Below are 57,671 nucleotides of genomic sequence, written 5' to 3'. Positions count from 1 at the left end.
GACGCGGCGATCTACCACATCGTCAAGGAAAACGTGCTGACCCGCGACCCGAACGACCCGACCGGCACCTACAGCGTCGCTGCCGGCGAAGTGCGCAGCCGCGGCCTGGATATCAACGTCGCCGGCAACCTGACCCCGGAATGGCGGATGATCGGCGGTTACGCCTATGTCGACGCCGAGGTGACCAAGGACAATAGCATCCCCACCGGCACCCGCCTGGCGAACATCCCGCGCAACAGCTTCAGCCTGCTCAACACCTATGAGTTCCAGGATGGGCTGGCCAAGGGCCTGGGACTGGGGGTTGGCGTGAAGTATGTGGATGACCGCGCCGGGCAGACGGCGGCCAGCACCTACACCATGGAGCGCTACAGCGTGGTCGACCTGCTGAGCTTCTACAAGGTCAACGAGCACGTGCGGTTGAACCTGGACGTGAAGAACGTGTTCAACAAAGGCTATGACGAAGGGGCGTTCAACACCTACGTGTACCCGGGGGCGCCGCGCACGGTGCAGGCCGGGGTTTCCTACACCTTCTGAAAGGCTGGGGCCGCCAGGCGGCCCCAAACATCAGAAGCTCTTGCTGTAGAACAGCGAGTAGGATTCGATGCCGTCGTTCGGTTGCTTGATGCCGGCATTGGAATAGTGAATCAGACGGACCCCGACCTTCTGCGCACCCGGCAGCTTCAGGCCAAAGCCGATGCGGTCTTCGAAGTTGACGGCCGAACCCAGGTCATGGTCGCCCACCTCGGTCTTGGAGAAGGCCGCCAGGCCGATACCGGCTTCGACGTACGGGGTGTAGGTGAAACCGCTGAACTCATAGGTGAACACCGGGCTGAACGACAGCGAGTGGGCACCGCTGGCATCGCCACCTTCCCAGTAGGTGTAGGCCGCATCCCAGTAGCCCGTCACATAACCGATGTCGCTCTTCAGCCACTGCTTGTCCCAATCGAACGACATACCGAGGCGGTAGGTCATGTCGCCTTGGCCGGTCGCCCCCACGGCACCGGAAATCTCTGCGGCCTGAACCAGATTGCTGCCGGCAAGCGCCAACAGGGCGGCGGCCAGCGTGCTGGCAAGACGGGTTTTCATCAATGACTTCTCCTGATGGTCACACGGGCAAGTGGGGGCTTGGGCCCCTCGATTTTTGCGGTGAACGGTGCATCCAACCGGTCACACGGGGTAATACTTTTCTGATTATTGTCCAGATAATCAGAAAGTTGAAAGTGAATTGCCAGCATTGTTTGAATTTACCCGCAGTGCCCAGGTGGCTCAGTCGTAATCAGCCTCCTCCCTGCTGCTCCAGTGCTTGCAAGGGTGAGTCGAGGCTCATGCCGGCAGGCTCCCCTCCAGGTGGAGTACAGACGTACTCCACCCGTTTTCACCGATCAGTGCCAGTTCAGGCTGGCAGTGGCAGGCGTCTTGCCGTTCACGGTGACCAGTTGCTGGACGGTAGTGCCCTGCCCCTGGCCGACAACCTTGTACTGGCCCGGTGGCAGCTGGACATAGACCAGTGGCCCGGCATCCTGAAGGCTCAACACCGACTTGCCTTGTGCGTTCTGGATATCGACCGCAGCGCCGCTTTCGAACTGGCCGTGGGCGCCGGTCGACAGTTCGACGTGCAGATCATAGCCCTTGGTGTGGCGCATGGCATTGGCCTCGTCCTGGCCGATACCACCTTCCAGGTAGCGCACGCCGTTCTGCTCTTGCGGCTGCAGCTGCACGGCTTGCATGTCGATGGGGGCGTTGTGGTCGTCCACTTCCGCGGCGGCGGCCAGGGTCCAGGGCAGCGCCAGTGCGATCAGCAGCGTGGCGCCCAAAGCATAGTGATGGTTACGCATGGTCAGCTCCTCCTCAGGGAGATGGCTTACCTAATGTTGGACCCCATCCACTGCTGATGTTCACGCCGTTCGCCGCTCTTCGAGAAGTTTCACGAACATGCTCAGGCTGCGCGAAACCGTGCCGCGGCGCCACACCAGCCAGGTCTTCAGGTAGCGGAACTGCTCCTGCATCGGCCAGGCGCAGACCGTGCTGCAGCCGGGCATGTTGTCGAGCATGCTGCGCGGCAACATGGCCAGGCCGGCACCGGCGCTGACGCAAGCGAGCATGCCGTGATACGACTCCATTTCGTGGATCTTGCCGGGCACCGCCTGGTCCTGGACGAACCAGTTCTCGAAGTGGTGGCGGTAAGAGCAGTTGGCACGGAAGGCGTAGATGCTCGCACCGTTGACATCCTGGGCACGTGTGACCGGAGCGTGATTGAGCGGCGAGATGATCACCATCTCCTCCTCGAACACCGGCATGCCTTCGAGCGTGGGGTGCAGCACCGGGCCGTCGACGAACGCCGCCACCAGGCGCCCCGCCAGCACGCCTTCGAGCATGGTCCCCGAGGGCCCGGTGGACAGGTCGAGGTCAACTTTGGGGTAGCGCTGGTTGTAAGCGGCCAGCAAGGCCGGAATACGCACCGCTGCCGTACTCTCCAGCGAACCCAGGGCGAAGGTGCCTTGCGGGTCTTCGCCGGCCACGGTCAGCCGCGCCTCGTGCACCAGGTCGAGGATGCGCCGGGTGTATTCAAGGAAGTTCCAGCCCGCAGGCGACAGGCGCAGGCGGCTTTTTTCGCGGATGAACAGCTCGACGCCGAGGTCCTCCTCCAGCTGCTTGATGCGCGTGGTCAGGTTCGACGGCACCCGATGGATGTGCTGGGCGGCGGCACTGATGCTGCCCTGCTCGGCCACGGCCTTGAAGATCTCCAGTTGCACCAGGTCCACAGTCATTCTCCAAACGTGAATGTTTCGCTCATTATTATTCAGTTTTCATTAAAGCCATAGCCCACTAGTCTGGCGTCACTGATTAACAACAACGAGAGTGCCCCGCCATGAGTGCGATCAGCAGCCTGACCCACGCCATCTCCGTCGACCCGTTCAGCGGCGAGCAGATCGGCGCCTACCCCTTCGACACCGACGCCGCACTGGAAGCGGCGCTGCAACGTGCCAAGGCTGGCTACGGCCAGTGGCGCCAAGTGTCGCTGGGTCAGCGCAGCGAGTACCTGCTCGCCCTGGCCAGCACCCTCGAAGCCAAGGCCGAAGCCTTCGCGCAGATGATCAGCCGCGAAATCGGCAAGCCGATCGCCCAGGCCCGTGGTGAAGTCGCCAAGTGCGTTGGCCTGTGCCGCTGGTATGCCGAGCACGGCCCGGCCATGCTCGCCGCCGAGCCGACCCAGGTCGAGAAAGCCCGCATCGAATACCGCCCGCTGGGCCCGATCCTCGCGGTGATGCCGTGGAACTTCCCGGTCTGGCAGGTGCTGCGCGGCGCCGTGCCGGCGATCCTGGCGGGCAACACCTACGTGCTCAAGCACGCGCCGAACGTGATGGGCAGCGCCTACCTGCTGGGTGAGCTGTTCAAGGACGCCGGCCTGCCTGAAGGCGTGTTCGAAGTGCTGAACGTCACCCCGGACGGCGTCACCCGCGCCATCAACGACGTGCGCATCGCCGCCGTGACCCTGACCGGCAGCGTGCGCGCCGGCATGGCCATCGGTGCCCAGGCGGGTGCGGCGCTGAAGAAGTGCGTGCTGGAGCTGGGCGGTTCCGACCCGTTCATCGTGCTGGCTGACGCCGATATCGACGCCGCCGTGCAGGCCGCCGTGATCGGTCGCTACCAGAACACCGGCCAGGTCTGCGCCGCCGCCAAGCGCCTGATCATCGAAGAAGGTGTGGTCGAGGAATTCACGCGCAAGTTCGTCGAAGCCACGCGCAAGCTGAAAATCGGCAATCCGCTGGAAGACGACACCTACATCGGCCCGATGGCCCGCTACGACCTGCGTGACGAGCTGGATGGCCAGGTCCAGGCGACGCTGGCCGAAGGCGCCACCCTGCTGCTGGGCGGCAACAAGGTCGAAGGCGTGGGCAACTTCTACGCACCGACCGTGTTCGCCAACGTTACCCCGGACATGACCGCCTTCAAGCAGGAGCTGTTCGGGCCGGTGGCGGCGATCATCACGGCCCGTGATGCCGAACATGCCGTAGAGCTGGCCAACGACAGCGAGTTCGGCCTGGCATCGACCATCTACACCGCCGACTATGCGCTGGCCGAGCGCATGACCGCCGCGCTGGACACCGGTGGCGTGTTCATCAACGGCTACTGCGCTTCTGACCCCCGCGTGGCGTTTGGTGGCGTGAAGAAGAGCGGTTTCGGGCGTGAGCTGTCGCACTTCGGTGTGCGCGAGTTCACCAATGCCCAGACCGTGTGGCTGGATCGTAACTGATTCAAGGCATTGGGGCCGCTTTGCGGCCCCGATTCTTCAATCCCGGACCTGGTCCTTGACCCAGTCCAGCATCCCCCCCGGCACGATCAGTTCATGCCGCGCCCGCGAACAGGCGGTATACAGCCCCGCCAGCATCCGCGCCCGCTCGTTGCGATTGCCCGCCGTGCTCGGTGCCACCATCAGCTCCGGCGACACCATCACCCGGGCGAACTCCATGTTCTTCACATCCCGCACCCGCCCGAGGAACAGCTTCGGCGCCTTGTCCCAGCGGTAACGGCTCTTGGCCTTGGCAAAGTGCTCGGCGGTATAGCCTTTGCGCAGCATGCCGGCCACGGCGACAAACGCCTTGTCGTCACCCTTGTCCTGCTCCAGCGCCTGCCAGCTGGGGTAACGGAACAGCATCGGGTGGCGCGCCCGGGTGCCGTAGCGGTACAGCTCGATGCAGTCCTCGACGAACAGCTCGAAATCCTTGCGCGCACTCTTCAGCAGCACGAACGGTACCCCTTGATGGGTCAGGCGCTGGAACCAGCCGAACAGGCCCCACTCGTCATCGACGATCAAGGCGGTGGGCTGTTCAGGTACCGTCACCGTGTCGAAGAAGCTCACCCGGGTGTAATGCTCGGCACTGCCACTGAAGGCGGCCTGGATCGCCGCCGGGTGCGCCTGGATCAACGGGTTGAGCACGCCATCCATGGCCGGGCCGGCGCGCAACGAATGGTCAATGTAGCGCTGACGGATGAAGTTGCCATGGTGCGGGCTGAGGCCGTTGAGGTTCTGCAACTCGTCGCCCAGGGCAATCACTGACTGCGGGCTGCGATCGAGCACGGCCAGCATCGGGGCGGAAAGCTCATGGGCCTCGTCGACGATGACGTGGCTGTAGCGGCTGTCGATCACCTCGGCCGTCAGCGACAGCAGCTTGACCCGGTGGTAGTCGCGTACCGGCAGCTGGATTTCACGGGCGGACGGGCGGATCAGTTCGTGCCAGTACAGGCGGGCCTTTTCCAGCAGCACTTCCTGGTCCAGCGGCGTGGTGCCAGGCCCGGCCCAGGGCAGGTGATGCAGCTGCAACTGGCTGTCACCGCTGCGGCAGAAGCTGCGCACGGCCTTGACGCACAGAGCCACCACATCGCGCGCGGCGAGCGGGCCGATGTCGGGGATGTTCAGCCAGCGCACCACCTGCGCCTCCTGCGGGCGCCAGGACAGTTTGGTGCGGTATGGGTCGCGCAGGCGCCAGCCATTGCTGGTGAGGTCTCGGTTTAGAATTTCGTCGGCCAACTGGCCGAACGTCAGCGCGGTGTAGGCCTGGGCATCCTTCACCCGTGCCTGCAACGCCCGCAACTGGCCTTCGGTGAGGGCCAGCAACAGCGTGCGCTGGGGGTCGAGCAGGCGCGCGAACTGGTGGATCAGGAAGGTCTTGCCGGTGCCGGCGAAGCCCTGCACGGCTACCGATTCGTCGACGCCGCAGAGGAATTCGCGCAGCAGACGGTTCTGCTGGTCACTGAGCATCAGGTCGCTGGCCAGTGACGGCAGGTACACCGGGTGCAGCGGGGTTACGCGCTGGCGATAGCTGTCGGCGAACTGGAAATTCCACTGGCCTTCGGCGTCCTGGAACTCGTCGGCCTGGTACTCGGTTTCGGCTGACACCAGGGCGACGCCGTTCTCACCGAGCATGCCCAGCCCCATGGCGAACGCCTCGCGGTCGAAGTGTTGCGCGACCTGCCGCTGGAAGCGGCCCGGGGCTGCGGCTTCGACTTCATTGGCGATGCGCACGATCTCGGCGAAGCGGCGCTCCTGTGTGTCCGCCGAGGCGCTGGCCGGTTGGCGCGGCAGGTTCTGCACGAACAGCACGGCGGCAGCTTCCAGCAGGCTGGCGCTGGGGAAGAAGTCGGTGGCGAGGGGCGCGCTGGCCAGGCGGTCGGCCTGGTCGCTGGGCAAAGGCAGGTAGAACATCGGGACCTCGGGTGGAAACTGCCGGGCACGATAGCAATTTTCCAATGGGAATGCTGGGTTGTCTGTACCGACCTCTTCGCGGGCACGCCCGCTCCCACAGGGATATCACCAGACCTGAGGGCAGTGATGTCCCTGTGGGAGCGGGCGTGCCCGCGAAGAGGCCAGTATGGACAACAAGAATCTCAGCCCCTACCCCGCTTGAGAGTCTCGCTCGGAAATTCCTTGAACAACTGCCGGTAACTCTCTGAAAACCTTCCCAAATGCCAGAACGACCAGCGCATGGCCACCTCAGCCACGGTCACCTCACCGCCGCGCAACAGATCCCGCCGCGCGCCGTTGAGCCGACGCAAGCGCAGCCAGTGCGCCGGCGGCATCCCGGTAAACGCCTTGAACGCCTGCTGCAGCTGGCGCAGCGACACACCGGCCACCTCGGCCAGCTCCACCAGATTGAGGGTTTCTTCCGGGCAATCTGCGGCCCACTCACTGACCCGCTGCATGATCGCCCGCTCCTCGCCACGCCGCCCCAGCGCCCCGCCCTGCAAGCGCTGGCAGGCGTTGTCGAGGATGAACAGGCAGTCCTCGAGCAACTGCTCGGCCAGTGCCTGCCCTTGCAGTGGGCAATCGGCCTGGCCAAGGCGGGTCAAGGTGGCGCTAAGCCAGCTGCCGAACAACGCATTCTGGCCGCTGCCCAATGGCACCATGAACAAGCCTTCGAGCCGTTGCGGGTCCAGGCCGTGGCGGGCGAGAAACGCCTGGTCGAACACCACGGCGACTTCCTGGTAGTTCTCCGGCGTGATCCAGATGTTGCGGCTCTGCTCGTTGAGCAGGTACAGGCTGTTTTCGCTCTGGTCGAAACAGAACGCCAATGAACCGCTCGGCGCACGGAAGAACTGCTCGACCCGGGTATTCAGGCGCTCTTCGTATACCTCTACACCATCGAGCCCCAGGCAGCGCAGTTGGCCACTGAAATGCCCTGGCGACATCTGCCGGTATTGCTGCTGCCATCCGGGGGTGGCGCGCACCTGTTCGGTGACATCGGTGGTGTGGAAAGCCTGAACCTGCAAGGCATTGGCCGTTGTCACGCTTTGTCCTATTTGCACTCTTTTGGTGCATTCATTGCCGAAGAAAGTGGATAGATGGCTTTGCGGGCCTGCGCTCAAGATAGTCTCCAGCGCGCCACCTGGGAAGTCACCGGCACCTGCCGCGCACACAAAAACCCAACCAAGAGGTCTGTATGAACGCCCCCTTCGATCAGCTGTCCACCTGGCTGAAAGAACACCGCATCACTGAAGTCGAATGCGTGATCAGCGACCTGACCGGCATCGCCCGCGGCAAGATCGCACCGACCGCCAAATTCCTCCACGAGCGCGGCATGCGCCTGCCCGAGAGCGTGCTGCTGCAGACAGTCACCGGCGACTACGTCGACGACGACATCTACTACAACCTGCTCGATGCGGCCGACATCGACATGATCTGCCGCCCGGACCCGACGGCGGTCTACCAGATCCCGTGGGCCATCGAGCCCACCGCCATCGTCATCCACGACACCTTCGACAAGCACGGCAACCCGATCGAGCTGTCGCCGCGCAACGTGCTGAAGAAAGTGCTCAAGCTGTATGCCGACAAAGGCTGGCAGCCGATTGTCGCGCCGGAAATGGAGTTCTACCTGACCCAGCGCTGCGAAGACCCGGACTTGCCCCTGCAAGTGCCGCTGGGCCGCTCGGGCCGTGCCGAGAGCGGGCGCCAGTCGTTCTCGATCGACGCGGCCAACGAATTCGACCCGCTGTTCGAAGACGTCTACGACTGGTGCGAACTGCAGGGCCTGGACCTGGACACGCTGATCCACGAAGACGGCCCGGCGCAGATGGAGATCAACTTCCGCCATGGCGACGCGCTGGACCTGGCCGACCAGATCACTGTGTTCAAGCGCACCATGCGTGAAGCTGCGCTCAAGCACAACGTCACCGCCACCTTCATGGCCAAGCCGATCACCGACGAACCGGGCAGTGCCATGCACCTGCACCAGAGCGTGGTCGACATTGCCACCGGCAAGCCGATATTCGCCAATGAAGATGGCAGCATGAGCGAGCTGTTCCTGCACCACATCGGTGGCCTGCAGAAGTACATCCCCAAGCTGCTGCCGATGTTCGCGCCGAACGTCAACTCGTTCCGCCGCTTCCTGCCGGACACTTCGGCACCGGTCAACGTCGAGTGGGGCGAGGAAAACCGCACCGCCGGCCTGCGCGTGCCGACCTCCAGCCCTGATGCCATGCGCGTGGAAAACCGCCTGCCGGGCGCCGACGCCAACCCTTACCTGGCGATCGCCGCCAGCTTGCTGTGCGGTTACCTGGGCATGGTCGAGAGGATCGAGCCGAGCGCGCCGGTCCAGGGCCGTGCCTATGAGCGGCGCAACCTGCGGCTGCCGATCACCATCGAGGATGCCCTGCAGCACATGGAAGATTGCGAAACCGTGCAGCAGTACCTGGGCAAACAGTTCGTCCAGGGCTATGTGGCGGTCAAGCGCGCCGAGCATGAAAACTTCAAGCGCGTCATCAGTTCCTGGGAGCGCGAGTTCCTGCTGCTGAGCGTGTGATTTTCAGGGGGCGCCAGCCGCCCCCTTGCACCGAATTCAAAGAACAAGACCAACGAGGTGTCGACATGCGTCATCTGCAAGCCCTGATCCCCGCCACATTCGCCCTGCTGTTCGGCGCCGCCGCACAGGCCACGCCCAGCGTCAGCGTGTACAACTGGACCGACTACATCGGGGACACGACCCTGGCCGACTTCCAGGCCAGCAGCGGGATCAAGGTCGTCTATGACGTGTTCGACTCCAACGAAACCCTGGAAGGCAAGCTGCTCGCCGGCCGCACCGGCTACGACGTGGTGGTGCCTTCCAACCACTTCCTGGCCCGCCAGGCCCAGGCCGGTGCGTTCCTGCCGCTGGACCGCAGCAAGCTGCCGAACTGGCAGCACCTGGACCCGAAGCTGCTCAAGCAGCTTGAGCAGAACGACCCCGGCAACCAGTATGCAGTGCCATACCTGTGGGGCACCAACGGCATCGGCTACAACGTCGAAAAGGTCAAGGCCGCACTGGGCGTGGACCATATCGACTCCTGGGCAACCCTGTTCGAGCCGGAAAACCTGAAGAAGCTCAAGCAATGCGGCGTGGCCTTCATGGACTCGCCCGACGAGCTGTTCCCGGCGATGCTCAACTACCTGGGCATGGACCCGCGCAGCGAAAAGCCGGGCGACTATGCCAAGGCCGAAGCGCGCCTGCTCGAACTGCGCCCGTATATCACCTACTTCCATTCCTCCAAGTACGTCTCGGACCTGGCCAATGGTGATATCTGCGTGGCCTTCGGCTATTCCGGCGACGTGTTCCAGGCGGCCAACCGGGCCGTGGAAGCGAAGAACGGCGTGAAGATCGCCTACAGCATTCCCAAGGAAGGCAGCAACCTGTGGTTCGACCTGCTGGCCATCCCCAAGGACGCCCAGAACCCTGAGCAGGCCCTGGCCTTCATCAACTACCTGCTCGACCCGAAGGTGATCGCCAAGGTCAGCGCCACGGTCGGCTACGCCAACGCCAACCCTGATGCCCAGGCCTACATGGACAAGTCGCTGGTCGACAACCCCGAGATCTACCCACCCCAGGCGGTACTGGACAAGCTGTACATCTCCAGCACCCCGAGCCCGAAGATCATGCGCGTCATGACCCGCTCCTGGAGCAAGATCAAGTCCAACCGCTGAACCGAGAACGCGCCATGCCTTTCGATACCCAACACACCGCGTCGTACTACGCCGCCACGGCGCGCAACACGACGCCCTACCCCAGCCTCGACGGCGAACTGACCGCTGACGTGTGCGTGGTCGGCGGTGGCCTGACCGGGGTCAATACTGCGCTGGAACTGGCTGAACGCGGGCTCAGCGTGGTGCTGCTGGAAGGCCGCCGCATCGGCTGGGGCGCCAGCGGGCGCAACGGAGGCCAGCTGATTCGCGGCATCGGCCATGATGTCAGCGGCTTTGCCCGCTACGTCGGCCAGGACGGCGTGCGCTACCTGCAGCAGGCCGGCATCGAGTCGGTGGCCCTGGTAGCTCGCCGCATCGAACAGTATGCGATCGCCTGCGACCTGCGCTGGGGCTTCTGCGAACTGGCCAATACCCCGGCACAGTTCGCTGCCTTCAAGGCTGAACAGGAGGACCTGGCCAGCCTTGGCTACCGCCACGAAACCCGCCTGGTCGGGCCCGAACGCATGCATGAGATCGTCGCCAGCGACCAGTACGCTGGCGGCCTGGTGGACATGGGCTCAGGCCATCTGCACCCGCTCGACCTGGTCCAGGGCGAAGCGCGCGTGGCCCATGGCCTCGGTGTGCGGATCTTCGAACAGAGCCCGGTGCTGCGCATCGAACATGGTTCCACGGTGACGCTGCACACGGCTCGAGGCAAGGTGCGGGCACAGAGCCTGGTCCTGGGCTGCAACGCCCACCTCGACGAACTGGAACCACGCCTGAGCGGTAAAGTGCTGCCGGCCGGCAGTTACGTGGTGGCAACCGAGCCGCTGCCGGAAGCAGTAGCCAGCAAGCTGATCCCGCAGAACATGGCCATGTGCGACCAGAAAGTCGGCCTGGACTATTACCGCCTCACTGCCGACCGCCGCTTGCTGTTTGGCGGCGCCTGCCATTATTCCGGGCGCGACCCCAAGGACATCGCGGCCTACATGCGGCCGAAGGTACTCAAGGTGTTCCCGCAGCTGGCCGATGTGCGCATCGACTACCAGTGGGGCGGCATGATCGGCATCACCGCCAACCGCTTCCCGCAAGTGGGGCGACTGAGCCAGCACCCCAACGTCTTCTATGCCCAGGGCTATTCCGGGCATGGGCTGAACGTGACCCACTGGACGGCGAAGCTGCTGGCGGAAGGCATCGCGTTGGGGCAGAGCCAGGGGCTGGATGTGTTCAGCGCGGTGCCCCACCTGACGTTCCCGGGCGGCAAGGCGCTGCGCTCACCGCTGCTGGCGTTGGGGATGTTGTGGTACCGGTTGCGGGAGGCGCTCGGGTAACAGGGTGTACGCTTTGAAAGCTGCGCCGCGTTTGAGATCGAGCGCCGCCCGCGCGGCGCTCGATCTGATAGGCGCCGCCCTCTCTAGGCATGCACCAAATTCATTCGACCCACTGGCCATCCGCCAAGCACCTGCTAGCGTTGTTCTGGCCGACCCATCATGGATGCATGACCATCATGAAATCATTGCCTCGCGTTACCTTGTTGTGTGCCGCTTTGCTCGCTGTAGCCGCGTGCTCCAGCAACCGCGTGGACCCCAAGGATTATTCCGGCTTCCTCAAGGACTACAGTCGCCTGCAGGAAGCCAAGAGCCCGTCTGGCGCACCGGTGATGCGCTGGATCGACCCTAAGGTCAATGTCAACCAGTACACGCAGGTCTTCATCGAGCCGAGCCAGTTCTACCCCAAGCCGCAACCGACGGCGGTCATTTCCCAGCAGACGCTGAGTGAAATCACCCGCTACTTCAACGAAGCCTTGCGCCGCGAGATGGGCAGCGTGCTGACCCTGGCCAAGGCACCCGGCCCGGGTACCATCGTGGTACGCCCGGCGATCACCGCAGTAGCTACCAGCAATGAAAGCCTCAAACCTTACGAATTCATCCCGATCGCGCTGATTTCGGCGGGCGTCAACACCGCGATGGGCGGCCGCGACCAGGAAGTGGATATCGGTGCCGAAGCGGCCTTCCTCGATGGCGGCAACCAGAAGGTGCTGGCTCAGGTGGTGCGCAAGGGCGCCGGCAAAGAGCTGGAGAACGACAAGACCAAGCTGACCGTGAACGATGTCAAAGCCGTGCTCGACGGCTGGGCCAAGGACATGCGCGCCAGCTTCGTCACCCTCAAGAACAAGAGCCAGTAACGCAAAGCCGCTCCGCTCGTCGGAGATAATGCAAAAACGCCATCACTGCCGGGCAGCCCTGCTTTACTCAAGCGGGCTGCCAGGCAGGCGGCACCGCAGACCAGGGATTGGTTGCACAAGCTGGCTGACAACAGCCGCTCGCTCCGGGCACGCAACACCGCCGCCCGGCTCCCTCATCTCCCCGCCTTTTCCGCCCGCCTTCGCAGCTGTGTATCGGTCATTCATTCATCGAATGCAACGGAGGCAATCATGTCTGATTCACTGCTCGCACCTTCGGTAGGCCTGTTCCCGGTGTCCTACCAGATCGGCAACAACGCCGCTGGCGCCCCGCGCCTGCAACTGGACCTGCTGGTCTATACCCCGGACCGTAGCCTGAACGGCGCGGCCCAGATCACCCAAGCCATCAACCCACCGCTGGACCTGCACCTGGACGTCTGGGGCAGCTACACCTACCTCACCGTCCAGCCACCGAGCGAAGGCAGGATCCTGATCACCGCCCAAGGCAACCAGGGTGGGCCGCATGCCAACTCACCGGTGCAGTTCAAGTTCAGGGCGCTGCTCGACCCAAGCTGGCAACACGGCGTGGCCGACTACGAGTACTACAATGGCCAGCGCTGGGTGAGCGTGGACAACGTCCCGGTCACGCTGGAAGGCCAGCGCATCCAGCAACTGGCCAATGTCGACCTGCACAGCGAACTGCACAACGCCACCCTTGAGGCCGCCATCGCCAACGGTGATCTCGCGCACCTCAAGCAGTTGGCCACCGGCGGCCTCGACCAGGCCCTCGCCGCGACCAAGTCCCCGGCCACCAAGGCCGCCAAGAAAGCCTGAGCAGGCAAGGAGAGACACCATGGCAATCGGACTGTTCCATGTTCGCCTGAACGTCAGCAACGGCTTGCTCGGCGCTCCGACGTTGACCCTCGACCTGCTGGTCAACACCGTGACCAAGAAGGTCTCCGGCAAGGCTCGCGCCAGCCAGGCCACCTACCCGTCGCAGCCATTCCAGGCCAATGTGTGGGGTGACTACAGTGAGCTGCAATTCGCGCCGGCCGGCGCGCCGTCGATCGTCCTGAGCCTGGACGGCAGCCCCAGCGGCCCGCTCAGCCAGATCGCGCAGACCTTCCACCTGCACGGCCTGCTGGAAGCCGACTGGAGCAATGGCTCGGCCAGCTACCGGTACTTCAGCAACGGCCACTGGGTCGACCAGCACGGGCGCGTGCGCAAGGCGCCGGACGTGACCCACCAGGGCCGTCCGCAATTGGCGCAGCGGCTGAAGGCGGCCGTCAGCCAGCTGGAAAGCGTGTAACCCGCAAGCAGCGTTCGCCGGCAAGGCCACTTGCCGGCGCAACGCCGATCAACACTCGACGAACGCTACCGCCAGGCCGCCCCGCGACGTCTCCTTGTAATTGGCATGCATGTCGGCGCCGGTGTCGCGCATGGTGCGGATGACGCGATCAAGCGAGATGAAGTGCTCACCATCACCGCGCAGGGCCATCTGCACCGCATTGATCGCCTTCACCGCCGCTATCGCGTTGCGCTCGATGCACGGCACCTGGACCAGCCCGCCGACCGGGTCGCAGGTCAAGCCGAGGTTATGCTCAAGGGCAATTTCGGCGGCGTTTTCCAGTTGCGGCGGTGTGGCGCCCAGCACTTCGGCCAAGCCCGCAGCGGCCATCGAGCAGGCTGAGCCGACCTCCCCCTGGCAGCCGACTTCAGCCCCGGAAATCGATGCATTCTTCTTGCACAGGATGCCGACTGCGGCAGCGGCCAGCAGAAACGCCACCACATCGTCGTCACAGGCGTTCGGGTTGAACTTCATGTAGTAGTGCAACACCGCCGGGATGATGCCCGCGGCGCCATTGGTGGGCGCGGTGACCATGCGACCGCCGGCGGCATTCTCTTCATTGACGGCCAGGGCAAACAGGTTGACCCACTCCATGGCACTCAAGGTCGAACCGATCACGTTGGGCTGCCCGGCTTCCTGCAGGCTGCGGTGCAGCCGTGCGGCACGGCGCTTGACGTTGAGCCCGCCGGGCAGGATGCCTTCGTTGCGCAGGCCGTTGTCGACACAGTCGCGCATCGCCGCCCAGATCCGCAGCAGGCCTTCGCGCACCTCGGCTTCCGGGCGCCAGGCGCACTCGTTGGCCAGCATCAGTTGGCCAACGCTCAGCTTGTTGGCCTTGCACAGGGCCAGCAGTTCGGCGCCGCTGGAAAACGCGTACGGCAGCTGAACGGCATTGGCCTCGACCTGTGGCGCGTCGATCTCGCCCTGCTCGACGATAAAGCCGCCGCCGATAGAATAGTAGGTCTGCTGCAACAGGCTGCCCTGCCCGCCCAAGGCCTCCAGGGTCATGGCATTGGGGTGATAAGGCAGGCTCTCGTCCAGCAGCAGCATGTCGCGGGCGTACTGGAAGGTCAGCGGATGGCTGCCATCGAGCATCAGGCACTGCTCCTGCAGCAACTGGCTGATGCGCGGTTCGATGGTGGCCGGGTCGATGCGGTCCGGCCACTGGCCCATCAGGCCGAGCAGGCAGGCACGATCAGTGGCATGGCCTACCCCGGTGGCGGAAAGCGAGCCATAAAGGCGCACTTCGATGCGCTGCACCTGGGCCAGCAGGCCTCGCTCGCGCAATGCCTGGGCAAAGCACGCCGCCGCGCGCATCGGGCCTACGGTGTGGGAACTGGACGGGCCGATGCCAATCTTGAAAAGGTCGAAAACACTGATAGCCATGCTAATGCCTGACCGTGTCGGCACGGAATGCTGCCGCACGGTTATCTGAGAAAATTGAACGGTATTGCCAATTTGCGCGATACTGCCGCGCTCGCTGGCAGATGACCAACGAAACTTTCTAAGCAAGGCTTTAGCAGGGCTAAACGATGCGACGACAACTCAATGGCCAGATGTTCGTCTGGCTGCATGTCTTCTCTTGTGCGGCGCGGCACCTGTCGTTCACCCGTAGCGCCGAAGAACTGCACATCACGCCCGGTGCAGTCAGCCAGCAGATGCGCCAGCTCGAAGAACGCCTGGGCTACAAACTGTTCCTGCGCCGGGCGCGTGGTGTGGAGCTGAGCGCCGAGGGCCAGCGCCTGGCACAGACGGTCACCGAGGCCTATGGCAGCATCGAGGCCGAACTGCTGCGCCTGGACGCCGGGGAAATCCGCGGCACCTTGCGCCTGCGCTCGATCCCGTCGTTCCTGGCCAAGTGGCTCACCCCCCGGCTGCCGCGCTTCCAGCAGCGCTACCCGGACATCGAACTGCGCCTGGTCGCCGAAGACAGCGCCCAGGCCTTGCACCCTGGCGACTTCGACCTGGCCATCGACCTCAACGACGGCAGTTACCCCGGCATGCTGTCGACCCCGTTGCTGGACGAACAGATCTTCCCGGTCTGTTCACCCACGCTGCTGCGCGGCCGCCCACCGCTGCATGGCCCGGCAGACCTGGTGCATTACCCGCTGCTGCACGACATCACCGCCTGGCGCGGCAGTTCGGAATACGCGGAATGGGAGTTCTACCTGGAGGGTATCGGCGCCAGCGGGCTGGATGTACGCCGCGGGCATACCTTCAACCGCAACCACCTCACCATCGAAGCGGCGATCGCCGGCATCGGCGTGGCCATTGCGCGGCGCACGCTGCTCAATGACGAGCTTGAGCGCGGCGCACTGATCGTGCCGTTCGGCCACCCCATCGCCAACCACAAGCGCTACATGGTGCACTACCCGCCGGGCGGGTTGAACCAGCCCGGCGCCCGTGCGGTGCACGACTGGCTGGTGGAAGAAGCCCAAGGTTTCCGTACTTTGCACCCACTGGTGTTACCGGCCTGATCACTCGGCGGCGATGTGCTTGATGTCGAAGTTGAACGACGGCACATAGCCGGTGCCGAGCAGATGCGGGCATTCCGAGGTCTTGTAGTCATCGCTGAGCAAGTCCTGCGTGCTGTCATAGCCCGGCATCGATATCCCGGTCATGTTCAGCAGCGTATGGGGCAGCGAGGCGATGCTGACCTGCTGATCTTCCCTGGCCTTCAACTTCTGCAGTTTGCCCGACTGCTCCGGCGAGAGATTGCCGCTGGACCAGACAAACGCCGACGTCGACAGGTCATATTCATTACCCATGCCATGGCCCAACAGTTGCCGGCTGTCATCCAGCAGGTTCTCGCCGTGGTCTGACGAGTAGACCAGCAGCGCTTTCTTCTGGCTGGCCGTCAGCTGCTGCATGATCGAGGACAGTAGCCAATCGGTATACAGCACCGAGTTGTCGTAATCGGCCGTGATCCGGTCTTTCTGGCTGCTACTGGCAGGCTTGAACTGGGCGAAGTCACTTGGGAAACGCCGCGCGTATTCGAAGTGGCTGCCCTTGATATGAATGAATATCGCCTGCCGATGCCCATTGGCCTTGCCCAGCACGCTCTGTAACACCGGTATCAACGATCCGTCATAGCTGCGCTCAAGGTACTGGCGGTACTGGGCTTCTGCGGCAATCTGCGGAATGATCCCGCCAAAGCTGTCGACCTCCTGCGAAGACAGCCAGTAGGTGTCGTAGCCAGCCGCTCGGAAGATCCCTACCAGCGATTTGTTCGACGCAATCAGGTCCCAGTCGCGGATGGGTTCCAGGCTGAGCAGCGAAGGCACGGCAACCGAGGTATAGGGCGCGGTGGTGCACATGCGGTTGAACTTGAACAGCCCCGGCTGCTGATCGAGATGAGGAGTAGTCCTGTTCTGGTAGCCGTACAACGACCAGTTGTGCGGGCGCGAAGACTCGCCGATGACGAACACCAGGGTCTCGATGTCAGCCTGGTCGGAGATGCTGGTGATCTTCACCTCTGACTCCAGGCGCTGCTTGATATATCCCTTGGACTCCACATACAAGGTCGCCGTCAGGCCGATCTGCGACAGGTAACCGACCGGCGTGCTCTGGTCTTTCGCCACCAGGTCGAGCACTGCCCCCTTACTCAGCGAGTTGGCCTTGACGGTTTTGTAGAAGTAAGCCCCATAACCCAGCAACAAGCCGCCCAACGCCAGCACAAGAATGGCCTTGCTGCGGTACAGGCGACGCCCGTGCAAGCCGGCCAGCCCTAACCCGTAGCACACTGCGAACACAGCCAGGATGCCGGACATCGAACGCCAGTAGGTGGCAAAAAAATCCGTCGCTTCCTTGTAGTTGGTCAAGGCAATGAACAGGTAGGCCGCCGTCAGGCGCGAACCGAAGTTCAGCACGACGAACAGGTCGATGCTCGCCAGCAGATAGAAGGGCAACAGCAGCAAATGCACCTTGAACTGATTGGCGGATGCGAAACGGATTGCCAGCAGCCACAAAAATGAAATGGCAAAGGTGTACAAGACCAGTAAGTCGATCTTCGCGCATTGGCAATCCGCCAACAGCCTGGCCAACAGCGGCGAAAACAGAAACGCCCACAGCACCAGCGAGGGCCACTCGGCTTTCAACAGCCTGGCGGCACCTGCACTTCCCGCCGACAAGACGCTCATGCCCCCTCCCCCTGTACGCCAAGCCGGATCCCGGCGTCAGTAAGCCTGCTTGCCGGTGAAGGCATTGACCGTGCGCACCAGGATCACGAAGTCGAGCCACAGCGACCAGTTGTTGATGTACTCGATGTCCGAGTTGACCCGCTGGATCATCTGCTCGATGTCCTTGGTTTCACCCCGATATCCACGCACTTGTGCCAGGCCGGTCATGCCGGGCTTGATGTTGTGGCGGGCGAAATAGTCGACGATGTCCTGGGAGTACAGGGTGTCGTGCTGCAAGGCATGGGGACGCGGGCCGACCAGCGACATGTCGCCGGTCAGCACGTTGAACAGTTGCGGCAGCTCATCGAGGCTGGTGCGCCGAATGAATGCGCCAACCCGGGTCAGCCGCTTGTCATTACGCTGCGCCTGCTCGACCACACCGTTTTCCGGCTGATGCACGTGCATGCTGCGGAATTTCCAGATGCGGAACGACTCCCCGGTCCAGCCCGTGCGGTCCTGGCGGAAGAACACCGGCCCCGGGCTGTCGAACTTGATGATCAACGCGACCGCCAGCAACACTGGCGAAGCGCACAGCAGGATGAGCGCGGCCAGCACGCGGTCCTCGAGGTTTTTCAGGAACAGGCTGGTCCCGGTCAGGGGCGTTTCCGACAGGGTCAGCACCGGAATCCCGGCAATTTCGCGCACGCTGTGGTTGATCAGGCGCAGTGAGAAGATGTCCGGTACCCAATTGACCGCGATGCACTTGTCGAGCAACTTGAGGTAGACATCCTGAATGACTGCAGAACCGCCAAGCGGCGTAACCAGGTACACCGTGCGGATGCCATGTTGGGCGATGATCTCGTCGAGGTCGGCAATACTGCCCAACACCGGCAGGCGCTGCTTTGCATCTGGCGTCTCGCGCTGCTCATGCTCCTCCTGGTCGACCCAGATGCAGCCCATCACCCGCTCACCGAACCACGGGTTGTTGCTGATCTTCTGGTACAGGAAGTTGGCCAGGTCGCCATTGCCGATGATCAAGGCATTGTCCAGCCGTGCATGGGCGGTGAAGCGCTTCTGCAACTCGCGCATGGCCACGTGCAGGAACAACTGGACGATATAGCCGATGACAAACAGTTGAACGACCAGCAGCCGTGAATAGGTTTCGCTCTGCTTGGTCAGGAAGGCGATGACCACCAGGAAACAGAACGTCGCCGACCAGGCCTTGAACAGCCTGAAGGCCTTTACCGAAAGCCCTACGTTGCTGCGATAGATGGCGTAGTGGTCATAAATGACCGCCAGCGCACCGATCAGCAGCAGGAGCATGATCACATAGTCCGAGGTGATGTAGCCGAACTGGTCGTAGATCAGAAACCACGCCACACTGGTGACGGCAATGCCATCAAGCCCGGCTTGAATGGCGTTGCTGACGCTACTTCTTCGCTGGAGCAACGACCGACTGCTTCTGGGTTCGAAAACCATCGTAAGGCCTCACTGATCTGTGTGTGGCAATTGCCTGACCATCACAACGAAGCGATGGAAACTCACCTCAGGTACCTGAAAAACCTTTGAAAATCTGCAGCACGGCGCCCCGCGTCGATTGATATCACTGTAGCAGCACCCGCGGTTTACTGCGGGGCAGATCGAACACCCCGACAGGCAGTATTCAGCTCCATCACTACACCTGATGCACCGGCGCTCTGGCATAGAACAACGCACGCAACAGGAACAACGGGTTACCGATTACATAGCGTGTAAACAGGCGTTTGGGCTCTTTCAGCAATCGGTAAACCCACTCTCCGTTCAGACGCCGTACCCAGTGGGGCGCGCGGGTTACCTTGCCACCCAGAAAGTCGACGATGGCGCCGCCGCAGACGATCAGGCAGGGGTGGTCGAGTGCCGCCAGCCGAGCGGCCACCTGCTCCTGCTTGGGCATCCCCATGCCCAGCACGATCAATGCTGGCTGCTGTGCCTGAGCGAGGCCGAGGTAAGTCTCAACCTCGGCGAAACCCTCGTGCCGTGACACCACCTGCACGCCATATAGCGCTTCGCAACGTTGCGCGGCTGCGGACAGGAACGGCTCCTGTGTCCCCCAGAATGCCACGCGCCTGCCGTTGAAGGCCGCCAGCAGCTTGGGGATGAAGTCCGTGCCATTCATGTTGAGCCCGGGGGCCAGCCCCAGGCGCCGCAGCAATATCGCCATGCCGGCACCGTCGCGCAACAGCACATCGGCTGCCGCCAGTGCCTGGCAGTAATCAGCCTTGCCGGCGACCAGGTTCATCGCATGGGCGTTTACAAAACCCAGCACGGTAGCCCGCCGTGGTGAACACAGCGACGCGAGCAGACGTTGCTCGTCCGTTGCGTCTTGGACCAGGCGCAGCTTGGCCATGACCGTCTTCCAGCGTTGCAACCAATCGCGCATCAGCTGTCATCCCGCTTCGAACGCACCCAGTCCACCTGGCGCTTGAGTAGGAACCCCAGGTACAGAGGGATTTTTCTCGCCGCATAGAACGGCGCGTAAATCAGTACCGAAAACGGGATCAGCTCCCGGGCAAAGCGCGACCACGCCAGCAGTACCGCAACGCCGAGCATGCCCAACGCCAACGTGACAAGCAGCGCTGGCAGCAGCACGCCGAATACGCCGAACGCCAGCCAGGTGACCACCAACAGCACCATCAGCAACATTGACAACAAGGCCAGCGGCGGTACCAGCAAGTCTGCGGCCATGCCCAGCAACGGCCAGTTGCGTTGCATCAGTGCGCGGCCCAGAAGCTTCGGCCCCTCCGCCAGCACCACCCCCAGGTGACCATGCTCCCAGCGCTTGCGCTGGATGCTCAGGCCTTCCTGGCTGGTGGGGAAGTGACTGTTGACCACAGCCTCCGGGCAAAACAGCGGCGGTTTGCCGAGCGCGGCGCAGTCCAGGCCCAGCTTCAGGTCTTCGACCAGGTGCCCGGTTGCCAGGTTGACGGCCAACACGTCTTGCCAGGCAAACGCCATGCCCGCCCCCATCAACTGGCAGGGCAAGCCCGCCCGTGCCCAACCACGCGGGCGGACCAGGTTCTTCACCCGCCAGGCAAAGGCGGCGACCTGTACCTTCAGCCCTGCACCGGCAGGTGCATGCATCAGATACAGCGCTTGCGCGGGCCGGGCATTGTCGACACAACAGCGCGCCAGTTGCTCAAGCGCTCCCGCACCTACCTGGCAGTCTGCGTCGATGATGATCAAAACCTCGGGAGGCGACTGGCGCAGGTGCTGCACCCCGAAGTCCAATGCGTAGCCCTTGCCCCGACGCTGGTGATCCTGGCGCTCGACCACTTGTGCGCCCGCCGCGCGGGCCAGGCTTGCGGTCTGGTCCGTGCAGTTGTCGGCGACCACCAGCAGCTGGTCGCCTTCACGCAATTGCGGCCTGATGCTGGCAAGCGTGGTGGCAATCAGCGATGCCTCGTTGTGCGCGGGCACCAGCACCGCTACCTGCGCACGAGCACCTTGCCGGGCGACCCGCACAGGCGCAGGCAGGCAGGCGAGCACCACCTGGATGAACAGCACCAGTGTCGGCAACAGGACCAGCAACGCCGCCAGGCCCAGCAACACGCTCAACAGGGTCAGCATGACGGCTCCTTGAAATAGCTGAGCAACCTGGCGGCTTCAGTATCGATGTCATGTCGTCCCAGCACGCGCTGATAGGCAGCTTCGCCCATGCGTTGCAGTACCTCCGCCGGTTGCTGCAGGCAGTCGCGCATGGCCTCGGCCAACGCCTCGACGGAACCTGCCGGGAACAACCAGCCGCTCTCACCCTGGCGGACCAGTTCGGGAATGCCGGCCACGTAGGTGGTAAGCACCGGCCGCCGCAATGCCATGGCCTCCATGATGACCACCGGCAAGCCCTCGGCAAAGCTCGGCAGCACCAGGGCACGCGCGGCGAGGATTTCGTCGCGCACCTGCGCACTGCTGATCCAGCCGCTGATGCGGACCTGCGCCTGCAAGCCATGCCGGGCGATCAGCGCCTCGATCGGGCCACGCAACTCACCATCGCCGGCCAATACCAGCTCGAAATCCACACCCCGGTTCGCCAGCACGCGTGCGGCCTCGATCAGCAGCAACTGGCCTTTCTGCTCGCACAACCGCCCCACGCACACCAGCCGAGGCGCAGCGGACGGCGCCAGCGCAGCACCCTCGTGGAAACTGCGCTCCAGGCCACAATGCACGACCTTGACCTTGCCCCAGTGCTCATGCGCCACCCAGCGATACAACTGGCTGCGACCGAACGAGCTGACGGCAGCCACGAACGCGGCCCGGCGCACCTTCTCACCCAGGTGCAGGATCTGCGCCTTGTCGAACTCTTCCGGCCCATGCACGGTGAAGCTGTAGGCCGGCCCGCCGAGGGCATTGGCCAGCAACACCACCTCGGTCGAGTTGGTGCCGAAGTGCGCGTGCACATGTTCCGCAGCGGATGCCTGCAACCATTGCACCACCCGGCACGCTTCAGCCAGGTAGACCAGGTGGTAGGGCCATGGGCGATCAGCGCGCCAGCCCAGGCGCAGCGCCAGGCGCAGTGCGCCAAGAAACCGCTTGGGTTGTGCCCGCACGACCTCGAACAACGGCTTCAGCAAGCCCCTCAACCCATCCTGCAGCACATAGCGGGTCTTGCCCCGTTCAGCCAGGTCCTCGGCGTCGTGCAGTTCGGCATCCCAGCCTCGCAAGGCGATACGCTGAACCTCGACGCCCTGACGCTCCAGCGCCAGTATTTCGCGGCGAATGAAACTGTGACTGACCTTGGGATACTGATTGATGAAATAAGCGATACGCATAGAGCCCCGAATCTGTGTCCGTTCACTGAATGGCCAGGTCTGCCGTGCCCTGCTGCACAAAGCTGCCAGCCAAGGCGCTTTGTATCTGGCCAAACACGTCATCCAGCAACGCATGGCGCCTGCGGTACATGGCCCGTTTTTTCGCCGCGACTTCCTCGGCCGCGCGCTGCGCAGGCGCCAGGGGGATGGTGAAAAAGTCCTCGCGGTCCGATGGCTCGGCGCCATTTTCCTGCCAGATCACATCGTAGTTGGCCGCCAGGTCCTGATGTTTTTCAGCGCCAAAATAGGGATGGCGATGGTGGCGGTACTCGTCCCCCACCGCGTAGATACGCACGGCCCCCAGCGTTCTGGCCACGCACTTGATCGCCTCGATCAGCAGGCTTCTGGGGCGCAAGCCTTCGAAGTCCTTGGTCAGGTCTCGGTAGATGGTCAGCGAGGTCTCGCTGTCCACGCCCTTGTGGATGCCCTGCACGGCGCCGATGTACAGGCACAGGCCTGCCTTTTCACGGCAAAGGGTGAAGGCGAGCGAAGCCACGCGCAGCTCGCCCTGGAACAGGTTGATCACCAGCTCACCTTCACGCTTGAACCAGATCGGCCGGTCGAGCACCAGGCGGCAACCGCTGGAGTACGCCGACAGGTCGCACAGCTGCCGGTGCTCGTCACGCCGCAACAGCAGCAACGGAGCACAGTGCGCAGCGACCACTTCATAATGCGACGCCACCGCTTCCAGACGCTGCGGGGCGCTCCAGCATTTGCTGATATAAGGCCACTGGACGACGCCAATGCAATCGACACCCAACCGCTCGAAGCGGTCCTGGCCCAGTGCCCGTGACATGCGCTGGGCGAAAGCCTGCAAGCCGGACCACTCCCGGGCCATGGATACCGTCAACTTGTACTTGTTGTTGAGCGCGCGCAGCGAATAACCGGGCTGCAAGGTGAGCACACTCTTGGCCAGCGATCTGAACGTCATCGTCATGTCATTTGTACTCGATCAGCAGCGCCTTGCCGGCCGCATACCTGTTCAGCAGGAATTTCGCCTGGCCGAGCATTTCCGGGAACTTGCCCAGCACCAGGAACACCGCCTGCCACCAGTTCTCGCGCGTCGAACGCTCGCCCCGGCGGGCCAGGCGCACGATCTGCAGCGGATAGATCAGCAACAGCAACAGCCCCCAACCGCCCGACAACAGGCTCACGGCGAGGATTGCCAGCGGCAGGTTCAGGCCCCATAACCAGGCGCGCCGTGATTCACGCAACCAATGGCGCTCCGGCGTCTGACCATGCAGGTACGCGCCTTCGGCATAGGCATAACCGGCCCGTAGACTGCGCCGCCACCATTGCCCGAAGCGGGTCATGGCGGCATCGTGCAGGGTCATTTCATCGGGCAGGCGCCAGATCTTCCAGCCACCTGCGCGCAAGCGCACACACAGCTCCGGCTCTTCGCCGGCAATCAGCTCCGGGCGAAAACCGGACACCGCCATGAAGGCGTCGACCCGCATCAACGCATCGCCGCCGCAAGCCTTGGCCTCCCCCACTGGCGTGTCCCATTCCAGGTCGCACAGCAGGTTGTACACCGAGCGCTGCGGGAAGCGTTCGCGGCGGCGCCCGCACACCACTGCCACGTCCGGGTGCTGGTCGAGAAACGCCTGGGCCTTGCCCAGCCAGCCCGCATCCACTTCACAGTCGCCGTCGACGAACTGCACATGGCGGATGCCGGGCACGATGCCTTGCAGGCAGGTAAAGCCTTCGTTGCGGGCCCGTGCGGCGGTAAAGGGTTGGGTCATGTCCAGGGCCACCACTTCGACGCCCAGCCGCTGCGCCAGTTGCACCGAGCCGTCGGAGGAGCCGGAATCCACATACACCAGCTGGTCCGCACGCCCCATCAGGGACTGCAGGCAACGCTCCAGGCGCTGCCCCTCGTTGCGGCCGATCACCACCACTCCAATGCCTGTCACCATGGGCTTCACTCGTCAGCTGCGGGCTGGGTCATGTGTATTGCATTGCATCGGCGTGCTTGCGCGACTTGACGGTCGCGGGCACCCCCACTGCCAGGGAGTTGTCCGGCACGTCGATCAGCACCACTGCATTCGAGCCTATCGCCACGTTGTTACCAATACGTATATTGCCCAGCACCTTGGCCCCGGCGCCGATGTCGACGTTGTTGCCGAACACCGGGGCAATGGGTTCGTCGACATTCTTCAGGCCCACCACCACGCCGTTGCGGATCCGGCAGTCATCGCCAAAACGCGCATAGCCACTGATGACGATGCCACCGAAGTGATCGATGACGAAGTTGCGGCCGATCACCACCTCGCAGGGCAGTTCGACCCCGGTGATGATCTGCACGAACTTGAACAGCACCTTGTAGACGAAAGAGAGCAGCTTGCGCAGCAAGGCCGGGCGTACGCCGTAACGCCAGCGACCGAAGCGGTAGACCACCAGCACCCAGAATCCCTGGGCGCCCCAATCACCACCATGAGCGCGCAAGTCTGCGCGGATGTTGTCGAACATGGTTTCACCTACCGTGTGGGTTGGCTGGCAAACTGGGTCTTGAACAACAGTGACCAGGTGGCGCGGGTATGCCGCCAGTACGACTTGATCGCGGCCAGGCCACGGCCTTTGAGCAATGCCTTGAGCGCCAGCACCAGGTCGCCCAGGCTCACCAGCAGCATGTGCAAGGCCAGCCCCGCCGCGCCGTGATGCTTGCGGAAATACAGCAGTTCGCTCTCGATCTGGTAGCCAGATATCTGCCGGCTCGCCGCTTCAAGCTCGGCCACCGACTTGGAGCTTTCGCCACCGATGTGCACCACGGTGGTGTCGGGGAAGTACACCACTTTCCAGCCGGCCGCCTTCACCCGCTTGCAATGGTCCACCTCCTCGTAATAAAGGAAGTAGCGCGGGTCGAACAGCCCCACCTGGTCGAGCACTTCACGGCGCACCAGGTAGAAGCAACCGGGCAGCCAGTCGCACTCACGCACCGAGGCGTGGTCCCAGTCCATTTCATCGACCATTTTCAGCCCCGGGAAGAAACGCCCGAGCCCGGTACGCCCGACGAATACGTTCAAAGGGGTCGGGAAATACCGGCAGCTCGGCTGCAGGTCGCCATCCCGGCCCACCAGGCGCACGCCAAGAATGCCGCACTCCGGGTGCGCCTCCATGTAGTCGACGGTTTTCTGCAGGCTGTCCTCAGCCACAAAGGCATCGGTGTTCAGCAGCAGCGCGTACTTGCCTTGCAGGTGCGCCACCAGCTGATTATTAGCGCGGCCAAAACCGACGTTGAGCTTGTTGCTCAGCAACAGCGCTTCAGGGCAGACCTTGCCCAGGCGCTCCACCGAGTCGTCAACCGAGGCATTGTCCACCACCAGGTAGCTGGCCAACGCCTCACCGCCGGCGGCGCGCAGTGCATCGAACATCGGCTGCAGCAACGCCGCGGTGTTGAAGTTGACCACCATCACATCGACAGGCTTCTTATCCATTGCTGCCGTCCCCGAAGAAATAGCGACGCCTGTGCATCGCCAAGGTTGACTCCAGCGACGGGTCGAAAGAGCCTTTGCGTTGCTTGATCAGGTCTATCCAGGGGTAGGCGTTGCAACGCTCTTCAACCCGCTTGATCAGGTCTTCAGTGGTGCAGATGAACTTGGCCGGGTTGCCGCCGACCACGGTCCCCGGAGGCACGTCCTTGGTCACCACGGCACCGGCAGCCACCACCGAATCAGGCCCGATGGTCACCCGTGGCATGACGATGGCGCCATGGCCGACAAAGCTGTTGTCCTTGACGTCGATGACACCCACCGAGTCCAGTTTCGTGCCATAGCAGAGCTCGATCAGCGCCACCACGCCGTCGTGGCCGATCAGCGTGCAGTCGGACAAGCCGACATTGTTGCCGATGCGCACCAGCGCCGGGTCGGTGACGTTGCAGCCGACATTCATGTGAAAGTTCTGGCCCACGGAATAGAACTTGCCCCATCGGTACTGGAATTCGCCCCACTGCCTCGGTGTCGGTTTGCAAAGTTTCAGGTAGGCCGTGACGCCTTTCCCGGTCGAGTTGGCATAATTCGCCACTGCATTGCGTATCCATCCAAACATATGGCAAGCCTCGCAAATCAAGCGATCCTGGACTGTCCCTGAGGCAAGCAAGGTCTCGTTCTTGTAGGTGCTGACCCTGTTGCACTCAACCCTTTCACACCGCTACTTCAGTTCTGCCGGTTCAGGCCGCCGCTCCCTTTGTGCTGTTCATCTTCTCGTTGAGGTGGTCGGCCAGCCTCAAGGCAAACTGCAGCAGTGGCATGGTCGGGTTCGAGGCGCCGCCGGTGGCGAACACACTGCTGCCGGCGACATAGAGGTTTTCGGTGCCGAACACCTTGCAGTTGGTATCGACCACCCCGTCCTTCGCGGCAGCCGCCATCCGCGTGGTGCCCATGTGATGAGCATGCGGCGACAGCATCAGCGGCAGGCTGGTGTCGTAGACGTAATCGCTGAGCTTGATGAAACCCAGGCCCATTTCAGCGAACTGCTTGGCCAGTTCGTTGCCGATGCACTTGATGGTGTGCCGGTCTTCGGCGCTCAATACCCAGTTGACATTGACCTTGGCCACGCCCAGTTCGTCCTTTTCATCCAGCAGCGAGATACGGCTCTGAACATTGGGGAACTGCTCGATCAGGGTGGTGATCACGCCATCGCCCGGGCAGCTGAACTTGGCCACGAACTCGATCTTGCTGGCCACGCCCATTTCACAGGCCAGGTTTTCCAGGAAGTGCTTCACTTCCGCCGTGCGGCCGTAGGTCCGCACATCTTCCAGCACCGACGCCAGTACATTGCCCTTGCCGGCGTGGTATTCGGCGACGAAGGCATCGGTGGTGAAGTATTGACGCGGCTCGGTGTCCTCCCCGCTGCGCAGGATGAACTTGCCCATGTCGATATTCAGGTGCTCCATGAAGCACCGACCGACCAGGCCGTCCTTGCGGACGATGCCCGCGTCCGCCAACGACTGGCTGTTGAGCAGCTGCCTGGCGTTTTCAATGGCGCCCATGGCCAGGATGTAGTTGCGCGCGGTGACCGGCTGACGCTTGCCGTCGTAATCGGACACCTGAATAGCGTGCAAATGGCCGCTGGCCTGATCGAACAGGAGGTCAACGCAGTTGCAGTTGATGAACACATCCAGCCCCGGCGTTTCGTCGAGTGCCGCGGCGTATTTCTGCGCAAACCGTGTTGGCGGGCTGAGCAGGAAACGGTCGGCATCGAAATCGCCACCTTTCAGGCCCGGGTTCACGGCGCGAAACTCCGCGCCCTGGGGCAGATCGACGATCTCCATGGCACCCGGCAGATAGCGCTCGATTTCAGCGTAGGGGATCGGCCAACCGGGCATGTCGACGGGCGGAGGCACGGCAAAATCAGATTCGGTGAACGGCCGGCAACGCCCCATCCAGTGATTGGAGGTGCCACCCAGGTAACGCAGGCGGGCTTCCCCGGGATACAGCTCGAGGCCGGTGGAGGTGCACTTGTACAGCGCCTGCGAGCGCGGCGTGTATTCGCGCCCGCCACCTTCGAGCAACGCCACGCGCCACCCCGCAGCCGCCAGTCGCAAGGCCAGGGTGATCCCCGCGGGGCCTGCACCGATGATGCAGAAGTCGTAAGCGCTACGCAGGGTCTTGTCGGTGTCGTAGTCCTTGATCATGAGCGTCCGTCCTGGAAGTACCCCACCGGCAACACCCAGCCATTGATGATGACGAAGCCGCCCTTTGGCTCTGGTTTGCGCGCCGCATTGGCGTTGGCATTGACGCAGCCACCGAACACGGCTGCCCCGGCACTCAACAAGACACAATTACGTAGAAAGCCTCTCCGCCCCAGCAACGGAGTACAAAACTGCAGCTTCCCCATGATCCCAGCCCCATACCGTTGATTTTCTTATGCCCCGCTCTCTACCGCGGGCCTTGTCGGGCGACCATCAGGGTCAATCGAAAAAGCGCGTCGACAGAGAGGCACTGAGTGCCCCTATCGCAATCATAGGCATAACCTGCGTCACGCGCCTGTGCTGGATTTTTCGCATCGCCACAACTTCAATCGACTGCATGACTTCAATCTCTGACCGAATGGCTAGAACTCACTATAGTTTCATTTAGCCACGATGCTAGCCTCCATCCAGTCCACCGAGGGATAGGTGCCTACAACCCATGCCTGAACATTTAAGAGCCCTGGTCGTCATTGTGATTGTGGCCAGTGTGGTTTTCTTCATGGCCCGGCGTCCGGCAACGGACCTGATCCCCCTGGCGGATTTCAAGCGACGCCGTAACCTGTGGTTTGTGCTGACCCTGGCGGCATTTTTCGCCCACAGCTTCTGGCTGTATGCCGGCGCGGCCACGGTGATCTTGCTGGTTGCCCAGCGCCGCGAGCACAACCCGCTGGCGCTGTTTTTCATGTTGCTGTTCCTGATCCCGCCCGCGATGACCGAAATACCCGGTTTTGGCGTGATCAACTACCTGTTCGACATCAACCACCAACGCGTCCTGACCCTGTGCGTACTGCTGCCGGCGGCAATGGTGCTGCGCAAGCAAAGCGACAGCATTCGCTTCGGCCGCCTGCTGCCCGACAAACTGCTGCTGGCCAGCCTGGTGCTGACCAGCGCACTGGCGCTGCGCGAAACCACTGTCACCGACACGCTGCGCCAGGTGCTGAGCCTGTACATCGATGTGTTTCTGCCCTATTACGTGGCCAGCCGTGGATTGCGCGAACTCAGTGACTTCAAGGACGCCATGCTGGCGTTCGTCATCGTTGGCTTTCTCCTGGCGCTGCTCGGGGTCGCCGAGTACGTACGCAACTGGCTGCTGTACAACGCCCTGCTCGATGCCCTGGGCCTGCAATGGGACATGAAGGCCTACCTGAGCCGTGGTGGTTCATTGCGTGCCAGTGTCACCACCGGCCAGGCCATCGTCCTCGGCTACGTGATGGCCGTGGCCATCGGCTTGTTCCTGTTCGTGCAGCACTTCGTGCAACGGCCTGTGCACCGCTACCTGGGCGCCCTGCTGCTGGCCGCCGGGCTGTTTGCCCCGCTCTCGCGTGGCCCATGGATTGGCGCCGGGGTAATCGTGGTGGTGTTCATCGCGCTGGGCAGGCGCGCCGTGTCGCGCCTGGCGTTGCTGGCCCTGGCCGGGGTGCTGAGCATACCGCTGCTGAGCGTCATGCCCGGTGGCGACAAGATACTCGACCTGCTGCCCTTCATCGGCAAGGTGGACACAGAGAACATCACCTACCGCCAACGCCTGCTCGACAATTCGTGGATCGTCATCCAGCGCAACCCGCTGTTCGGCTCCTTCGACTACCGCAGCACCCCGGAAATGCAATCGATGATCCAGGGCGAAGGCATCATCGACATCGTCAACACCTACGTCGGCCTGGCCTTGCGCATCGGCCTGGTGGGGCTTGGGCTGTTCCTGGGCTTTTTCGCCTGCATCCTGCTGGGTATCCACCGGGCCATGCGCGCGATCAGCGACAACGCTGACCCGTACCGCCTGCTGGGGCGGGTGTTGCTGGCAACCTTGCTGGGGATCCTGGTCACCATTTTCACCGTCAGCAGCATCACGGTCATCCCGATCGTGTACTGGTCGATTGCCGGGCTCAGCGTCGCCTACATCCAGATGATGCGCAGGCAAGCCGCGACAGAGACCAGCCAGGTGACCACCATCAGCCTTCAACCGAGGTAGATCGATGCCCAGCCTTGCCCTGTGTACATGGACCCGCACATCGCTACTGGTCGGCCTGCTGGCATTGCCAGTGGGCGCCTGGGCATCCGATTGGGTCGTGCGTGTCGACGAACAGAACGGCCTGCCCACGCTGACCCACGGGGGTGGCCCGGCCTTCGTGCCCAGCTTCGACTTCTGGGGCGCGAACTGGGGCTGGACCGGGTTCTATCCGACGCTCAAGGTCGACGGCCCCTACCGCTACACGCTGACCGGCAGCAACAAGGACCTGGACTTCGACCTCAAGGCCGACATCCACAAGCCCCAGGCACAAACCCTGACCTGGGACTTCGACCTGCAGGCGCACAGCAGGCAGAGCGATGTGATGGGCGGCGGTATCGTCTGGCGCTTTGACCCCACGCTGATTGCCGGGGAAATGGGCGACCCGGTGCTGTTACCCGAAAATCGCGGCTGGGCCTGGGGCAAGAACCCCCAAGGGCCACACGTCGAAATGCGCTTCGACCCACCGTTGGCCAAGGTGTATTTCGAGCGCGGCAACACCGACCAGGTGCGCACCTTCTTCTACACCGACCCGATCAAGCCCGGGCAACAGCAGATCAAGGCACAGCTGAGCGTGACCGGGGATATCACCATCGGCCAGACCGCCACGGAACGCTTTGGCATGACCGACCCCACGACGTGGCCGGATGACCAGCTCGACTGGCGCACTTCACCGGTTGACCTGTCCTTCCTCAATGCGCCGGAAAAACCGGCCGGCAAGCGCGGCTTCGTCAAGGCCGATGGCGAGCAGCTGGTGTTTGCCGACGGCACCCCGGTGCGTTTCTGGGGTACCAACCTGTCAGCCTATTCGCTGTTCCGTACGCCCGACGAGGAAATCAGGGCACAGGCCAAGCGCCTGTCGGCCCTGGGCTTCAACCTCGTGCGCCTGCACCACCACGACTCCCCCTGGGTGTCCCCCAACATCTTCGGTGACTTGCAGAAGATCAAGGACACCCAGCAGCTCAGCGACGAGTCGCTGAAGAAGATCGACCTGTGGATCAAGAGCCTCAAGGACGAAGGCATCTACGTCTGGCTCGACCTGCATGTATCGCGGCCAGTCACGGCAGCTGACAACATCTACGGTTTCGACGAGCTGCCCAAGGACCATGGCGTCGCTGGCCTGAAGGGCTACCTGTTCGTCAACGTCACCCTGCAGCAGGCCTTGAAGCGCTTTGCCGAGCAGTACCTGACCCACGTCAACAGCTACACCGGGCTCGCCTACAAGGACGACCCGGCGATTGCCGCCGTGCTGATCACCAACGAGAACGACGTCACCCACCACTTCGGCAATGCACTGCTGCCCGACAAGGACGTCCCCAAGCACAGCCGGCTGTACATGGACCAGGCCAAGGCCTTCGCCCAGCGCCACGACCTGCCGGCGGACAAGACCTGGCGCGCCTGGGAGCATGGCCCGTCGAAGCTGTTCCTCAACGACCTGGAGCAGCGTTTCTACGCCGACATGATCGGCTACCTGCGCACGCTCGGGGTCAAGGTGCCGATCGCCACCACCAGCACCTGGGGCCTCAATGGCCTGTCCTCGTTGCCTGCATTGACGGCGGGTGACGTGGTCGACGCCCACAGCTACGGCGGCCTCGGCCAGCTGGAGAAGAACCCGCTGAGCAGCGACGGCATGATCAACTGGCTGGGCGCAGCGCAGGTGGTGGGCAAGCCGATGACCGTCACCGAGTGGAACGCCGAACCCTTCCCCCTGCCCGACCGCCACACGCTGCCGCTTTACGTGGCCGGCACGGGCAGCCACCAGGGTTGGGACGCGATCATGCAGTACGCCTACAGCCAGCAGGCGTTCTTCGAACAATGGCGCCGAGCCGACAACTGGAACGCCTACAACGACCCGGGGCTGATCGCCACCCTCCCCGCGGCCGCCCTGCTCTACCGGCGCCAGGACGTGCACCCGGCCAAGACCCGATACGTCTTCGCGCCCACGGCAGCGACCCTGTTCAATCAGGACATTTCTCCAGCCAACTCGGTGCTGCTGCGCACCGCCATGGAGAAAGGCCGCCTGCAGATCGCCATGCCGCAAACCCCAGAGTTACCGTGGTTGCAGGCCAGTGCGATGCCCAAAGACGCACAGCTGCTGAAAGACCCTGGGCAGTCACTGATCGATGCCAATGCCAGCGAAGCCGTAAGCGACAGCGGCGAGCTGCGCCACAACTGGCAGCAGGGCCTCTACACCATCGATACGCCCATGACCCAGGCGGCGAGCGGCTGGCTGGGTGGCCAGTCGCTCAGCGTGGGTGACATCCAGGTCCAGCTGAAAACCGGCTATGCCAGTGTCGTGGTGCAGAGCCTGGACAACAAGCCGCTTGCCCAGTCGCGCAGCCTGCTCATTTCGCTTGGCAGCCGCGCCATCCCCAGGCCCGAGGACGTCACGCCGTTCCATGTCGAACCACTCGAGGGCAGCCTGAGCATCAAGGCGCCGGCGGGCCTCAAACTGTACAGCCGCAACAGCGACGGCAAGGAAAATGCCCTGCCGGCGACCTACAAGGATGGGCGCTACCTGATCACATTCGATGGCCAGCACATGGCCAACTGGCTGTTCTTGAAATAGGGCATATCGCCATCTACAGTCATTGAAGCCCTGTATTCCAGGCATTCGACGCTACGTCTGTTCCAGGAGGATTGGATGAAGTACTTGGTTGTCGGTGGTGCAGGTTATATCGGTTCACACATGGTCAAGCACCTGCTGCGTGCCGGCCATGAGGTGGTGGTTGCAGACCTTCAGGCGCCGGCGCCCGGCATCGAGTGGGACTGCCTGGACATCGCCGACGGCCACGCGCTGGATGCCCTGTTCAGCGACTATCACTTCGATGCCGTGTTCCATTTCGCCTCGTTCATCCAGGTCGGCGAGTCGGTGGCGGACCCCGACAAGTACTACCAGAACAACGTCTGCGCGACCCTGAGCCTGTTGGAGGCGATGGTACGGGCAGGCATCAAGCGGCTGATTTTCTCCTCCAGTGCCGCCGTGTACGGCGACCCTCAGTATGTGCCGATCGACGAGCAACACCCCAAGGTGCCGATCAACCCCTACGGGCGCACCAAATGGATGGTGGAACAGATGCTCGAAGATTTCGACCGGGCCTATGGCCTGCGTTCGGTGAGCTTGCGTTACTTCAACGCGGCCGGTGCTGACCCGGACGGCGAACTGGGCGAATGCCACGAGCCGGAAACCCACCTGATTCCACTGATCCTGCAGGCGGCCTCCGGGCGTCGCGAGGCCGTGACCGTGTTCGGCCATGACTACGACACCCCGGATGGCACTTGCATCCGTGACTATATCCACGTTGCCGACCTCGCCTCGGCGCACGCGCTGGCCGTGGAATACCTGCTGGCCGACGGCGCGACCACGGCGTTCAACCTGGGCAATGGACTAGGGTTTTCGGTGCAGGAAGTGATCGATACTGCACGGACGGTGACCGGGCGGCAGATCAATGTAAATGAAGCGCCACGCCGCGCTGGCGACCCGCCCCGGCTGGTGGCCGATGCTGAAAAAGCCAGGTCGGTGTTGGGCTGGCAGCCCGTGCACACTTCACTGGATGAGATCGTCAGCCATGCGTGGGCGTGGGAGAAGAAGTATCCCTGGAAGTGACAGCCAGCCCCCTCGCGCCGGCTCGACGCGAAGGGGGCCGCCTCAGTAGTAAGTCCGCAGCTGCTCATCCGCCTTGTTCAACACCGCCCCCACCAGGTTCGATGAGGCCAGGTGATACAGGCAATCCTCGATGTCCTTCTTGCTGTTCATGCCGTTGGCCACCACCAGCAGCACGCAGTCGAACTTCGGCAGCACGGTGATCGCGTCGTCCGAACTCAGCAGCGGCGGCAAGTCGAAGATGCAGATGCGCGAGTCATAGCGGTCGCGCAGGTCGGTGATCAGGTTGTTGACCTTGGCTGACGACAGCACCTCGGTAGACATCGGTACCGGCTCTCGCGTCGGCAGCACGACAAAGCGTGGCAGCGTCGGGTTGACCAGCGCCTCTTCGAGCCAGGCCTTGCCGTTGAGCACGTCGTTCAGCGCCTTCTCCATCGGCAAGCCGAGGCTGCTGCCAACCCGTGGACGGCGCAGGTCGAAGTCCACCAGCAAGGCGGTCTTGTTGGTGTGGTGGGCGATGCTCATGGCCAGGTTGACCGCCAGCACCGTCTTGCCCGCCTCCGGGGTTGGCGAGGTGATCGCCAGCGTGCGCCAGCCATTGTCCTCCATCGCCTGCAGCACCTGGGTGCGCAGCAGGTCGATCGCCCCGCTCATGTTCGAGTTCTTGTTGAAGGACACGATCCGGTTACGCTCCAAGTGCTCCGCATTCAGCGGCACCACCTTGGTCTGCACGTAATCGAACTGCCCGAGTTCCCCTGGCTTCTGCATGACCGAGGGCACTTGAGCCGTCTCGGAGGTGGCAGGCGAAACCTGGTGAATGTTCTTACCAATAGCCGGCGTACTTCTGTCCATCGCTGCGCTCCCTATTCAAACCGAGCCATAGCTTTGAAAAGCAGGAGGTCCAAAGGCATGTAAAAAATATGGACGCCCACCAACAGGATAGCAACCAGCAGCAATCCGGCACCGATCATCATCGACATCAGCCGCTTGCGCCTGGCTTTGTCTGCCTTGGTCGAGATATACGGCACCGCCACCAGCACGCGCCGACCCAGCACGCTTTCCAGGGCACCAACACCGCGTACGCGCTGATTGAGCATTTCCAGCAGCATCACCAGGCCACCGCCAGCGGCCGGGGCCAGTACCAGGCCAAGGGCGACGATTTTCTTGCGGTTGGGTTTGACCGGTTTTTCCGGCATCAGCGGTGGCTCCAGCAGCACGAAGCGCTCGGCCTTGTTTTCCTGCTCGAGGCTTTCGGTAATCTTCGCGCCCATCTGCTTGTTGCGTATCTCTTCGTATTTCTTGCGTGCGTTGTCATGGTCACGCAGCAGCGTCACCAGGCCGCGCTCGACTTGCGGCGCCTCGAGGATGTCGGCCTCGTAGCCTTCCATCTTGGTGGTCAGCTGGCGCTTCTGATCGGCCAGCGAGGCGATGCGCGACTGCGCAGCAGCCATCTTGGTCCGTACGCGCGCGGCGTCGAGGTTGCCGCCGGCTACTGCGGCAATGCCCTGGTTACCCGAAGCCTTGAGCGCGTCGATCTTGCGCTTGATTGCCACCACGTCCGGATGCGCTTCGGTGTATTTGGTCAGCAGTCGGGCGTATTCAGCCTTCAACCCAGGCAGATCCTGAGGGTCTGGAGCAACGGCCCTGCCATTGGCCGCCTGGGTCGGCACGCCGGAGTTGGCCGCCGCCAGTTCCAGCTCCAGATAACGCAGTTCTTCCTGCGCAGCCTTGTAGTCACGGTCCACTTCACGGAACTCCAGTTCCGAGCGCGACAACATGCTCATGCGTAGCTGCTGGTTTTCAGGCAAGGCATTGGAATGCGCCTGCTTGAAGTCCGCCAGCTTGTTTTCCAGGTCGGCCAGCTCGGCACCGAGCTTGTCAGCTTCCTGGGAGAGGAATTCGGTGGTTTCGGTGGCGCGTTCGGTGCGCTGCTTCATGTTCTCGTTGAGGAACAGCGACACCAGCTCGTCAGCCACTTCCTTGGCCACGTCCGCGCGTTTGTCCTCATAGGATACGGTGAAGGCCACGGTGGCCTCGCCGCGCCCCTTGACGTACGTGCTGAGCGTGGCGACCACGATCGCACTGCGCATCTGCTCGATCTTGTCGGTTTCGCTGAAACGGCTGCCGCGGTCAGCGAACAGGTTGTACTTCTCGATGATCCGCGCCAGGTTCTCGCGGGTCATCACCCGCTGGCGGATGACCTCGATACGCTCATCGGCAAAGGTGTTGTTGCCGGCCGAGACCAGGTCCGGGGAGATCTGCTGCGACTCCACCAGAATGGTCCCGGTCGACTGATAGATTGGCGGCACACTGATCGCCACCCCGATGGTAGCGGCCACCACGACCACTATGACGATCGCCAGCAGCAAGGCACGGTCCTTGATGATGGCGACGTAATCTTTGATAGAAAGCTCGTACTCAGATTTCATAGTGGCCACCAATCCGAAATTCAGATGTCGGGGTATCTATACGTCAGCGTCAAACCAGCGATGGTAGCGTCGGCATTGGGCAGGCCACTTTGCTGGCGCTCCTTGTACAGCAACGAAAAACGCAGGTCCCAGGCCGGCGAAAACGCGCGGCTGGCCCAGACGCTGTAGGTCTGTGTGGTGTTGGGGTTCTGCCCTTTGCTGTCCTGCCACCAGGCGTCTGCGCCGACCCGGGTGGTTTCTGTCAGCAGGTAGCTCCAGCTGCCACGCACCATGTCCATTTCGGCCGCGCCGCCCTGGGCGTTGGACATCGTGGTGCGGTCGGCACTGAAGCTGGCCTCGTGACGCGAACCGCGGTAGGTCAGCGATGCGCCGCCTTCACCACGGCGCTGAGTACCGGCACCGTTGGTCTGGTTGACGCCAACATGCATGGCGCCGACCAGGCTGTCGGAGAACTGATACTTCAAACCGATGCTGGGGACATAGCTGTTGGTGGCGATGGCCGTGCTGTTGCTGTCTGGCTCGTAACGCCGGGCTTCGAAGCTGGTGATGATGTCGGTGCGCTCGCTCCAGGCATACGTCCAGTCGAAGTCGTTGGCGTACTCGTCGTAACCGATCAGCGTACTGATGTCGTAGCTGGCATGGGAGTATCGAAGTTCGTTGGACAGGGTGCTGCGCTCGGTCACCGCGCTGCTCCAGTTGCCCGAGAGCCTGGACATCTTCTGGGTGCCGTCGGTGGTAACTACCACACCGGTATCCTGCACCGCAACGGACAGCGTCGAGCTCTCGTCGTATTGCGCCAGCAGGCCAAAGCCGCCGCTCTCGGTCTCGCGCTGCCAGCCGAGGCTCAGGTTCGGGTCTTCACGGTCATCCATCACCGAGCGGTCGGATGAGCGCAGCACATGCATGCCCACGCCCATGCGCAACTGATCGCGATCGAACTGACCTACCAGGGTGTAATCAGGCGCAATGATCGTACGCGTCACACCTTTCTCCTTGGACGTCAGGAGCAATGGGTTGCTGTCGTACTCGACAGTCGTGGGAACCTCGACTGAAGACTGCCAGCTGGCGGCATCAACCACCCCAGAGAACGGCATCATCATGATTGCCGTTACAACACTCGTCGTTTTATTGATAGGCACAAGTCGTTCTTAATTATTAGGAGAGTCAGGGTACGACCAGCGTATCGCCAGCCTGAAGTTGGAAGTTGGTGGACATGTCACGCCCAGAAACCAGATCCTTGTAACGCACCGGCATGACCTTTTGGCCGCGGATGACCTTGATGGCGCTTTCGTCGGCGAATTTGTCCATTCCACCCGACATGCTCAGGGCCTGAAGCACCGCCGTAGGGCCTGCCATCGGCACCGGGCCGGGCTTGATCACTTTGCCTTGAACATACACCAGATTGCCAGCGGTGCTGGTGACGACCACGCTGACATTCGGCTGGGCCAGGTAAGGCTTCAGCGCAGTCTCGATTTTTTTCGCCACGGCGGTGGCTTCGAGGCCGGCAACATCCACGCGACCCGCCAGCGGGAAGGTGATACTGCCATCGGGAAGGACCACGGTTTCCTGACGCAGGGTGTCTTCCTGCCAGACCGAGATCATGACCTTGTCACCGGGGCTTAACAGGTAAGTGGAGGAAGTGTCGGCGGCGGCGGTGCCAGACCAGACCACCAGGGCGCAGAGAACGGACATCAGCAAACGTACCATGAGGGATCCCTCCGGCCAGTCGGCCCAGGTTAAGAGCACTGAATGAGTACAACGACGAACCTCTCGCTCCGCTTCGCAGCCTGTTTGCTGCGACGGCCTCACCCATCCTGGAGGCCCTTTACCGCGATGCCGCCCTGCCTGCCTTTTTTGCCGCCGTTTGCGCCGAGGGCGCCGGCTACTGGAATATAGCAACAGCTGTAAAATAGACAAGCATCGGCCCCTGCGAAAAAACGTAAACACCCACGTTTTAGCGTCAACGCATTGGCATCGTGATAAAAAATAGAAAACTTAGATCTTCTTTCTGTTGGCCACTGCAATGAAACCAATCACTGCGGCTGCGAACAACCAGCCCGCCGTGGACAGCGGAACAATGGTATTTTCGGACAAGTAAGAATCCGCCGCTCGTGCTGCACCAGTCAATAAAATCAACAAGAAGAAAGACTTGATGAGCAGAGTCGAGCGCATATTCGCCACCTTCTAAAAGGAACGTTGTTATTAATTTGGCGGAAGACTGGATCGCTGTTGATGTGAGCTTATGGGCACAATGACATTACGTCAATGATCCGACACCATAATAAATCTCAATGGGACAGGGCTGGCTTCGTCAAAATGCCGTCAGCATGAATTTGCTGGGCTCGACGCCCTGCCAGGACTGCATCGTGGTGCAATGCCTGGCAGGGAATTGCCGACCAATCGGGGATCAGTAAGGGAACAGATCCAGCGTTCGCTCCACTTCATCGATATCGATGGTGAAGCCCTCTCCTTGCGGCGTGCCGACCACGAAACCGAAGTGCTGATGGTCGCGATCGGTCAGGTATTTGTAATAGCTCACGAAGCGGTTCGGCGGCTGTAGCGCCAGTATCGAGCCACCGGGCTGCAAGACATTGACGCCATGCACCAGCTGGCTACCTTCAACGCCAATCACCGTTCGCGCCCCCGCACAGGCGGCGACGATACCCGGCACATCGCTCTTCATCGGGTCGATGATGCGAAAGCCGCGGTATTTCTGCAGGTGCGAAGCGACTTCAAGCTCATTGCGCATCAGGCGCAGGTCGCCGTCGCTGCCACGCAGTATGAACACCCCCGGGTGCGGCGACGGGTCGACATGCGACAACAACTTGTCACCCATGGCACGGTAGCGCGAATACCGGTTGCGGTTGTTGCTGAGGTCGTCGAACAGCACCAGTTCACGAAAGAACGCGCCACGCGTGCGCAGTGGCTGCATGCCCAGCCAGCGTTCATACGCCGGCCCTTGGCTGAACAGCGGGTAGCGCGCCGAGGGTGCGGTGGTCACCGGCACGCCTTCTTCGCAGGCCAGGGCGTAGGTCGGGCAGTCTTCCATCAACCAGGTACCGAACCAGGTATTGCCATTCTGGGTGCAGTAGATGGCCCCACGATCGATTTCGTGATCCACCGTGACGCCGGGAAACCGACTCGGCTTCAACGACAACCAGTGGCTGGCATTGCCCTTGTACAACGCACCGTCGATCAGCCAGACGTCCTTCAGCAGGTAGCCCCGTGTCGGCCCCTGTTCGATCGTGATCCCGCCTTCCATGGTCCGCGCAGGATGCACATACGGATAGAAGCGCTTGGCCTCCCAGCCCGTTACCCGCTCCAGCTGGTTGGGCAAGTAGAATGCCGGTGGCGATACCGTTGTTTCACCGGGTGCGATATCCCAGACCTTCTCAGCGACACGCTTGATATCGATATCAGCCTTGCGTGCCAGGCGCTTGCGCGCGATGTGCTGGTAGGCCGCCAGGGTCCAGGTGCTCTGGCTGGCAACCGAAGAGCCACTGAAGTTCGAAATACCGCTGCCCATGAAACGCCCCTCCCGAAGTGACAGGTGTCTGGTCTGAGGCAAGGCATGCACTCCCGGCATGCCTTGAAGTCGGTTCAGCTGGAAACGACGACCCGTTCCATCATGGGCGGGGACTGTAGCGTGGCGTAACGGCTGCGCAGGGTTTGCAGGAATGACTCGCCACTGCTCCCCGCGCCATAGAGGTAGATCTTGTGCAGGCCACCAAACACCATCTCGTGATAACGGCTGGCGACCTCATCATCACTGGGCCCTTCCGGCAGGCCCAGGTGAAGCGTCAATTTGTTGCCCTCGACGGCGAACAGCGGCGTGTCCCAAAGGAACTGCGCCGTCCCCGTGCGGGGCAAGCGGACGAACAGGTAGGCATGGTTGCCCAATTCATCGATATCACCGCCACGCCGGCGCTTCCACTTCAACAGGCCGTCGTCCGGCCGCGCCAGGCACATGCCGATATCGTAATAGTCATAGCCGTTGGCCAACGCCCACTCGAGGGCCATGAACGTGGTGATCGAGTTGACCTCGCGCAGCTTTTTCGGGTCAGAGAACACCGCTTCGCAATAGCCGAAACGCAGGGTGCTCCAATAGCGTTTGCCGTCCCGGGTGATCTCGCAGCCCAGGTGGCAGCCGATAACCTCATCGCCACAGGTGATCAGGTCCAGGCGCCCCACCCCTTTTGCCAGACGAAACACTTCGTCGGTTGGAAACTGCGCCGCATGAATACCCTGCCGGGCACTGGCATAGGGCCGCAACAGCTGTTGATCGGCCATGGCAATCTCGTCATCGGCCAGCGTCTGGCGCATCTGGTAGAGCGGGCGGTTCTTGCGAATACTGCGGCGCAGTTCACTGTCGTAGCGGGCGGTGATGTCATCGAGCGAGCGGCCCAAGGGCACCACGGCGCTCAGGTAGTGGGGTACCGTCAACGCGCCGGAAGTCGGCATCTCGCTCACCACCACCACATGCCGGGGCTCGGTCGGAGCAGCCTCATCGGCCGCGTCGGCCGGTTGCTGCCCCTTGCCGCCAATCAGCAGCTTGGCCATCTCGCGCTGCTGCTTCCTGCCGATGTAGAGGATTTCGTATGGGCTGGCCTGCTGCAGCCGGAAACGCGAGATTTCCCAGCGCCAGAAGCAGGTACGGGCCAGCAGCTCGCGTAACTTGCTTGAAACGGTTCGGATCTCATAGCGCATGGAAGGCGAGATCACTTTTCGCGCCACAGCCGCCAAGTTCTCTTTCATGTCTTCTTCGACGTCCTTTGATGTTGTCAACGGGGCTGATCGGAAAACAATAGAGCGGAGCTTGAAAGCCTGCATAACGCGTTGATTTATAAAGTATCAACTTCGGATGCTGCCTTCACATTCAGTAACAATTTAAGATGCAGGAACGCAGCTTGGCAAGCGGCATTTTGACAGCATTGCAGCGTAATTAATGGCGTCAAATTTTCACGCACAGGGCTCCTTGAAATATTGCTTTCGCTATATATCAAACGTATTTCAACGTATTGAAAGTTGCGCTACTCCACTACCGCCGCATGCGCTTGTAAATTCCGCTTGATGGCCCCTTTCAACGAAGGAGCCTCGATATGACCAACCACGCCAGCGCCTTGTCCCAGGAACAACTGATCACAGCGCAACTGCCCGCATGGACCCACCATGCCTCACCCTTGCACTGGCAAGCCTTGCATCAAAGCCAGCGCCTCGATGCATTCGACCAGGATTGGTACAACAATGCCGCGCCTGACCTGCGAGAAACCGTACAGGCCAGCCACACTCGCCTGCTGCGCTCACAAGCCAGGCTGGCACGCTCGCTCAAGGGGCTGAAGCAGATCACCGAGTTTGCCGAACCGAAACTGCAGGCACGCCTGGCCGAACTCGGCTTCACGGCACCGCTGCGCGGCAGCGAGTTGCTGCGTGTCGAACGCAACTGGAGCTGGAGCGTAGCCCGCTTCCTGTACCGTCATCGTCGTGACAATCTGCTGCAGGCCGCCTTGCAGAACTTTGCCGATGATGAGTCCTTCACCGCCGAGAGCGCCATCGCCCTCAGCGACGCAATCCAGGTGACGCCCATCACGGTGCACGGCCGGGTAGTGACTGGCCCGCAGACACCGACCGCGCTGATAGCGCTGGCGTCGGAGCAGTATCAGGTCAAGCGCCTCGCACTCACGCCTGAGGCATTTGCGCAATGCTGTCGCCAACTCGACCTGGGTGGGGCCTACCAGGCCCACCTGCAGGAATGCTTCGCTGCGCCTCAGGTGCGCGCGAAGGCCATTGCCGTGCAACAGGACCGCCTGCGCCTGGCAGCGGACCTGGCCTATTTACGCCACGAACTGAACGGCACGGCACGCGATCAGGTCGACCGACTCCTGCAGAACGGCACCGTACCGTGTTGGCAACTGGCCCTGTTCGGCATCGTGCTGCACGAAGTGATGCTGATCGATGCCGGTAACAGCAACTGGTTGCTGCACTTGCCCGGCAACACCCCCGCCCTGCACGCCTGCACCGGCCTGGACGCCGTCAATCAAGTGCTGGCACCCCTGCTGCGGCAGCCAGAAAACCGTCAGCGCTTCCTGGCCTACCTGAGCCAGGCCGACCAGCCACGCTTCCTCGACTTACTCGACCAGAACCTGGGCAACGCCGACCCGGTCGACCTGCACCCTACCCTCCAGGCCATCACCGGCGAGCCCTTCGGCGTCTATCAGGACCTGTACCTGGCGCGCCTGAAAAGTGAAGCCGAACAGCTTGCAGTGCCGACTGCCGTTGCCGACACCCAGGCCCGCGCCAAGCGCCTCGAAGAGTGGGAAAACCTTGGCCTGGACGTACTCAACATCGCCGGCTTCTTCATCCCGGCAGTGGGTACCCTGATGCTGGCTGTCACCGCCTGCCAGTTACTGGGTGAAGCCTACGAGGGCTATGAAGACTGGCTCGAAGGCGACCGCCACCTGGCCTTGCAGCACCTGGAAACCGTCGGCTTGAACCTGGCCTTGATTGGCGGCCTGGCAACGGCCGGTCAGATCGTGCCAAAGCTGATCAAAAGCCCTCTGCTGGAGCGCCTGCAGGAAGTTCGCTGCAGCGATGGCCATTATCGTCTCTGGCAGCCGGACCTTGAAGCCTACCGCAGTCCGCGGACACTGCCAGAAGGGCTGCAACCCAATGCGCAAGGCCAGTACCTGCATGAAGGCAGTCATTACCTGCGCATGGATGGCCAACTTTACCAACACCGTTTCGACCCCGACATCCAGCAATGGCGGATCGTCCACCCCGACGCAGCCGACGCTTACCAACCACCGCTGGAGCATAACGGTCACGGCGCGTGGCGCGCTGCCCATGAGCAGCCACAGGCGTGGCCATTCGCGGTGCTGGCAAGACGGCTGGGCGAAGCCTACGCGGCCTATACCCCAGAGCAACTGGAACTGGCTGGGCGCATCTGCGGTGTCGACGCGGCCCGCTTGCGCCAGGTGCACCTCGAAGGTCAGCCGGCGCCGGCGCTGATGCTCGACACTTTGAAACGGATTGCGACAGGTACACGGGTCGAGCCGCTCCAGGGCGAAGCCGCGCAAGCGTTTGTGCAGCAGCACCGCGAATGGCCGCTGGTACGTGCGCTGGAAGAACTGATGGTGCCCTTGCAGGGTACAACCGACAGTGAACGGCTGTTGTTCAGCTGCCTCGACGACCTGCGCGAATGGCCTACCGATCTGCGCCTTGAACTGCGCGCCGGCAGCCCACAAGGCCCGCTGCTCGACAGCAGCGGTCACCACCTGGCCAGCCGGATCTGCCGCGTCATCAAGTCCACCGAGGGTTATGAGGCAGACCTGGGCGAACGCCCCACCTCGGCGCCCCAGGATCTGGACCTGTGCCGGGCAATCGAACAGGCACTGCCAAGCGCCTGGCGCAAGACCCTGGGTTTTTCGACCACTGATGGCAATACCCTGCGTGAGCGCGTGCTGGCCTGGACCGAACCCCGTCGCCGCGAACTGCTTCAGCGCCTCTGGGGCACGGGCGCACAGCGTCGGGTAGGCCGCGCAGGGCTGCAAGGTGGTCGCGAAGCAGTCCCCAGCGGCCCCTATCTGCAAGCCCCGCTGGCAACGCGCTATCGCCGGCTCTACCCCACGTCGACCGATCAGGAGTTCGTCCGTGCCACGGACGACTGGCAACGCCAGGGGCGCGCCCCTACGCTGGAGATGCGTACCCTCGAGCAGCGCCTGGAGGCGCTGCGCCGTGACCTCGGCGAGTGGGCACGCCCCGACCCGCAATACCCGCACCGTCGTCAGGAGGCCATCGCCCCCATCATCAATGCCTGGCGACGCTTGTCCCGCCTGCCAATGGGCCAAAATGTCGTGGTCTACAGCCTGGACCTTTCACGCCTTGACCTGGAAGACCGCGACCTGGCCAGCCTGGCCCTGCCTGACGATTTCACCCACATCGAACATGTGTCGCTCAAAGGCAATCGCAACCTGAGCCAGTTACCCGCCGAGTTCTACGAACGCTTCCCCAGGCTCAAGCGCTTGCTCCTGAGTGATTGCCGCTTCAATCACTTGCCTCGCCTGGCCAATCCCCAGTCGCTGGCATGGCTGGACCTTGACCACAATCGCATCACCTGGGATGACCACACCCAGCAGACGCTCGATCAATGTCCCAATCTGGGTGTATTGGACCTGGGTGGCAACCCACTGCTGCGCGCGCCTGACCTGAGCCGGATGTCGCGCCTGTTCACGTTGTTTCTCGACAACTGTGCACTGACCGAATTACCACGCGGGCTGGAAAGCATCGCCAGTACGCCCGTGACCATCGACCTGGCGGGTAATCAATTGCAGCAGCTGCCTGCCAATTTCCATGTGCCCCAACCGGTCGCCCAGGCGATGCGCCTTGAGAGCCAATGGCTCAGCCCACGCATGCTGGATGAAGTCGAGGCCTACAACGCGGCGCACGATGTCGATCTGTTGGTGGACAACAGCGACTATGATGATTTTTTCCAGAATACTGGCCCCGCTGAACAGGCACTCTGGCAACGTCTACCGCTGCAGTATCGACGCGACCTCAGGCCGCTGCTCGACCTTGAACCTTTCACGTCACGCCCAAGACGCGCCCACGCAGAGTTCTGGCGCCGCCTGGCCGTGATTGACCAGAACCTGCCGCTACGCCAGCAGGCACTGGAGCACCCGGCACATGAACTGTTCGACCTCGCACTGTAAAGCGCCCGGCCACTAACGCGGCATTCGCGCCCTGAGCGGGTTGCGCGCCACCCAACTCTGCAACTCGGCGGCCGGCATCGGCCGCCCCAGCAGGTAACCCTGGCCCTGGTCACACCCGGCATTGCGCAAAAAGTCATACTGCTGCTGGGTCTCGATCCCTTCGGCCGTGATGCGATAACCCAGGGCATGCCCCAGGTCGATGATCGCCCGGGCGATGGCCACCGCATCATCGTCATCCGGCAAGTCCTTGATGAATGCCCGGTCGATCTTCAGGTGGTCGATCGGCAAGGCGCGCAGGTAAGCCAGCGACGAATAACCGGTGCCGAAGTCGTCCACCGCCGTGGCCACGCCCATGGCTTGCAGCTGGGCCAGGGCCGCGCACGCCTGTTGCTGGCTTTCCATCAGCAGGCTCTCGGTAATCTCTACTTCCAGCAGGTTGGGGGCCAGCCCATGGCGTTCCAGGGCAATGGCCAGGCTCGAGACATAGTCGCTGCGCTCGATCTGCAACGCCGCCACGTTGACCGCCAGGGGGCCTGGCAGGCAATCGGCGGCGCGCCAGGCGGCCATCTGTGCACAGGCAAGATCCAGTACGCGCTCGCCCAAGGGAATGATCAGGCCGGAACGTTCGGCCAGCGGGATGAACTCGCCAGGCGGAATCAGGCCATGTTCCGGATCGCGCCAACGCAGCAAGGCCTCGACCCCTTCCAGCTGGCCGCTGAACAGGTCGACCTTCGGCTGGTACCACAATTCGAACTCGTTATCCTGCAACGCCCGGCGCAAGTTGCGCTCCAGCTCCAGGCGCTGGTGCAGGCGTGCCGTCATGTCCGGGTGATAGGGGCGCCAGGCGTTGCGGCCACCCTCCTTGGCCGCGTACATGGCCGTGTCGGCGTGGCGTAACAGGCTGCCGACGTCTTCGCCGTGTTGCGGGCACCAGGCCAGGCCGATACTGCCGGTCACCAGTGCGGCATTGCCATTGAGGTCGAACGGCCGCTGCAGGCAGCGCAGCAGCTCCCGTAACTGGTGGCTGACCTGGCCCTGGGTGCCCTGCAGCATGAACACGAATTCATCGCCGCCCAGCCGGCATACCCGGTCGCTGGTGTCGAGTTCCTGAAGAAAGCGCGCGGTCGCCTGCTGCAGCAACAAGTCGCCCATGGCGTGGCCGAGGCTGTCGTTGACCTGCTTGAAACCGTCGATATCCAGCAGCAGCACGGCCAGGCCATGGCCTTCGGCAGTGGCTTCGGCCAACTGCTGCTGGAACAGCACCCGGTTCGGCAAACCGGTGATGGTGTCGTAGTGCGCCAGGCGTTCCAGCTGCGCCTGCGAGCGCTGCAATTCACGGTTGCGCTGTTGCAGCTGACGTTGCTTGCGGTTGATCTGCGCGATGAACAGGCTGAGCAGGCCGCTGCAGGTCAGGGCGAACCAGAACAGCGGCGAATGGAACAGGTTCGTGTCCTGCTGGCTTTGCTGGCGCTGGATGTCCACGTGACCAAGCGCCATGGACACGCCGATACCGGCCAGGGAAACGCCGACCGGCATCAAGCGGCGAAGGGCGCGACGCAGCGTGCCAGTAGTCGGTGTCTGTTCGTGGGTCATCGGGGAATTGGACGGGGTCATAAGCCTGCAGACGTGGTCGATTGCCCCTGTATCGGCGCGGAGCGCGCAATATTGAGCCAGACTGGTGTTTTTCTTGCCCAGGGTGCATGCTCGCAGCTGAAGCGTTTCACCCGTCCAGACACGTGAGGTGCAGTACCCATGGAACATCTGCTCGATTCGCTGTTTCCCGCCGCTGGCGACATTCCCGAGAACTGGCGCCTGGGCGCACCGCTGGAACAACGCGACTACCTGGTGAACGGTGAACTCAGGCGCTGGGACGGGCCACTGGCCACGGTACGCAGCCCGGTCTGGCTGAAGGAAGCGGACGGCGAGCGCCAGGTGGTGCTCGGCAGCGCGCCACTGCTCGACGCCGACACCGCCCTCACCGCCCTGGACGCGGCGGTAAACGCCTATGACAAAGGCCGTGGCGCCTGGCCGAACATGCGCGTGGCCGAACGGATCCAGCACGTGGAAACTTTCCTCGCACGCATGCGCGAGCAGCGCACCGCCGTGGTCAAGCTGCTGATGTGGGAAATCGGCAAGAACCTCAAGGATTCAGAAAAGGAATTCGACCGCACCTGCGACTACATCGTCGACACCATCAACGCCCTCAAGGACCTCGACCGTCGCTCCAGCCGCTTCGAACTCGAACAAGGCACCCTCGGCCAGATCCGCCGTGCGCCGCTGGGCGTGGCGCTGTGCATGGGCCCCTACAACTACCCGCTCAACGAAACCTTCACCACGCTGATCCCGGCGCTGATCATGGGCAACACCGTGGTGTTCAAGCCGGCCAAGTTCGGCGTGCTGCTGATCCGCCCGCTGCTCGAAGCGTTCCGCGACAGCTTCCCGCCAGGGGTGATCAACGTCATCTACGGCCGTGGCCGTGAAACGGTCAGCGCGCTGATGGCCAGTGGCAAGGTCGATGTGTTCGCCTTCATCGGCACCCACAAGGCCGCCAGCGACCTCAAGAAGCTTCACCCGCGGCCGCACCGGCTGCGTGCGGCCCTGGGCCTGGATGCCAAGAACCCCGGCATCGTCCTGCCCCAGGTGGACCTGGACAACGCCGTGGAAGAGGCCATTACCGGCGCGCTGTCGTTCAATGGCCAACGCTGCACGGCGCTGAAGATCCTGTTCGTCCACGAGGATGTGGTCGAACCCTTCCTCGACAAGTTCCAGCGCAAGCTCGCCGCGCTCAAGCCGGGCATGCCCTGGGCGCCAGGCGTTGCACTGACACCGCTGCCGGAACAGGGCAAGGTCGATTACCTCGACCAGCTGGTGGCCGATGCCACGGCCAAGGGCGCACGGGTGCTCAATGAAGGGGGTGGGCAGAGCCGCGGCTCGTTCTTCTACCCCGCCCTGCTCTACCCGGTGACTCGCGACATGCGCGTGTACCACGAGGAGCAGTTCGGCCCGGTGGTGCCGGTGGTGCCTTACCGCGACCTGCAGACCGTGATCGACTACGTGCTCGACTCCGACTATGGCCAGCAGCTGAGCCTGTTCGGCAACGACCCGGCCACTGTCGGCCACCTGGTCGACATCTTTGCCAACCAGGTCGGCCGCATCAACCTCAACGCCCAGTGCCAGCGCGGCCCGGACACCTATCCGTTCAACGGCCGCAAAAATAGCGCCGAAGGTACCCTGTCGGTGCACGATGCCTTGCGCGTGTTCTCCATCCGCACCCTGGTCGCGACCCGCTTCCAGGAAGCCAACAAGGAACTGATCAGCGAGATCATCCGTAACCGTCAATCGAGTTTCCTGACCACCGACTACATCTTCTGACCACTGCGCTTATAGGAAATAGATCTAGCAACCCTGTCGATTTTCCATCTGCGCAAACGACTCTAAGGCAACAGGGCGCCAACCGGCGCCCCAAGCAAAGGAGAGTCGAATATGGCAGCCAAACCCATTCCCGATGGCCAGCACAGCATCACCCCGTACCTGGCCATCAACAACGCCGCCAAGGCCATCGAGTTCTACAAGCAGGCCTTTGGCGCCACCGAGATGTTCCGTCTAGAAGGCCCGGACGGCACGGTCGGCCACGCCGAACTGCGCATCGGTGATTCTTCGCTGATGCTCGGCGACCCCTGCGACCGCGAAGGCGGCCTCACCGCCAGCCAGAAACTCGCCGGTGCCGGCGTCGGCCTGCACCTGTATGTCGAAGACTGCGACAAAGTCTACGCCCAGGCCCTGGCGGCCGGCGGCACCCAGTTGCACCCGGTGACGGACCAGTTCTACGGCGACCGCAGCGGCACGCTGAAAGACCCGTTCGGCAACATCTGGTTCGTCTCCACCCACAAGGAAGACCTGACCCCCGACGAAATCCGCGCCCGCGCTGCCAAGATGTTCAGCGGCAGCTGAGCGACGAGTTGAAAGCGCGGCGCGTTTGCTTGAAGCTTGAGGCTCGTAGCTTGGAGCTGCCTCATGCGAATCATCGACAAAACCGCCGCGCAGGTGCGCAGCCTGACCCCGGCCGAAGAGGAACTGCTGGTCGGTTTCGCCACCGGCAGCCTCGCCGGGCCACGCCTGCTGCAGGCCAACCAGCTGCTGATGAAGGTGCGCAGCGCCAACCAGTGGCTGGCCTGCGACTGCCGCAAGGATGCCTTGCCGGTGCTCAATGTCACCCTCAACGGCAGCACCGGCACCCTGTTTCTGAAGAACAACCCGGGCACTGCCGAGCATGCACCCGGTTGCCCGTTCACCAAGGACGAGCGCGAAGCCAGCGAGCGTGAAGACGAGCCGGTAGTGCCTGCCGCCTGGTTGGCACCCGACACTCCGCTGCGCCTGATCGGTGATTACCGCAGTGCCAGCGACGCCGGCCCTGGCGCGGCCGAAGGCAACGATCGCCGCGAACAGCAGCGCCTGTTGTCACTGCTGCTGACCTGGATCGAAACCAGCGGCCTGAACCTCTACGCCACTCACCTCAAGAAAGACCTCACCGGCCAGTTCGCCGAGCTGCGCAGTGTCGCCAGCCGCTACCCGTTGCTCGAACGGGTGCCGGCCAGCAATTACCTGGAAACCCGCCTGGACATGAAGCACATGATGATGCTCAAGTCCCGCCTGCGCGAAGCCACGCTGTTCGGCAACCACCGCCGCCATGGCCTGCTGCTGGACTGTGTTGACCAGATCAAGGGGCGCAAGCTGTTCAACAACCGCAGCGAAGACGGCTTCGATTTCCAGGGGCATCACCTGTACTGGGGTGGCAGCCGGGCGTCGGGGCCGCTGCTGGCGCTGGCCCTGTACTCACCGACCACGGCGGGCAGCCACTTCTATGAACTGATTCATGTGGCCAGCGTGCCGGTGCTGTCGCGCGCGCAGATGTTCCCGGTGTACCGCGACGAAGAGCGCGAGCCACTCAAGGCATTGGTGTCGCTGATCGACTGGATGGCCAGCAAAGGGGTGAAGGTACAGATGCGCCGGCCGGTGATCGGTGGGCAGGTGATGGATGAGCTGGTACTGACCTCGGATCAGGACCGGGTGCTGTCGGTGTCGTTGCTGGAGAAGCCGATCGGGCCGGAGCCCGATGCCGAGAACTTCAAGCGCTATGCGGACTTCAAGAGCCTGGAGACCTTCCGCAAGTATGTGGCAGGGTTCTTCATGCGTGAGCGCTGAAGACTTCAGCACAGCATTGAGCGGATCTTGTGGGAGCGGCCTTGTGTCGCGAAAGGGCCGCAACGCGGCCCCAGGATCTCGGCTCTGATCACAGACTGCCGGGGCTGCTACGCAGCCCTTTCGCGACACAAGGCCGCTCCCACAACGACCGCGTCAGCCGTAGTACCAGTGATCAGAATGCCGCCCGGAAAATCCCCTCGATCTCATCCTGGCTGGCCGGCCGCGGGTTGGTCAGCCCACAGGCATCCTTCAAGGCGTTCTCCGCCAGAATGCCGACATCCTCAAGCTTGGCCCCCAGCTCCGCCAACCCCGCCGGAATGCCCACGGCCACCGCCAGGTGCTCGATGGCCGAAATCGCCGCCCCCGCGCCCTGCTCGGCATCCAGCCCGCAGACCTTGATGCCCATGGCCTTGGCCACATCGCGCAAGCGCGCGGCGCTGACCTTGGCATTGAAACGCTGCACATGCGGCAACAGCACCGCATTGCACACACCATGGGGTAAGTCGTAGTAACCGCCCAGCTGGTGCGCCATGGCATGCACGTAACCAAGCGAGGCATTGTTGAACGCCATGCCTGCCAGGAACTGCGCGTAGGCCATGTTCTCCCGCGCCTGCAGGTCGTTACCATCGTTCACCGCCTGGCGCAGGTTTTCACTGATCAGGCTGATGGCCTTCAGCGCGCAAGCATCGGTAATCGGCGTGGCCGCCGTCGACACATAAGCCTCGATGGCGTGGGTCAATGCATCCATGCCGGTGGCCGCCGTCAGCCCCTTGGGCATGGCAACCATCAGCGCCGGGTCGTTGACCGAGAGAATCGGCGTGACGTTACGGTCGACGATGGCCATTTTCACATGGCGGCGCTCGTCGGTGATGATGCAGAAACGGGTCATTTCACTGGCCGTACCCGCCGTGGTGTTGATGGCGATCAATGGCAGCTGCGGCTTGCGCGAGCGGTCGACGCCCTCGTAGTCGCTGATATGCCCACCATTGGTGGCGCACAGGGCAATGCCCTTGGCGCAGTCATGGGGCGAGCCACCGCCCAGCGACACCACGCAGTCGCAACGCTCACGCTGCAACACCGCAAGGCCCGCCTCGACGTTGGCGATGCTGGGGTTGGGCTTGGCGCCGTCGAACACCACCGAGTCGATGTCCTGCAAGGCCAGCATGCGTCCGATGCGAGCCGCGACGCCGGCCTTGGCCAGGCCCTGGTCGGTCACGATCAGCGCCTTGCGCAAGCCATAACCGGCAATCGCGGCCATGGCCTCGTCGAGGCAGTCGATGCCCATGATGTTGACGGGCGGGATGAAGAAGGTGCTGCTCATGACCGGATCCTCCTGGTAGGTCTGTCTACCAACGAGGATCCGCCCGTTCAATGCAACGAATGTTGATCCAGAGCAACGTTAGCCAAGGAACAGCCGGTAAGCCGGATTATCGGTCTCGTCCCAGTAGCGGTAGCCCATCTCGTCCAGCGCCTGGGGCAGGCTGCCCTGCTCGTCGCCTGGCACTTCCAGCGCCGCGAATACCCGCGCTTCGGCCGCGCCATGGTTACGGTAATGGAACAGGCTGATGTTCCAGCGCTTGCCCAGCCGCTCCAGGAAGCCCAGCAGTGCCCCTGGCCGCTCGGGGAACTCGAAGCGCAGCACCCGCTCATCGGCCCCCGGTGCGGCATGCCCACCCACGGTGTGGCGCACATGCAGCTTGGCCAGTTCGTTGTCGGTCAGGTCAAGCACGCTGTAGCCCTGCCCGCGCAGGCTGGCCAGCAGCTGCTCGCGCGGGTCGTGCAGCGGGTGGGTCTGCACGCCTACGAACAGACGCGCTTCCTTGCCCGGGTAGTAGCGGTAGTTGAACTCGGTGATCTGCCGCTTGCCCAGGGCCTGGCAGAACGCCCGGAAGCTGCCGGGCTGTTCGGGGATGGTCACGGCGATGATCGCCTCGCGCTGCTCGCCCAGCTCGGCACGTTCGGCCACGTGGCGCAGGCGGTCGAAGTTGACGTTGGCGCCGGAGTCGATGGCCACCAGGGTTTGCCCCGTGACGCCTTCGCGGGCCACGTACTTCTTGATCCCGGCCACGGCCAGGGCACCCGAGGGTTCGGTGATCGAGCGGGTATCGTCGTAGATGTCCTTGATTGCCGCGCACAGCTCATCGCTGCTGACGGTCACCACCTCATCGACAAAATGCCGGCATAGCTCGAAGCAATGGGCACCGATCTGCGCCACCGCCACGCCATCGGCGAAGGTACCGACTTGCGGCAGGATCACCCGTTCGCCCGCGGCCATGGCAGCCTGCAGGCAGTTGGAGTCTTCCGGTTCGACACCGATCACCTTGACCTCGGGGCGCAGGTATTTGACGTAGGCGGCAATGCCTGCGACCAGCCCGCCACCGCCGACCGGCACGAAGATCGCGTCAAGCGCACCCGGCTGTTGGCGCAGGATCTCCATGCCCACGGTGCCTTGGCCGGCGATCACGTCCGGGTCGTCGAACGGCGGCACAAAGGTCGCCCCGTCGCTGTCAGCCAATTGCAGCGCGTGGGCCAGGGCATGGGGGAAGCTCTCGCCGTGCAGCACCACGTGGCCACCCCGCGAGCGCACCCCTTCGACCTTGAGCGATGGCGTAGTGGTGGGCATGACGATGGTCGCCTTCATGCCCAGGTGCGCCGCCGCCAGGGCCACACCCTGGGCATGGTTGCCTGCCGAGGCAGTGATCACGCCGCGTTCGCGCTGGGCCGTGGTCAGGCGCGACAGCCGGGTATAGGCACCACGGATCTTGAACGAGAAGGTCGGTTGCAGGTCTTCGCGCTTGAGCAGCACCTGGTTGCCGAGGCTGGCAGACAGCGCGGGGGCGGCCTGCAAGGGCGTCTCGATGGCCAGGTCGTACACCGGTGCGGACAGAATGCGGCGCACCTGTTCCGACAGCAGTTGCTGCGGGGTGGACGGGGTACGAGGGCTGACGTTGAGGCTGGTCATCGATTGCAACTCCTTGGCTTTTTTTCACGTTGCCCAGGAGTCAGAGAGAAGAAACCCGCCTCCAGGGCGGGTTCGGTGCACGTACGCGCTAGCCCGCCAAGCTGATAATGGCGGTAATAATAATCGCGTTCACGTGCGGGAAGGTTTTCATGGGGTAGGACGTTATCCCGCCCGCCCTGGCCAAGTCAACACTTTGCTTGTTGCGCCGACAGCGGCACGTCGAACACCTTGTCAAAGCCCCACTGGAACACAAAGGCATAGACGAAGAAGAACACGAACAGGGCCAGGTTGGTGAGGAACGCCGCCCACAGGCTGACATCCAGCCAGTACGCCACCAGCGGCAGCAGGATCAGCACCAGCCCGCCCTCGAAGCCCAGCGCGTGCAGCCCCCGGCGCAGCAACGTGCGCTCGCGCTTGCGCTGGCGTGCCTCCCAGCGCTCGAAGGCCCAGTTGTAGGCCATGTTCCAGCTCATGGCGATGCCCGACATCAGCACCGACAGTACCGTCGATTCCGCCATGCCGGCGCCGAACGCCAACTCCAGCGCCGGTGCTACGCAAGCCACGGCGATGGCTTCGTAGAGAATGGCCTGGACGATCTTGCGTGCCTTGCCTTGCATGTTCAGCTCCCTGAAGAAACGACCTACAAAATTACTCGATGAAAGCCTGAATAAAAAGGTTGTTCGGACAGGTGCTTGCCTTTAGGGGGGTATCGCCTGTGAGATCGAGCGCCGCCCGCGCGGCGCATCGCGGGCAAGCCCGCTCCCACATCTGTTTCGGGCCAATTAATCCTGTGCCGCCAACAGGATCCGCCTTGGTGCATGACTGGAGACAGGTGGAGCGGCATCAGCGCCCGCCGAGATGTATCGCCATGCCAACAAGGCGGTCCCTGTTGGCGGCACAGGCGACATTGGCCCGAAACAGATGTGGGAGCGGGCTTGCCCGCGATGCGCCGCGCGGGCGGCGCTCGATCTCCCAGACAACACAACCCTCACGACGAACATCTGGACAACCCTGCATGCGACTGCTTGTATCTATCACTTGCAAGCGGCGACATGTCCCACCCCTTCGTCCAGGGAAATGAACGAGGAACAAGACGATGGCGTATAGCGTCATGATGGTGTTCGGCACCCGACCCGAAGCGATCAAGATGGCCCCGCTGGCCCGCGTGCTGCGCAGTTGGCCCGAGGTCGACCTGCATATCTGCTCCACCGGCCAGCACCGCGAGATGCTCGAGCAGGTGCTGACCGCCTTTGGCCTGAGCGTCGATCAGGACCTCAAGGTGATGACCCAGAACCAGACCCTGAACGGCCTGGCCCGCGACCTGCTGGACAAACTCGACCAGGCCTACGAGCAGGTCAAGCCCGACATCGTGCTGGTCCACGGCGACACCACTACCAGCTTCATCGCCAGCCTCGCGGCCTTCCACCGGCACATCCCCATCGGCCATGTCGAAGCCGGCCTGCGTACCGGCAACCTGCAACAGCCCTGGCCCGAAGAAGCCAACCGGCGCCTGACCGGGGTGCTCGCCGACCTGCACTTCACCCCGACCCGCGACTCGGACGCCAACCTGATCCGCGAGGGCGTGCCGCCGGAGCACATCGAAGTCACCGGCAACACCGTCATCGACGCCCTGCTGTGGATGCGCGACCACCTGGCCGAACGGCAATGGCAGCCGGCCGCCGACTCGCCGCTGAGCGTGCTGCGCCCCGAGCAGCGCATGGTGCTGATCACCGGCCACCGCCGGGAGAACTTCGGCCCCGGCTTCGAGCGTATCTGCCTGGCCCTGGCGCAACTGGCCGAACGTTACCCCGACGTGCAGTTCGTCTACCCCGTGCACCTCAACCCGCAGGTGCAGAAGGCCGTGTATGGCGTGCTGTCGAACCGCAGCAACATCCACCTGATCGCCCCGCAGGACTACCCGCACTTCGTCTGGCTGATGAACCGCGCCCAGATCATCCTCACCGATTCAGGCGGCGTGCAAGAAGAGGCCCCTGCTCTTGGCAAGCCAGTGCTGGTGCTACGCAAGGTTACCGAGCGCCCCGCCGTGCTCAAGGGCGGCACGGTCAAGCTGGTGGGCACCCTGACCGAGCGCATCGTCGAAGAAACCCGCCAGCTGCTCGACGACCCGGTGGCCTACGCACGCATGGCGCGGGTCTATACCCCGTTTGGTGACGGCCACGCCAGCGAGCGCATCGCCGAGCGCCTGACGCGCTGGTTTGCAGAAACGTCCAACCCGCGAGATGACGCATGAGCCTGGCCTTCATCGATTTCCTCACCTATGTGCTGTTCGGCCTCAAAGTCCTGGCGATCATCCTTGCCTCGCTGATGTTCCTGCTCGGCCTCGACGACCTGTTCATCGACCTGTGCTACTGGGGCCGCAAGCTGATTCGCCGTTTCCGCATCTACGACAAGCACGAAAAGGCCGACGAAAAACGCCTGTTCGATGTGCCGGAAAAACCCCTGGCGATCATGGTCCCGGCCTGGAACGAAGTGGGCGTGGTCGGCGAAATGGCGCGCCTGGCGGCCTCGACCATCGACTACGAGAACTACCAGATCTTCGTCGGCACCTACCCCAACGACCCGCAGACCCAGGCCGACGTCGACGCCGTGTGCCTGCACTACCCGAACGTGCACAAGGTGGTCTGCGCGCGCCCCGGACCCACCAGCAAGGCCGACTGCCTGAACAACATCATCGACGCCATCCTGCGCTTCCAGGACGATGCCCGCATCGAGTTCGCCGGTTTCATCCTGCATGACGCCGAAGACGTGATCTCGCCCATGGAACTGCGCCTGTTCAACTACCTGTTGCCCAACAAGGACATGATCCAGATCCCGGTGTACCCCTACGCGCCGGAATGGAAGGGTTTCACTGCCGGGCATTACGTCGACGAGTTCGCCGAGAACCACGGCAAGGACGTGATCGTGCGCGAAGCACTGACCGGCCAGGTACCCAGCGCTGGCGTTGGCACCTGCTTCAGCCGCCGTGCCATCAGCGCCCTGCTCGAAGACGGCGATGGCATCGCCTTCGACGTGCAGAGCCTGACCGAAGACTACGACATCGGCTTTCGCCTGAAGCAGAAAGGCATGAAGTGCATCTTCGCCCGCTACTCCATCACCGACCCGGCGCTGGCCCTCAAGCACGAGTGGCGGCCGGGCATGAGCCGCGAGTTCTCCCAGGTGATCTGCGTGCGCGAGCACTTCCCGCGCGACTGGCAGCACGCCATCCGGCAAAAGTCGCGGTGGATCGTCGGCATTGTCTTCCAGGGCACCAGCAACCTCGGCTGGAGCCGTACCGGTGCGCTCAACTACTTCCTCTGGCGCGACCGCCGGGGCCTGTTCGCCTACTTGCTGAGCTTCCTGGTCAACCTGTTGCTGCTGGTGCTGCTGGCCATGTGGCTGGTGACCGCGATCGCCCCGGACTCCTGGCGCTTCATGTCGATCCTCAGTGACAGCCAGCTGCTCACCACCCTGCTCTGGCTCAACGGCCTGATGCTGGTCAACCGCCTGTTCCAGCGCGGCTGGTTTGTCACCCGCTACTACGGCATCTTCGAAGGCCTGCTGTCGGCGCCACGGATGATGTGGAGCAACTTCGTCAACTTCTTCGCCAACCTGCGCGCCCTGCGCCAGGTCATGGAGATGGGCGATTCGCGGCGGGTGGCGTGGGACAAGACCACCCACGAATTCCCCGCCCTCGCCTCGCCGGCGCGCACGCCACTGGGCCATCGGCTGGTGGGAAAAGGCTACATCACCGAAGAACAGCTGCAGCAGGCGATCACCAGCCCGGTGCGCCGGCGCCTGGGTCGCGAACTGCTGCTGCGGGGCTGGCTGACCAGCGAGCAGCTGGTACAGACGCTGGCCGAACAGCTCGACCTGCCCTGGGCACCGCTCAACCCGTTCAAGCTCGACCCGCAGCTGATTGCCCAGTTGCCACGCCGGCTGGCCACGCACTATGGCGTGCTGCCAGTCGCCGAAGACGGCAACACCCTGGTGCTGGCCAGTGAAAGCCCGGTCAGCCAGGTGTCGCTGGGGGTGATCAGCCGCCAGCTGAAACGCCCGGTCAGTTGCCGCCTGGCCCCCCAGGGCCGGGTCACCCTGGGCCTGCGCTATCACTACCCGAGCCCCTGGCAGAAACCCGAAACCTACGACATGCTCACCGTGCTGGAGCGGCACCAGGATGATGCCGATCTGATCGAACGGGTCAGCCACCACCAGGTGATGCTTGGCGCCCTGCTGCAGGTACGCGGCATGGTCCCGGTCACCCTGTTCAACCAGGCACTGATCGATTTCGACCCCGAGCAGCAGAGCCTCGGCGAGCACCTGATCGCCCGCGGCATCATTACCGAAGAGGTGCTGCAGCAGGCCCTCGCCGAACAGGCCAGCGAACAGCAGGCTGCCTTTGATCTGACCCGGGAGGTGGCATGAAGCCGCGTCTGTCCCTCACCCTTTCCGGCTTGCTGCTTTGCTCCACTGCGCTGGCGGCCCAGGCAGCACCGATGACCGAGTTCCAACGTTTCACCAGCTATCCGTTCATGGAACGCAGCTACCGCGAAGCGAAGAAGGACAACTGGGCCGAAGTCGAACGCCTGACCCGCCATGTCCTCAGCCGCGTGCCGAACAACGACGAAGCCCGTACGCTGCTGGTCGAAGCCCTGGCC

48 protein-coding genes (2 of these 48 cut by a window edge) are annotated in these 57,671 nt (G+C 63.0%); 19 read left to right on the top strand and 29 right to left on the bottom strand.

Translation table 11 applies throughout. The features are described from left to right. Nucleotides 1-534 carry the 3' end of a TonB-dependent siderophore receptor gene (locus N430_RS08330; protein ID WP_110639009.1) on the top strand. Its footprint begins 1,602 nt before the window's first position, so only the last 534 of its 2,136 coding nucleotides appear in the window; its start codon lies beyond the left edge, outside the window; it ends in the stop codon at nt 532-534. Nucleotides 535-564: 30 nt separating this feature from the next. On the opposite strand, the gene N430_RS08325 is transcribed toward N430_RS08330, so the two are convergent. The 3 genes from N430_RS08325 to N430_RS08315 all read right to left on the bottom strand — a co-directional run bounded on the left by N430_RS08325 (nt 565) and on the right by N430_RS08315 (nt 2,762). After that, on the bottom strand, nt 565-1,086 hold the full coding sequence (locus tag N430_RS08325) for an acyloxyacyl hydrolase (RefSeq protein WP_110639008.1): 522 nt from the start codon (nt 1,084-1,086) through the stop codon (nt 565-567). A gap of 296 nt (nt 1,087-1,382) precedes the next feature. Then, nucleotides 1,383-1,835 carry a carboxypeptidase regulatory-like domain-containing protein gene (locus tag N430_RS08320; RefSeq protein ID WP_110639007.1) on the bottom strand — a complete coding sequence of 151 codons (453 nt, stop codon included), beginning with the start codon at nt 1,833-1,835 and terminating at the stop codon, nt 1,383-1,385. A 60-nt stretch (nt 1,836-1,895) separates the two neighbouring features. Continuing rightward, complete coding sequence (locus N430_RS08315; protein ID WP_218278049.1) at nt 1,896-2,762, bottom strand: LysR family transcriptional regulator; 867 nt, start codon at nt 2,760-2,762, stop codon at nt 1,896-1,898. A 107-nt stretch (nt 2,763-2,869) separates the two neighbouring features. Between N430_RS08315 and N430_RS08310 the strand changes: the two genes are divergently transcribed. Then, nucleotides 2,870-4,255 (top strand): aldehyde dehydrogenase family protein, encoded by a 1,386-nt coding sequence (locus N430_RS08310; protein ID WP_110639006.1) that lies wholly within the window; start codon nt 2,870-2,872, stop codon nt 4,253-4,255. Nucleotides 4,256-4,291: 36 nt separating this feature from the next. Here the strand turns inward: N430_RS08310 and N430_RS08305 are convergent, their stop codons facing one another. Beyond that, nucleotides 4,292-6,205, bottom strand: a complete 1,914-nt coding sequence (locus N430_RS08305) for an AAA family ATPase (protein ID WP_110639005.1) — start codon at nt 6,203-6,205, stop codon at nt 4,292-4,294. 182 nt (nt 6,206-6,387) lie between these two features. Next, nucleotides 6,388-7,287, bottom strand: a complete 900-nt coding sequence (locus N430_RS08295) for a helix-turn-helix domain-containing protein (protein ID WP_110639003.1) — start codon at nt 7,285-7,287, stop codon at nt 6,388-6,390. Between the two features lie 152 nt (nt 7,288-7,439). Between N430_RS08295 and N430_RS08290 the strand changes: the two genes are divergently transcribed. The 6 genes from N430_RS08290 to N430_RS08265 all read left to right on the top strand — a co-directional run bounded on the left by N430_RS08290 (nt 7,440) and on the right by N430_RS08265 (nt 13,422). Continuing rightward, on the top strand, nt 7,440-8,798 hold the full coding sequence (locus N430_RS08290; protein ID WP_103447193.1) for a glutamine synthetase family protein: 1,359 nt from the start codon (nt 7,440-7,442) through the stop codon (nt 8,796-8,798). 65 nt (nt 8,799-8,863) lie between these two features. Next, complete coding sequence (locus N430_RS08285; RefSeq protein WP_110639002.1) at nt 8,864-9,952, top strand: polyamine ABC transporter substrate-binding protein; 1,089 nt, start codon at nt 8,864-8,866, stop codon at nt 9,950-9,952. Nucleotides 9,953-9,966: 14 nt separating this feature from the next. Further along, entirely contained in the window at nt 9,967-11,262 is a 1,296-nt protein-coding gene (locus tag N430_RS08280; protein WP_110639001.1) for an FAD-binding oxidoreductase, read from the top strand. A 176-nt stretch (nt 11,263-11,438) separates the two neighbouring features. Next, complete coding sequence (locus N430_RS08275; protein WP_110639017.1) at nt 11,439-12,116, top strand: DUF3313 domain-containing protein; 678 nt, start codon at nt 11,439-11,441, stop codon at nt 12,114-12,116. A gap of 249 nt (nt 12,117-12,365) precedes the next feature. Beyond that, a complete protein-coding gene (locus tag N430_RS08270) occupies nt 12,366-12,947 on the top strand; it encodes a DUF1842 domain-containing protein (RefSeq protein ID WP_110639000.1) in 582 nt (193 codons plus the stop codon). 19 nt (nt 12,948-12,966) lie between these two features. Beyond that, nucleotides 12,967-13,422, top strand: a complete 456-nt coding sequence (locus tag N430_RS08265) for a DUF1842 domain-containing protein (protein WP_110638999.1) — start codon at nt 12,967-12,969, stop codon at nt 13,420-13,422. Nucleotides 13,423-13,470: 48 nt separating this feature from the next. Here N430_RS08265 and N430_RS08260 read toward each other — a convergent pair whose 3' ends face one another. Continuing rightward, a complete protein-coding gene (locus N430_RS08260) occupies nt 13,471-14,847 on the bottom strand; it encodes an L-serine ammonia-lyase (RefSeq protein WP_110638998.1) in 1,377 nt (458 codons plus the stop codon). A 146-nt stretch (nt 14,848-14,993) separates the two neighbouring features. Here N430_RS08260 and N430_RS08255 point away from each other — a divergent pair, with 146 nt between their 5' ends. Further along, nucleotides 14,994-15,938 carry a LysR substrate-binding domain-containing protein gene (locus tag N430_RS08255; RefSeq protein ID WP_110638997.1) on the top strand — a complete coding sequence of 315 codons (945 nt, stop codon included), beginning with the start codon at nt 14,994-14,996 and terminating at the stop codon, nt 15,936-15,938. On the opposite strand, the gene N430_RS08250 is transcribed toward N430_RS08255, so the two are convergent. From N430_RS08250 to N430_RS08195, 12 genes are all read right to left on the bottom strand, one after another. Beyond that, nucleotides 15,939-17,600, bottom strand: coding sequence for a phosphoethanolamine transferase (locus N430_RS08250; protein ID WP_110638996.1), 1,662 nt, complete (start codon nt 17,598-17,600; stop codon nt 15,939-15,941). It abuts the gene before it with no gap. Between the two features lie 36 nt (nt 17,601-17,636). Next, the gene (locus tag N430_RS08245) at nt 17,637-19,058 is read right to left on the bottom strand and encodes an undecaprenyl-phosphate glucose phosphotransferase (RefSeq protein WP_110638995.1); all 1,422 of its coding nucleotides are present in this window, start codon (nt 19,056-19,058) and stop codon (nt 17,637-17,639) included. A 196-nt stretch (nt 19,059-19,254) separates the two neighbouring features. Next, the gene (locus N430_RS08240; protein WP_110638994.1) at nt 19,255-19,998 is read right to left on the bottom strand and encodes a WecB/TagA/CpsF family glycosyltransferase; all 744 of its coding nucleotides are present in this window, start codon (nt 19,996-19,998) and stop codon (nt 19,255-19,257) included. Beyond that, a complete protein-coding gene (locus tag N430_RS08235) occupies nt 19,998-21,185 on the bottom strand; it encodes a glycosyltransferase family 2 protein (protein WP_110638993.1) in 1,188 nt (395 codons plus the stop codon). Before N430_RS08235 ends, N430_RS08240 begins: the two co-directional genes overlap by 1 nt. Further along, on the bottom strand, nt 21,179-22,384 hold the full coding sequence (locus tag N430_RS08230; protein WP_110638992.1) for a glycosyltransferase: 1,206 nt from the start codon (nt 22,382-22,384) through the stop codon (nt 21,179-21,181). Before N430_RS08230 ends, N430_RS08235 begins: the two co-directional genes overlap by 7 nt. A gap of 22 nt (nt 22,385-22,406) precedes the next feature. Continuing rightward, nucleotides 22,407-23,354 carry a DUF535 family protein gene (locus N430_RS08225; RefSeq protein WP_110639016.1) on the bottom strand — a complete coding sequence of 316 codons (948 nt, stop codon included), beginning with the start codon at nt 23,352-23,354 and terminating at the stop codon, nt 22,407-22,409. A 7-nt stretch (nt 23,355-23,361) separates the two neighbouring features. After that, nucleotides 23,362-24,339 (bottom strand): glycosyltransferase family 2 protein, encoded by a 978-nt coding sequence (locus tag N430_RS08220; protein ID WP_110638991.1) that lies wholly within the window; start codon nt 24,337-24,339, stop codon nt 23,362-23,364. A 28-nt stretch (nt 24,340-24,367) separates the two neighbouring features. Continuing rightward, nucleotides 24,368-24,892 carry a serine O-acetyltransferase gene (locus N430_RS08215; protein ID WP_110638990.1) on the bottom strand — a complete coding sequence of 175 codons (525 nt, stop codon included), beginning with the start codon at nt 24,890-24,892 and terminating at the stop codon, nt 24,368-24,370. 8 nt (nt 24,893-24,900) lie between these two features. Further along, nucleotides 24,901-25,857, bottom strand: a complete 957-nt coding sequence (locus tag N430_RS08210; protein ID WP_110638989.1) for a glycosyltransferase family 2 protein — start codon at nt 25,855-25,857, stop codon at nt 24,901-24,903. Next, nucleotides 25,850-26,467, bottom strand: coding sequence for an acyltransferase (locus N430_RS08205; RefSeq protein ID WP_110638988.1), 618 nt, complete (start codon nt 26,465-26,467; stop codon nt 25,850-25,852). The genes N430_RS08210 and N430_RS08205 overlap by 8 nt, the downstream gene beginning before the upstream one ends. 121 nt (nt 26,468-26,588) lie before the next feature. Next, nucleotides 26,589-28,055, bottom strand: coding sequence for an FAD-dependent oxidoreductase (locus N430_RS08200; RefSeq protein ID WP_110638987.1), 1,467 nt, complete (start codon nt 28,053-28,055; stop codon nt 26,589-26,591). Then, complete coding sequence (locus N430_RS08195; protein ID WP_256592113.1) at nt 28,052-28,192, bottom strand: hypothetical protein; 141 nt, start codon at nt 28,190-28,192, stop codon at nt 28,052-28,054. Before N430_RS08195 ends, N430_RS08200 begins: the two co-directional genes overlap by 4 nt. Nucleotides 28,193-28,551: 359 nt before the next feature. Here N430_RS08195 and N430_RS08190 point away from each other — a divergent pair, with 359 nt between their 5' ends. From N430_RS08190 to galE, 3 genes are all read left to right on the top strand, one after another. Continuing rightward, nucleotides 28,552-30,078: an O-antigen ligase family protein gene (locus tag N430_RS08190; RefSeq protein WP_110638985.1), complete on the top strand. Its 1,527-nt coding sequence runs from the start codon at nt 28,552-28,554 to the stop codon at nt 30,076-30,078. Between the two features lie 4 nt (nt 30,079-30,082). Further along, nucleotides 30,083-32,683 (top strand): cellulase family glycosylhydrolase, encoded by a 2,601-nt coding sequence (locus N430_RS08185; protein WP_110638984.1) that lies wholly within the window; start codon nt 30,083-30,085, stop codon nt 32,681-32,683. A 75-nt stretch (nt 32,684-32,758) separates the two neighbouring features. After that, the gene (gene galE / locus N430_RS08180) at nt 32,759-33,721 is read left to right on the top strand and encodes a UDP-glucose 4-epimerase GalE (RefSeq protein WP_110638983.1); all 963 of its coding nucleotides are present in this window, start codon (nt 32,759-32,761) and stop codon (nt 33,719-33,721) included. Between the two features lie 42 nt (nt 33,722-33,763). Here galE and N430_RS08175 read toward each other — a convergent pair whose 3' ends face one another. The 7 genes from N430_RS08175 to N430_RS08150 form a co-directional block, all read right to left on the bottom strand. Continuing rightward, complete coding sequence (locus tag N430_RS08175) at nt 33,764-34,570, bottom strand: CpsD/CapB family tyrosine-protein kinase (RefSeq protein WP_110638982.1); 807 nt, start codon at nt 34,568-34,570, stop codon at nt 33,764-33,766. Between the two features lie 11 nt (nt 34,571-34,581). Further along, nucleotides 34,582-36,147, bottom strand: coding sequence for a Wzz/FepE/Etk N-terminal domain-containing protein (locus N430_RS08170; RefSeq protein ID WP_110638981.1), 1,566 nt, complete (start codon nt 36,145-36,147; stop codon nt 34,582-34,584). A 20-nt stretch (nt 36,148-36,167) separates the two neighbouring features. Beyond that, nucleotides 36,168-37,286, bottom strand: coding sequence for a hypothetical protein (locus N430_RS08165; protein ID WP_165837342.1), 1,119 nt, complete (start codon nt 37,284-37,286; stop codon nt 36,168-36,170). Nucleotides 37,287-37,311: 25 nt separating this feature from the next. Continuing rightward, a complete protein-coding gene (locus tag N430_RS08160) occupies nt 37,312-37,854 on the bottom strand; it encodes a polysaccharide biosynthesis/export family protein (RefSeq protein WP_103447169.1) in 543 nt (180 codons plus the stop codon). A gap of 288 nt (nt 37,855-38,142) precedes the next feature. Continuing rightward, entirely contained in the window at nt 38,143-38,319 is a 177-nt protein-coding gene (gene eppA, locus N430_RS29425; RefSeq protein ID WP_165837341.1) for an EPS-associated small membrane protein EppA, read from the bottom strand. A gap of 235 nt (nt 38,320-38,554) precedes the next feature. Beyond that, the gene (locus N430_RS08155; RefSeq protein WP_110638980.1) at nt 38,555-39,673 is read right to left on the bottom strand and encodes a glycosyltransferase family 61 protein; all 1,119 of its coding nucleotides are present in this window, start codon (nt 39,671-39,673) and stop codon (nt 38,555-38,557) included. A gap of 74 nt (nt 39,674-39,747) precedes the next feature. Then, nucleotides 39,748-40,902, bottom strand: coding sequence for a hypothetical protein (locus N430_RS08150; RefSeq protein ID WP_110638979.1), 1,155 nt, complete (start codon nt 40,900-40,902; stop codon nt 39,748-39,750). Between the two features lie 344 nt (nt 40,903-41,246). Between N430_RS08150 and N430_RS08145 the strand changes: the two genes are divergently transcribed. Next, nucleotides 41,247-44,852, top strand: a complete 3,606-nt coding sequence (locus tag N430_RS08145) for a dermonecrotic toxin domain-containing protein (RefSeq protein WP_110638978.1) — start codon at nt 41,247-41,249, stop codon at nt 44,850-44,852. 12 nt (nt 44,853-44,864) lie between these two features. On the opposite strand, the gene N430_RS08140 is transcribed toward N430_RS08145, so the two are convergent. Next, nucleotides 44,865-46,466: a bifunctional diguanylate cyclase/phosphodiesterase gene (locus N430_RS08140; RefSeq protein ID WP_110638977.1), complete on the bottom strand. Its 1,602-nt coding sequence runs from the start codon at nt 46,464-46,466 to the stop codon at nt 44,865-44,867. A gap of 138 nt (nt 46,467-46,604) precedes the next feature. Between N430_RS08140 and N430_RS08135 the strand changes: the two genes are divergently transcribed. From N430_RS08135 to N430_RS08125, 3 genes are all read left to right on the top strand, one after another. Next, entirely contained in the window at nt 46,605-48,224 is a 1,620-nt protein-coding gene (locus tag N430_RS08135) for an NADP-dependent glyceraldehyde-3-phosphate dehydrogenase (RefSeq protein WP_110638976.1), read from the top strand. Between the two features lie 111 nt (nt 48,225-48,335). Then, on the top strand, nt 48,336-48,803 hold the full coding sequence (locus N430_RS08130) for a VOC family protein (protein ID WP_110638975.1): 468 nt from the start codon (nt 48,336-48,338) through the stop codon (nt 48,801-48,803). 63 nt (nt 48,804-48,866) lie between these two features. Continuing rightward, nucleotides 48,867-50,054: a hypothetical protein gene (locus N430_RS08125; RefSeq protein ID WP_110638974.1), complete on the top strand. Its 1,188-nt coding sequence runs from the start codon at nt 48,867-48,869 to the stop codon at nt 50,052-50,054. Nucleotides 50,055-50,226: 172 nt separating this feature from the next. Here N430_RS08125 and yiaY read toward each other — a convergent pair whose 3' ends face one another. The 3 genes from yiaY to N430_RS08110 form a co-directional block, all read right to left on the bottom strand. After that, the gene (yiaY, locus tag N430_RS08120) at nt 50,227-51,375 is read right to left on the bottom strand and encodes an L-threonine dehydrogenase (protein WP_110638973.1); all 1,149 of its coding nucleotides are present in this window, start codon (nt 51,373-51,375) and stop codon (nt 50,227-50,229) included. 78 nt (nt 51,376-51,453) lie between these two features. Continuing rightward, nucleotides 51,454-53,016 carry a threonine ammonia-lyase, biosynthetic gene (ilvA, locus tag N430_RS08115; RefSeq protein ID WP_110638972.1) on the bottom strand — a complete coding sequence of 521 codons (1,563 nt, stop codon included), beginning with the start codon at nt 53,014-53,016 and terminating at the stop codon, nt 51,454-51,456. A 185-nt stretch (nt 53,017-53,201) separates the two neighbouring features. Continuing rightward, nucleotides 53,202-53,633: a PACE efflux transporter gene (locus N430_RS08110; protein ID WP_110638971.1), complete on the bottom strand. Its 432-nt coding sequence runs from the start codon at nt 53,631-53,633 to the stop codon at nt 53,202-53,204. Nucleotides 53,634-54,112: 479 nt separating this feature from the next. Between N430_RS08110 and wecB the strand changes: the two genes are divergently transcribed. The 3 genes in view from wecB to N430_RS08085 are tightly spaced (each overlapping or abutting the next) and all read left to right on the top strand, a layout consistent with a single transcriptional unit that may run on beyond the window. After that, entirely contained in the window at nt 54,113-55,267 is a 1,155-nt protein-coding gene (gene wecB, locus N430_RS08095) for a non-hydrolyzing UDP-N-acetylglucosamine 2-epimerase (protein ID WP_110638970.1), read from the top strand. Next, nucleotides 55,264-57,438, top strand: coding sequence for a cyclic di-3',5'-guanylate-activated glycosyltransferase NrfB (gene nrfB / locus N430_RS08090; RefSeq protein WP_110638969.1), 2,175 nt, complete (start codon nt 55,264-55,266; stop codon nt 57,436-57,438). Before wecB ends, nrfB begins: the two co-directional genes overlap by 4 nt. Then, a protein-coding gene (locus tag N430_RS08085; RefSeq protein ID WP_110638968.1) for a phage receptor crosses the window boundary here: on the top strand, nt 57,435-57,671 show its beginning. It continues 2,766 nt past the right edge of the window; only the first 237 of its 3,003 coding nucleotides appear in the window; its start codon is at nt 57,435-57,437; its stop codon lies beyond the right edge, outside the window. The genes nrfB and N430_RS08085 overlap by 4 nt, the downstream gene beginning before the upstream one ends.

Source organism: Pseudomonas sp. CC120222-01a, from assembly GCF_003097235.1.
Lineage (GTDB): Bacteria > Pseudomonadota > Gammaproteobacteria > Pseudomonadales > Pseudomonadaceae > Aquipseudomonas.
Note: the sequence above shows the minus strand (reverse complement) of the source record. Positions and strands in the feature narration are given on the sequence as shown.

Excerpts from the sequence above, each read along its gene's own strand:
- N430_RS08280 (WP_110639001.1), top strand. The coding sequence starts at position 9,967 with ATGCCTTTCGATACCCAACACACCGCGTCGTACTACGCCGCCACGGCG.
- N430_RS08285 (WP_110639002.1), top strand. The coding sequence starts at position 8,864 with ATGCGTCATCTGCAAGCCCTGATCCCCGCCACATTCGCCCTGCTGTTC.
- N430_RS08310 (WP_110639006.1), top strand. The coding sequence starts at position 2,870 with ATGAGTGCGATCAGCAGCCTGACCCACGCCATCTCCGTCGACCCGTTC.
- N430_RS08305 (WP_110639005.1), bottom strand. The coding sequence starts at position 6,205 with ATGTTCTACCTGCCTTTGCCCAGCGACCAGGCCGACCGCCTGGCCAGC.
- N430_RS08125 (WP_110638974.1), top strand. The coding sequence starts at position 48,867 with ATGCGAATCATCGACAAAACCGCCGCGCAGGTGCGCAGCCTGACCCCG.
- N430_RS08320 (WP_110639007.1), bottom strand. The coding sequence starts at position 1,835 with ATGCGTAACCATCACTATGCTTTGGGCGCCACGCTGCTGATCGCACTG.
- N430_RS08240 (WP_110638994.1), bottom strand. The coding sequence starts at position 19,998 with ATGCGCGATTGGTTGCAACGCTGGAAGACGGTCATGGCCAAGCTGCGC.
- yiaY (WP_110638973.1), bottom strand. The coding sequence starts at position 51,375 with ATGAGCAGCACCTTCTTCATCCCGCCCGTCAACATCATGGGCATCGAC.
- N430_RS08200 (WP_110638987.1), bottom strand. The coding sequence starts at position 28,055 with ATGATCAAGGACTACGACACCGACAAGACCCTGCGTAGCGCTTACGAC.
- N430_RS08235 (WP_110638993.1), bottom strand. The coding sequence starts at position 21,185 with ATGCTGACCCTGTTGAGCGTGTTGCTGGGCCTGGCGGCGTTGCTGGTC.
- wecB (WP_110638970.1), top strand. The coding sequence starts at position 54,113 with ATGGCGTATAGCGTCATGATGGTGTTCGGCACCCGACCCGAAGCGATC.
- N430_RS08270 (WP_110639000.1), top strand. The coding sequence starts at position 12,366 with ATGTCTGATTCACTGCTCGCACCTTCGGTAGGCCTGTTCCCGGTGTCC.
- N430_RS08255 (WP_110638997.1), top strand. The coding sequence starts at position 14,994 with ATGCGACGACAACTCAATGGCCAGATGTTCGTCTGGCTGCATGTCTTC.
- eppA (WP_165837341.1), bottom strand. The coding sequence starts at position 38,319 with ATGCGCTCGACTCTGCTCATCAAGTCTTTCTTCTTGTTGATTTTATTG.
- N430_RS08175 (WP_110638982.1), bottom strand. The coding sequence starts at position 34,570 with ATGGACAGAAGTACGCCGGCTATTGGTAAGAACATTCACCAGGTTTCG.
- ilvA (WP_110638972.1), bottom strand. The coding sequence starts at position 53,016 with ATGACCAGCCTCAACGTCAGCCCTCGTACCCCGTCCACCCCGCAGCAA.
- galE (WP_110638983.1), top strand. The coding sequence starts at position 32,759 with ATGAAGTACTTGGTTGTCGGTGGTGCAGGTTATATCGGTTCACACATG.
- N430_RS08230 (WP_110638992.1), bottom strand. The coding sequence starts at position 22,384 with ATGCGTATCGCTTATTTCATCAATCAGTATCCCAAGGTCAGTCACAGT.
- N430_RS08260 (WP_110638998.1), bottom strand. The coding sequence starts at position 14,847 with ATGGCTATCAGTGTTTTCGACCTTTTCAAGATTGGCATCGGCCCGTCC.
- N430_RS08210 (WP_110638989.1), bottom strand. The coding sequence starts at position 25,857 with ATGGATAAGAAGCCTGTCGATGTGATGGTGGTCAACTTCAACACCGCG.
- N430_RS08140 (WP_110638977.1), bottom strand. The coding sequence starts at position 46,466 with ATGACCCCGTCCAATTCCCCGATGACCCACGAACAGACACCGACTACT.
- N430_RS08185 (WP_110638984.1), top strand. The coding sequence starts at position 30,083 with ATGCCCAGCCTTGCCCTGTGTACATGGACCCGCACATCGCTACTGGTC.
- N430_RS08150 (WP_110638979.1), bottom strand. The coding sequence starts at position 40,902 with ATGAAAGAGAACTTGGCGGCTGTGGCGCGAAAAGTGATCTCGCCTTCC.
- N430_RS08325 (WP_110639008.1), bottom strand. The coding sequence starts at position 1,086 with ATGAAAACCCGTCTTGCCAGCACGCTGGCCGCCGCCCTGTTGGCGCTT.
- N430_RS08110 (WP_110638971.1), bottom strand. The coding sequence starts at position 53,633 with ATGCAAGGCAAGGCACGCAAGATCGTCCAGGCCATTCTCTACGAAGCC.
- N430_RS08265 (WP_110638999.1), top strand. The coding sequence starts at position 12,967 with ATGGCAATCGGACTGTTCCATGTTCGCCTGAACGTCAGCAACGGCTTG.
- N430_RS08160 (WP_103447169.1), bottom strand. The coding sequence starts at position 37,854 with ATGGTACGTTTGCTGATGTCCGTTCTCTGCGCCCTGGTGGTCTGGTCT.
- N430_RS08170 (WP_110638981.1), bottom strand. The coding sequence starts at position 36,147 with ATGAAATCTGAGTACGAGCTTTCTATCAAAGATTACGTCGCCATCATC.
- N430_RS08225 (WP_110639016.1), bottom strand. The coding sequence starts at position 23,354 with ATGACGTTCAGATCGCTGGCCAAGAGTGTGCTCACCTTGCAGCCCGGT.
- N430_RS08155 (WP_110638980.1), bottom strand. The coding sequence starts at position 39,673 with ATGGGCAGCGGTATTTCGAACTTCAGTGGCTCTTCGGTTGCCAGCCAG.
- N430_RS08245 (WP_110638995.1), bottom strand. The coding sequence starts at position 19,058 with ATGGTTTTCGAACCCAGAAGCAGTCGGTCGTTGCTCCAGCGAAGAAGT.
- N430_RS08220 (WP_110638991.1), bottom strand. The coding sequence starts at position 24,339 with ATGGTGACAGGCATTGGAGTGGTGGTGATCGGCCGCAACGAGGGGCAG.
- N430_RS08135 (WP_110638976.1), top strand. The coding sequence starts at position 46,605 with ATGGAACATCTGCTCGATTCGCTGTTTCCCGCCGCTGGCGACATTCCC.
- N430_RS08275 (WP_110639017.1), top strand. The coding sequence starts at position 11,439 with ATGAAATCATTGCCTCGCGTTACCTTGTTGTGTGCCGCTTTGCTCGCT.
- N430_RS08215 (WP_110638990.1), bottom strand. The coding sequence starts at position 24,892 with ATGTTCGACAACATCCGCGCAGACTTGCGCGCTCATGGTGGTGATTGG.
- N430_RS08250 (WP_110638996.1), bottom strand. The coding sequence starts at position 17,600 with ATGAGCGTCTTGTCGGCGGGAAGTGCAGGTGCCGCCAGGCTGTTGAAA.
- nrfB (WP_110638969.1), top strand. The coding sequence starts at position 55,264 with ATGAGCCTGGCCTTCATCGATTTCCTCACCTATGTGCTGTTCGGCCTC.
- N430_RS08205 (WP_110638988.1), bottom strand. The coding sequence starts at position 26,467 with ATGTTTGGATGGATACGCAATGCAGTGGCGAATTATGCCAACTCGACC.
- N430_RS08190 (WP_110638985.1), top strand. The coding sequence starts at position 28,552 with ATGCCTGAACATTTAAGAGCCCTGGTCGTCATTGTGATTGTGGCCAGT.
- N430_RS08130 (WP_110638975.1), top strand. The coding sequence starts at position 48,336 with ATGGCAGCCAAACCCATTCCCGATGGCCAGCACAGCATCACCCCGTAC.
- N430_RS08145 (WP_110638978.1), top strand. The coding sequence starts at position 41,247 with ATGACCAACCACGCCAGCGCCTTGTCCCAGGAACAACTGATCACAGCG.
- N430_RS08290 (WP_103447193.1), top strand. The coding sequence starts at position 7,440 with ATGAACGCCCCCTTCGATCAGCTGTCCACCTGGCTGAAAGAACACCGC.